40 protein-coding genes, 2 tRNA genes, 3 rRNA genes and 4 riboswitches are annotated in these 51,532 nt (G+C 37.9%); of the genes, 41 read left to right on the forward strand and 4 right to left on the reverse strand.

Annotated features, from left to right (window positions below; genetic code table 11):
• The 10 genes from GH741_RS19705 to tsaD all read left to right on the forward strand — a co-directional run.
• A 16S ribosomal RNA gene (locus GH741_RS19705) occupies positions 1 to 58 on the forward strand; the annotation flags it as partial.
• A 480-nt stretch (positions 59 to 538) separates the two neighbouring features.
• Positions 539 to 3,727, forward strand: a 23S ribosomal RNA gene (locus tag GH741_RS19710).
• Positions 3,728 to 3,894: 167 nt separating this feature from the next.
• Positions 3,895 to 4,010 (forward strand): 5S ribosomal RNA (gene rrf / locus GH741_RS19715).
• A gap of 66 nt (positions 4,011 to 4,076) precedes the next feature.
• A tRNA-Met gene (locus GH741_RS19720) sits at positions 4,077 to 4,153 on the forward strand.
• Positions 4,154 to 4,178: 25 nt separating this feature from the next.
• Positions 4,179 to 4,255: transfer RNA gene (locus tag GH741_RS19725), tRNA-Asp, on the forward strand.
• Between the two features lie 250 nt (positions 4,256 to 4,505).
• Positions 4,506 to 5,480, forward strand: a complete 975-nt coding sequence (thiL, locus tag GH741_RS19730) for a thiamine-phosphate kinase (protein WP_153738476.1) — start codon at positions 4,506 to 4,508, stop codon at positions 5,478 to 5,480.
• Between the two features lie 9 nt (positions 5,481 to 5,489).
• On the forward strand, positions 5,490 to 5,945 hold the full coding sequence (gene tsaE, locus GH741_RS19735) for a tRNA (adenosine(37)-N6)-threonylcarbamoyltransferase complex ATPase subunit type 1 TsaE (RefSeq protein WP_153738477.1): 456 nt from the start codon (positions 5,490 to 5,492) through the stop codon (positions 5,943 to 5,945).
• On the forward strand, positions 5,942 to 6,643 hold the full coding sequence (gene tsaB, locus GH741_RS19740) for a tRNA (adenosine(37)-N6)-threonylcarbamoyltransferase complex dimerization subunit type 1 TsaB (RefSeq protein WP_153738478.1): 702 nt from the start codon (positions 5,942 to 5,944) through the stop codon (positions 6,641 to 6,643). The genes tsaE and tsaB overlap by 4 nt, the downstream gene beginning before the upstream one ends.
• Positions 6,643 to 7,089 carry a ribosomal protein S18-alanine N-acetyltransferase gene (rimI, locus tag GH741_RS19745; RefSeq protein WP_153738479.1) on the forward strand — a complete coding sequence of 149 codons (447 nt, stop codon included), beginning with the start codon at positions 6,643 to 6,645 and terminating at the stop codon, positions 7,087 to 7,089. Before tsaB ends, rimI begins: the two co-directional genes overlap by 1 nt.
• A complete protein-coding gene (tsaD, locus tag GH741_RS19750) occupies positions 7,086 to 8,117 on the forward strand; it encodes a tRNA (adenosine(37)-N6)-threonylcarbamoyltransferase complex transferase subunit TsaD (protein ID WP_153738480.1) in 1,032 nt (343 codons plus the stop codon). Before rimI ends, tsaD begins: the two co-directional genes overlap by 4 nt.
• 420 nt (positions 8,118 to 8,537) lie before the next feature.
• On the opposite strand, the gene GH741_RS19755 is transcribed toward tsaD, so the two are convergent.
• Entirely contained in the window at positions 8,538 to 10,469 is a 1,932-nt protein-coding gene (locus tag GH741_RS19755) for an ABC-F family ATP-binding cassette domain-containing protein (RefSeq protein WP_153738511.1), read from the reverse strand.
• 375 nt (positions 10,470 to 10,844) lie between these two features.
• Here GH741_RS19755 and GH741_RS19760 point away from each other — a divergent pair, with 375 nt between their 5' ends.
• Positions 10,845 to 11,486 carry a redox-sensing transcriptional repressor Rex gene (locus GH741_RS19760; protein ID WP_153738481.1) on the forward strand — a complete coding sequence of 214 codons (642 nt, stop codon included), beginning with the start codon at positions 10,845 to 10,847 and terminating at the stop codon, positions 11,484 to 11,486.
• Positions 11,487 to 11,547: 61 nt separating this feature from the next.
• On the opposite strand, the gene GH741_RS19765 is transcribed toward GH741_RS19760, so the two are convergent.
• Positions 11,548 to 11,751, reverse strand: coding sequence for a YdiK family protein (locus GH741_RS19765; RefSeq protein ID WP_153738482.1), 204 nt, complete (start codon positions 11,749 to 11,751; stop codon positions 11,548 to 11,550).
• A 7-nt stretch (positions 11,752 to 11,758) separates the two neighbouring features.
• Positions 11,759 to 12,463, reverse strand: a complete 705-nt coding sequence (locus tag GH741_RS19770) for a CPBP family intramembrane glutamic endopeptidase (protein WP_153738483.1) — start codon at positions 12,461 to 12,463, stop codon at positions 11,759 to 11,761.
• A 269-nt stretch (positions 12,464 to 12,732) separates the two neighbouring features.
• Between GH741_RS19770 and groES the strand changes: the two genes are divergently transcribed.
• From groES to GH741_RS19845, 15 genes are all read left to right on the forward strand, one after another.
• Positions 12,733 to 13,017 carry a co-chaperone GroES gene (groES, locus tag GH741_RS19775; protein ID WP_153738484.1) on the forward strand — a complete coding sequence of 95 codons (285 nt, stop codon included), beginning with the start codon at positions 12,733 to 12,735 and terminating at the stop codon, positions 13,015 to 13,017.
• A 55-nt stretch (positions 13,018 to 13,072) separates the two neighbouring features.
• Positions 13,073 to 14,710 carry a chaperonin GroEL gene (gene groL / locus GH741_RS19780; protein ID WP_153738485.1) on the forward strand — a complete coding sequence of 546 codons (1,638 nt, stop codon included), beginning with the start codon at positions 13,073 to 13,075 and terminating at the stop codon, positions 14,708 to 14,710.
• Between the two features lie 415 nt (positions 14,711 to 15,125).
• Positions 15,126 to 18,920: a response regulator gene (locus GH741_RS19785; protein ID WP_153738486.1), complete on the forward strand. Its 3,795-nt coding sequence runs from the start codon at positions 15,126 to 15,128 to the stop codon at positions 18,918 to 18,920.
• A complete protein-coding gene (locus GH741_RS19790) occupies positions 18,917 to 19,759 on the forward strand; it encodes a CheR family methyltransferase (protein WP_153738487.1) in 843 nt (280 codons plus the stop codon). Before GH741_RS19785 ends, GH741_RS19790 begins: the two co-directional genes overlap by 4 nt.
• A gap of 22 nt (positions 19,760 to 19,781) precedes the next feature.
• The gene (locus tag GH741_RS19795) at positions 19,782 to 20,750 is read left to right on the forward strand and encodes a GGDEF domain-containing response regulator (protein WP_153738488.1); all 969 of its coding nucleotides are present in this window, start codon (positions 19,782 to 19,784) and stop codon (positions 20,748 to 20,750) included.
• A 97-nt stretch (positions 20,751 to 20,847) separates the two neighbouring features.
• A complete protein-coding gene (locus GH741_RS19800; protein ID WP_170287672.1) occupies positions 20,848 to 21,051 on the forward strand; it encodes a DUF2254 family protein in 204 nt (67 codons plus the stop codon).
• A 693-nt stretch (positions 21,052 to 21,744) separates the two neighbouring features.
• Positions 21,745 to 23,430: a choline dehydrogenase gene (gene betA / locus GH741_RS19805; RefSeq protein ID WP_153738489.1), complete on the forward strand. Its 1,686-nt coding sequence runs from the start codon at positions 21,745 to 21,747 to the stop codon at positions 23,428 to 23,430.
• Positions 23,431 to 23,746: 316 nt separating this feature from the next.
• Positions 23,747 to 24,133, forward strand: a complete 387-nt coding sequence (locus GH741_RS19810) for a hypothetical protein (RefSeq protein WP_153738490.1) — start codon at positions 23,747 to 23,749, stop codon at positions 24,131 to 24,133.
• A 261-nt stretch (positions 24,134 to 24,394) separates the two neighbouring features.
• Positions 24,395 to 24,487: riboswitch (cyclic di-GMP riboswitch) on the forward strand.
• 151 nt (positions 24,488 to 24,638) lie between these two features.
• Positions 24,639 to 26,399 (forward strand): methyl-accepting chemotaxis protein, encoded by a 1,761-nt coding sequence (locus tag GH741_RS19815; RefSeq protein ID WP_170287673.1) that lies wholly within the window; start codon positions 24,639 to 24,641, stop codon positions 26,397 to 26,399.
• 320 nt (positions 26,400 to 26,719) lie between these two features.
• Positions 26,720 to 28,087 carry a TrkH family potassium uptake protein gene (locus GH741_RS19820; RefSeq protein ID WP_153738492.1) on the forward strand — a complete coding sequence of 456 codons (1,368 nt, stop codon included), beginning with the start codon at positions 26,720 to 26,722 and terminating at the stop codon, positions 28,085 to 28,087.
• A gap of 252 nt (positions 28,088 to 28,339) precedes the next feature.
• Entirely contained in the window at positions 28,340 to 29,302 is a 963-nt protein-coding gene (locus GH741_RS19825; RefSeq protein ID WP_153738493.1) for an AAA family ATPase, read from the forward strand.
• Positions 29,302 to 30,567 carry a DUF58 domain-containing protein gene (locus tag GH741_RS19830; RefSeq protein WP_153738494.1) on the forward strand — a complete coding sequence of 422 codons (1,266 nt, stop codon included), beginning with the start codon at positions 29,302 to 29,304 and terminating at the stop codon, positions 30,565 to 30,567. The genes GH741_RS19825 and GH741_RS19830 overlap by 1 nt, the downstream gene beginning before the upstream one ends.
• Positions 30,567 to 32,774 carry a DUF4129 domain-containing transglutaminase family protein gene (locus tag GH741_RS19835; RefSeq protein ID WP_153738495.1) on the forward strand — a complete coding sequence of 736 codons (2,208 nt, stop codon included), beginning with the start codon at positions 30,567 to 30,569 and terminating at the stop codon, positions 32,772 to 32,774. Before GH741_RS19830 ends, GH741_RS19835 begins: the two co-directional genes overlap by 1 nt.
• A gap of 29 nt (positions 32,775 to 32,803) precedes the next feature.
• Positions 32,804 to 32,905, forward strand: a riboswitch (purine riboswitch).
• Between the two features lie 72 nt (positions 32,906 to 32,977).
• Complete coding sequence (gene guaA / locus GH741_RS19840; protein WP_153738496.1) at positions 32,978 to 34,525, forward strand: glutamine-hydrolyzing GMP synthase; 1,548 nt, start codon at positions 32,978 to 32,980, stop codon at positions 34,523 to 34,525.
• A gap of 96 nt (positions 34,526 to 34,621) precedes the next feature.
• Positions 34,622 to 34,724: riboswitch (purine riboswitch) on the forward strand.
• Between the two features lie 101 nt (positions 34,725 to 34,825).
• Positions 34,826 to 36,127, forward strand: coding sequence for an NCS2 family permease (locus tag GH741_RS19845; RefSeq protein WP_153738497.1), 1,302 nt, complete (start codon positions 34,826 to 34,828; stop codon positions 36,125 to 36,127).
• 57 nt (positions 36,128 to 36,184) lie between these two features.
• Here the strand turns inward: GH741_RS19845 and GH741_RS19850 are convergent, their stop codons facing one another.
• Positions 36,185 to 36,616, reverse strand: a complete 432-nt coding sequence (locus tag GH741_RS19850; protein WP_153738498.1) for an Hsp20/alpha crystallin family protein — start codon at positions 36,614 to 36,616, stop codon at positions 36,185 to 36,187.
• A gap of 816 nt (positions 36,617 to 37,432) precedes the next feature.
• On the opposite strand from GH741_RS19850, the gene GH741_RS19855 reads away from it, so the two are divergent.
• The 15 genes from GH741_RS19855 to purD all read left to right on the forward strand — a co-directional run bounded on the left by GH741_RS19855 (position 37,433) and on the right by purD (position 51,274).
• Positions 37,433 to 37,990, forward strand: a complete 558-nt coding sequence (locus tag GH741_RS19855; RefSeq protein ID WP_338079583.1) for a DUF2179 domain-containing protein — start codon at positions 37,433 to 37,435, stop codon at positions 37,988 to 37,990.
• Positions 37,974 to 38,189 carry an NETI motif-containing protein gene (locus tag GH741_RS19860; RefSeq protein WP_153738499.1) on the forward strand — a complete coding sequence of 72 codons (216 nt, stop codon included), beginning with the start codon at positions 37,974 to 37,976 and terminating at the stop codon, positions 38,187 to 38,189. The genes GH741_RS19855 and GH741_RS19860 overlap by 17 nt, the downstream gene beginning before the upstream one ends.
• Positions 38,190 to 38,275: 86 nt before the next feature.
• Positions 38,276 to 38,375: riboswitch (purine riboswitch) on the forward strand.
• On the forward strand, positions 38,345 to 38,524 hold the full coding sequence (locus tag GH741_RS19865; RefSeq protein ID WP_153738500.1) for a hypothetical protein: 180 nt from the start codon (positions 38,345 to 38,347) through the stop codon (positions 38,522 to 38,524). It overlaps the preceding riboswitch by 31 nt.
• A 15-nt stretch (positions 38,525 to 38,539) precedes the next feature.
• Positions 38,540 to 39,031: a 5-(carboxyamino)imidazole ribonucleotide mutase gene (purE, locus tag GH741_RS19870; protein ID WP_153738501.1), complete on the forward strand. Its 492-nt coding sequence runs from the start codon at positions 38,540 to 38,542 to the stop codon at positions 39,029 to 39,031.
• Positions 39,018 to 40,154 (forward strand): 5-(carboxyamino)imidazole ribonucleotide synthase, encoded by a 1,137-nt coding sequence (gene purK, locus GH741_RS19875; RefSeq protein WP_153738502.1) that lies wholly within the window; start codon positions 39,018 to 39,020, stop codon positions 40,152 to 40,154. The genes purE and purK overlap by 14 nt, the downstream gene beginning before the upstream one ends.
• Positions 40,155 to 40,165: 11 nt before the next feature.
• On the forward strand, positions 40,166 to 41,458 hold the full coding sequence (gene purB, locus GH741_RS19880) for an adenylosuccinate lyase (RefSeq protein WP_153738503.1): 1,293 nt from the start codon (positions 40,166 to 40,168) through the stop codon (positions 41,456 to 41,458).
• A gap of 95 nt (positions 41,459 to 41,553) precedes the next feature.
• The gene (gene purC, locus GH741_RS19885) at positions 41,554 to 42,267 is read left to right on the forward strand and encodes a phosphoribosylaminoimidazolesuccinocarboxamide synthase (protein ID WP_153738514.1); all 714 of its coding nucleotides are present in this window, start codon (positions 41,554 to 41,556) and stop codon (positions 42,265 to 42,267) included.
• Positions 42,264 to 42,515 carry a phosphoribosylformylglycinamidine synthase subunit PurS gene (purS, locus tag GH741_RS19890; RefSeq protein WP_153738504.1) on the forward strand — a complete coding sequence of 84 codons (252 nt, stop codon included), beginning with the start codon at positions 42,264 to 42,266 and terminating at the stop codon, positions 42,513 to 42,515. The genes purC and purS overlap by 4 nt, the downstream gene beginning before the upstream one ends.
• Complete coding sequence (purQ, locus tag GH741_RS19895; protein WP_338079584.1) at positions 42,512 to 43,195, forward strand: phosphoribosylformylglycinamidine synthase subunit PurQ; 684 nt, start codon at positions 42,512 to 42,514, stop codon at positions 43,193 to 43,195. The genes purS and purQ overlap by 4 nt, the downstream gene beginning before the upstream one ends.
• On the forward strand, positions 43,179 to 45,404 hold the full coding sequence (gene purL, locus GH741_RS19900) for a phosphoribosylformylglycinamidine synthase subunit PurL (protein ID WP_153738505.1): 2,226 nt from the start codon (positions 43,179 to 43,181) through the stop codon (positions 45,402 to 45,404). Before purQ ends, purL begins: the two co-directional genes overlap by 17 nt.
• On the forward strand, positions 45,380 to 46,792 hold the full coding sequence (gene purF, locus GH741_RS19905; protein ID WP_153738506.1) for an amidophosphoribosyltransferase: 1,413 nt from the start codon (positions 45,380 to 45,382) through the stop codon (positions 46,790 to 46,792). The genes purL and purF overlap by 25 nt, the downstream gene beginning before the upstream one ends.
• A 27-nt stretch (positions 46,793 to 46,819) precedes the next feature.
• Positions 46,820 to 47,848: a phosphoribosylformylglycinamidine cyclo-ligase gene (purM, locus tag GH741_RS19910; RefSeq protein ID WP_153738507.1), complete on the forward strand. Its 1,029-nt coding sequence runs from the start codon at positions 46,820 to 46,822 to the stop codon at positions 47,846 to 47,848.
• On the forward strand, positions 47,841 to 48,458 hold the full coding sequence (purN, locus tag GH741_RS19915) for a phosphoribosylglycinamide formyltransferase (RefSeq protein WP_153738508.1): 618 nt from the start codon (positions 47,841 to 47,843) through the stop codon (positions 48,456 to 48,458). Before purM ends, purN begins: the two co-directional genes overlap by 8 nt.
• On the forward strand, positions 48,436 to 49,968 hold the full coding sequence (gene purH / locus GH741_RS19920; RefSeq protein WP_153738509.1) for a bifunctional phosphoribosylaminoimidazolecarboxamide formyltransferase/IMP cyclohydrolase: 1,533 nt from the start codon (positions 48,436 to 48,438) through the stop codon (positions 49,966 to 49,968). The genes purN and purH overlap by 23 nt, the downstream gene beginning before the upstream one ends.
• 46 nt (positions 49,969 to 50,014) lie before the next feature.
• Positions 50,015 to 51,274 carry a phosphoribosylamine--glycine ligase gene (gene purD, locus GH741_RS19925; RefSeq protein WP_153738510.1) on the forward strand — a complete coding sequence of 420 codons (1,260 nt, stop codon included), beginning with the start codon at positions 50,015 to 50,017 and terminating at the stop codon, positions 51,272 to 51,274.
• Positions 51,275 to 51,532: the final 258 nt, after the last annotated feature.

Raw genomic sequence — 51,532 nt, forward strand, 5'->3', positions numbered from 1 at the left:
TGGGGTGAAGTCGTAACAAGGTAGCCGTATCGGAAGGTGCGGCTGGATCACCTCCTTTCTAAGGAATATTCTTCTGACTGCGTACCGTTTACGGTATGTGGTTGGAAGAACGGAACAGCTCTTACGAGCTGACACATACTTGGTTGTTTGGTTCAGTTTTGAGGGATTAAATCCTTCAATCTATGGGACTGATTTTATATGTCTCAATAGTAGATATGTACCTTGAAAACTAGATAAGCAATGACAAGACATCAAACAAAACAACGAAACGACTTTTTTACTGTAAGATAGTTAAGTGAAGAAGGGCGCACGGTGGATGCCTTGGCACTAGGAGCCGAAGAAGGACGGGACAAACACCGATATGTCTTGGGGAGCCGTACGTAGGCATTGATCCAGGAATTTCCGAATGGGGAAACCNAATCCTTCAATCTATGGGACTGATTTTATATGTCTCGATAGTAGATATGTACCTTGAAAACTAGATAAGCAATGACAAGACATCAAACAAAACAACGAAACGACTTTTTTACTGTAAGATAGTTAAGTGAAGAAGGGCGCACGGTGGATGCCTTGGCACTAGGAGCCGAAGAAGGACGGGACAAACACCGATATGTCTTGGGGAGCCGTACGTAGGCATTGATCCAGGAATTTCCGAATGGGGAAACCCACTGCTCGTAATGGAGTAGTACACGTATCTGAATTCATAGGATACGTGAGGCAGACCCGGGGAACTGAAACATCTTAGTACCCGGAGGAAGAGAAAGCAAATGCGATTTCCTAAGTAGCGGCGAGCGAAACGGAATCAGCCCAAACCAGAAAGCTTGCTTTCTGGGGTTGTAGGACACTCTATACGGAGTTACAAAGAAACGCTTTAAATGAATCGACCTGGAACGGTCAGCCAAAGAAGGTAAGAGCCCTGTAATTGAAAGAGTGTTTCCTCCAGAGTGGATCCTGAGTACGGCGGAACACGAGAAATTCCGTCGGAATCCGGGAGGACCATCTCCCAAGGCTAAATACTTCCTAGTGACCGATAGTGAACCAGTACCGTGAGGGAAAGGTGAAAAGCACCCCGGAAGGGGAGTGAAATAGATCCTGAAACCGTGTGCCTACAAGTAGTCGGAGTCCTATGATTTTTCTTTGGAAAAATAACGGATGACGGCGTACCTTTTGTAGAATGGACCGGCGAGTTACGATCTCCTGCAAGGTTAAGCAGCATATGCGGAGCCGCAGCGAAAGCAAGTCTGAATAGGGCGAATGTAGTAGGGGGTCGTAGACCCGAAACCGTGTGATCTACCCATGTCCAGGGTGAAGGTCAGGTAACACTGACTGGAGGCCCGAACCCACGCACGTTGAAAAGTGCGGGGATGAGGTGTGGGTAGGGGTGAAATGCCAATCGAACACGGAGATAGCTGGTTCTCTCCGAAATAGCTTTAGGGCTAGCCTCAAGAGTTGAGTACTGGAGGTAGAGCACTGATTGGACTAGGGGCCCTTACCGGGTTACCGAATTCAGTCAAACTCCGAATGCCAGCCACTCCATCTTGGGAGTCAGACTATGGGTGATAAGGTTCATAGTCGAAAGGGAAACAGCCCAGACCGCCAGCTAAGGTCCCAAAGTATACGTTAAGTGGAAAAGGATGTGGAGTTGCTTAGACAACCAGGATGTTGGCTTAGAAGCAGCCACCATTTAAAGAGTGCGTAATAGCTCACTGGTCGAGTGACTCTGCGCCGAAAATATACCGGGGCTAAACGTATCACCGAAGCTGCGGATTGTTCTTACGAACAATGGTAGGAGAGCGTTCTAAGTGCAGCGAAGTCAGACCGTGAGGACTGGTGGAGCGCTTAGAAGTGAGAATGCCGGTATGAGTAGCGAAATAAGAGTGAGAATCTCTTACACCGAATGCCTAAGGTTTCCTGAGGAAGGCTCGTCCGCTCAGGGTTAGTCGGGACCTAAGCCGAGGCCGAAAGGCGTAGGCGATGGACAACAGGTTGATATTCCTGTACCACCTCATGATCGTTTGAACGATGGGGGGACGCAGTAGGATAAGGAAAGCGCACTGATGGATATGTGCGCCCAAGCAGTGAGACTGTTGGATAGGCAAATCCGTCCAACTAAGGTCAAGCTGTGATGGGGAGGGAACATAAGTACCGAAGTTCCTGATTTCACACTGCCAAGAAAAGCCTCTAGTGAGATTATAGGTGCCCGTACCGCAAACCGACACAGGTAGGCGAGGAGAGAATCCTAAGGTGATCGGGAGAACTCTCGTTAAGGAACTCGGCAAAATGACCCCGTAACTTCGGGAGAAGGGGTGCTTCTTTTAGAAGAAGCCGCAGTGAAAAGGCCCAAGCGACTGTTTAGCAAAAACACAGGTCTCTGCGAAGCCGTAAGGCGAAGTATAGGGGCTGACACCTGCCCGGTGCTGGAAGGTTAAGGGGAAATGTTAGCACTTAGTGCGAAGCTTTGAACCGAAGCCCCAGTAAACGGCGGCCGTAACTATAACGGTCCTAAGGTAGCGAAATTCCTTGTCGGGTAAGTTCCGACCCGCACGAAAGGTGCAACGACTTGGGCACTGTCTCAACGAGAGACCCGGTGAAATTATACTATGCGTGAAGATGCGCATTACCCGCGACAGGACGGAAAGACCCCGTGGAGCTTTACTGTAGCCTGATATTGAATGTTGGTACAACTTGTACAGGATAGGTGGGAGCCTGAGAAGCCGGAGCGCTAGCTTCGGTGGAGGCGTCGGTGGGATACCACCCTGGCTGTACGGACCTTCTAACCCAGAACCGTGATCCGGTTCGGAGACAGTGTCAGGTGGGCAGTTTGACTGGGGCGGTCGCCTCCCAAAGAGTAACGGAGGCGCCCAAAGGTTCCCTCAGAATGGTTGGAAATCATTCGTAGAGTGTAAAGGCAGAAGGGAGCTTGACTGCGAGACCTACAAGTCGAGCAGGGACGAAAGTCGGGCTTAGTGATCCGGCGGTGCCGTATGGAAGGGCCGTCGCTCAACGGATAAAAGCTACCCCGGGGATAACAGGCTTATCTCCCCCAAGAGTCCACATCGACGGGGAGGTTTGGCACCTCGATGTCGGCTCATCGCATCCTGGGGCTGTAGTCGGTCCCAAGGGTTGGGCTGTTCGCCCATTAAAGCGGTACGCGAGCTGGGTTCAGAACGTCGTGAGACAGTTCGGTCCCTATCCGTCGTGGGCGTTGGAAGTTTGAGAGGAGCTGTCCTTAGTACGAGAGGACCGGGATGGACATNTAAAAGCTACCCCGGGGATAACAGGCTTATCTCCCCCAAGAGTCCACATCGACGGGGAGGTTTGGCACCTCGATGTCGGCTCATCGCATCCTGGGGCTGTAGTCGGTCCCAAGGGTTGGGCTGTTCGCCCATTAAAGCGGTACGCGAGCTGGGTTCAGAACGTCGTGAGACAGTTCGGTCCCTATCCGTCGTGGGCGTTGGAAGTTTGAGAGGAGCTGTCCTTAGTACGAGAGGACCGGGATGGACATACCGCTGGTGCACCAGTTGTTCCGCCAGGAGCATAGCTGGGTAGCTACGTGTGGAAGGGATAAGTGCTGAAAGCATCTAAGCATGAAGCCCCCCTCTAGATGAGACTTCCCATCATTTTAAATGAGTAAGATCCCTCAGAGACGATGAGGTTGATAGGTTCGAGGTGGAAGCGTGGTGACACGTGTAGCTGACGAATACTAATCGATCGAGGACTTAACTAAAATGATATGAGTTTTATGAATCAAAGAAAAAAGTCGTTCGTTGAATAACTTGATGTCTCATTGCTTATCTAGTTTTGAAGGTATATATTAGGATATTTTCTAAAACACTTGCTTTTTTCATGCAATGTGAATATAATATACCTTGTCCCTAAATTTTATTTTATTGGTCTGGTGGCAATAGCGGAAAGGTCACACCTGTTCCCATGCCGAACACAGTAGTTAAGCTTTCCAGCGCCCATGGTAGTTGGGGCATTGCCCCTGCGAGAGTAGGACGCCGCCAGGCATACTTTATAAGTATATTCTAAGTAAAATAGAATCTTAATAGGAAATTAAACTTTTCCTACATTATCGCGGGGTGGAGCAGTTCGGTAGCTCGTCGGGCTCATAACCCGAAGGTCGCAGGTTCAAATCCTGCCCCCGCAACCAATTACTTTTAAAAACAACAAATAATGGTCCGGTAGTTCAGTTGGTTAGAATGCCTGCCTGTCACGCAGGAGGTCGCGGGTTCGAGTCCCGTCCGGACCGCCATTACATATTAATTACAAAGGTCTTAGGAAAACTCTTCCTAAGACCTTTTTTTACTTTATAATCAGCTTAGTGCTTCATTAAGGTTTAATCAAATTTGTAACCACAAGTGTAAATAAAGTTGATCTTCTGTAAATCTTTGTTTTTAGTTCATAGGACTTTGCCGAATTCCCAATAAAATAGCATGGTTGTTTTTAATTTGTATGAGACTTTGCTATTATGTAAATAGATCTAATGGAAGTGGTGACTTGCAATGGATGAGTTTGAATTTATTAAATCAATACAGCAAAAAAGTTATGTACAACCAAGTTTAATTAAAGGTATCGGGGATGATGCTGCAGTCTTCCGTCAATCCTATCAGGATACAGTGATGGCAGTCGACACATTCGTAGAGAATATACACTTTTCTAGAAAGACGATGCATCCATTTCATGTAGGTTATCGAGTATTGGCTGCTAATATTAGTGATATGGCTGCAATGGGCTGTGATCCCGCATATTATTTAATATCTATTGTTATTCCTGAAAGTTGGGCCGAAGACGAACTAAGTGAGATTTACAGGGGTATGAAAGAGATTGCAACTGAATACAAAATGGATTTAATAGGTGGAGATACTGTTTCAGGTAACGAACTAGTAATCTCGGTGACAATTGTAGGATTTGTAGCTAAAGGTAGCTCTAGATATCGTTCTAGTGCCCAAGATAATGACAAGGTATTTGTTACAGGAACCCTAGGCGATTCCGCTGCTGGATATTATCTTTTAACCAATGAGTCTGATGGCGAAATTGGAGGTTATGATTACTTTGTAAATCGACATCGTATGCCCAAACCGAGAATAGCATTTGCTAAATGGTTAGAATCGCTTTCTAGAATATCCCTCAATGATATTAGTGATGGGATTGGTAATGAAGCAGCAGAGATTGCCGAGGCGTCAAAGGTCTCGATTCATTTAGATTATAGTAAAATTCCTTATCACCATGATTTAGAGTACTTTACCCAAGAACAACAAAAAAAATGGAAGTTGTTCGGTGGCGAAGATTTTGAATTAATTGGTACAGTTTCCGAAAAAGAATGGCCGTTAGTTGTAGAAGCAGGAAAACAGACAAATACTAAAGTAACTGAAATAGGTTATGTGAAGGATAATGTACATTCCAACAATTCAGTATTTCTGTATGAGGACAGTAAGGTAACTAAATTAGACAAATTAGGTTATACGCATTTGAAATAGGTGATGAAAATGGAAAAATTTGAATTTACTAGCTGCACAACTGAGGAAACAAAACGATTGGCTAAAAAACTGTCACTCCTTCTCAAACCAGGGGATGTAATCACACTAGCAGGTGATCTTGGCGCTGGAAAAACAACTTTTACCAAAGGTATTGGTGCAGGTCTAGGAGTAACTCGAACAATAAATAGTCCTACTTTTACGATTGTGAAGGAATATATGGGCGAACTACCGCTTTATCATATGGATGTATATCGGTTAGAAAATAGTGATGAGGACATTGGATTTGAGGAATATTTTAACGGAAACGGTATAACGGTAATTGAATGGGCTATATTTATTAAAGATTTTCTACCGGAACATCGATTAGACATTGATATTCGTCGTAAAGATGAAAATACTCGAATTATTACCTTTTTCCCCAAGGGAGAGGCTTTTGAAAAGATTTGTGAGGAGTTAGTAGGATGAATATACTTTCGATAGATACATCGAATCAAACAATGGGGATTGCTATAGTAAAGGATGGTCAGTTAGCTGGTGAGTATATTACCAACGTAAAAAAGAATCACTCTGTAAGGCTCATGCCTGCTATTGACCAATTAATGAGAGATACGGAAACTTCTCCAGAAGACTTGAAAAAAATTGTAGTTGCGAAAGGACCGGGTTCCTTTACAGGTATTAGAATAGGTCTATCCACTGCTAAAACAATGGCATGGGCATTAAAGATACCTGTAGTTGCTGTATCTAGTTTAGAGGCAGTAGCCTATCAAGGCAGCTTCTTTGACCAATTAATTTGTCCCTTTTTTGATGCACGAAGAGGATTAGTCTATACGGGTGTATACAGATGGAACGCTAGCGGTGAACTTGAACATATTGAAGAAGAAAAAAACATCATGCTTACTGAACTGCTAGACAAACTCGCACAACAAAAAAGCAGTGTTCTTTTTTTGAGTCAGGACATTGAGCTTCACAGGGATGTAATAACCCAGACTATGGGAGACAAGGCTATAATTCCTGAGTCAAGTCACCACGTCCCGCGCCCATCGTTATTAGCACAAGTTGGTGCAGATAAGGATGCCGATGAATTACATACGCTAACACCTAATTACTTAAGACTAGCTGAAGCTGAAGCTAATTGGTTGAAACAACAGCAAGGAAAAGATTAATGGCTACTATTATAATCAGGCAAATGACAGTTCAGGACATAGATCAAGTAATAGAAATTGAAATGTCCTCATTTGGTGTACCGTGGACTAAAGATGTATTTTACAAGGAATTAACAGAAAATCCATATGCAATTTATTTTGTAATAGAAAAGCAAGGTACTATTCTTGGCTATTGTGGGTTGTGGGTAGTAATTGATGAAGCTTCTATTACTAATATTGCAATACTTCCAAAATACAGAGGAAAGAAATACGGGAGAGCACTGTTTCAATATGTATTGAATCAATCGATTGCACTAGGTGCCCAAACACTTTCACTGGAAGTACGGATAAGTAATATAGTAGCTCAAAATATGTACCGAAGATTTGGACTTATTCCGGGTGGAATTAGAAAAAACTATTATACAGATGACAATGAGGATGCGTTAGTAATGTGGGTGAAATTATGAAAAAAGATCAATTTATATTAGGAATTGAAACAAGTTGTGATGAGACGGCCATGGCAATAGTTAAAAATGGAGTAGAAGTGGTTGCTAATGTTGTTGCATCACAAATAGAAAGTCATAAGCGTTTTGGTGGAGTGGTGCCAGAGATTGCTTCTAGACACCATGTGGAGCAAATTACGATTGTATTGGAAGAAACATTTGAGAAAGCCAATATGAGCGTTGAGGATATGGATGCAATTGCTGTCACAGAAGGTCCTGGACTAGTGGGAGCTCTATTAATTGGCGTTAATTCGGCAAAGGCATTAGCATTTGCAAAAAATAAACCATTGGTTGGTGTCCACCATATAGCAGGTCACATCTATGCCAATCGTTTGAACAAAGAATTTTCGTTTCCGTTATTGGCACTTGTGGTCTCTGGTGGTCATACGGAGTTAATCGTAATGCGTGAGCATGGATCCTTTGAAATCATAGGAGAGACACGAGATGATGCTGCTGGAGAAGCCTATGACAAGGTAGCTAGAACATTACAGCTACCTTATCCCGGTGGTCCACACATTGATCGCTTGGCTAAAGTGGGTGAAGCGAATATTGATTTCCCACGAGCCTGGCTTGAGGATGATTCGTATGATTTTAGTTTCAGTGGTTTAAAATCAGCTGTTATTAATACGTTACACAATGCTGAACAGCGTGGAGTAACGCTTAAAAAAGAAGATGTCGCTGCAAGCTTTCAAGCTAGTGTAGTAGAAGTGTTAACTGCTAAAACCTATAAGGCTGCTAAGGAATATGGGGTTAAGCAGGTGATTGTCGCTGGTGGTGTTGCAGCAAACCAGGGGCTCAGGAATGAATTACAATTAAAATTTAATGATGAAATAGAATTATTAATACCCCCATTGGATTTATGTACTGATAATGCAGCGATGATTGCTGCTGCGGGGAGTATAGCATATGATCAAGGCCACAGAGCAGGCTGGGATTTAAATGCTAATCCGTCTTTAGATTTAGAAAAATATTCCTTAAGGGGAACTCTGTAAATTAACTTATCAAGGCTTCCTTTTATTAAGAGGAAGCCTGTTATTCGTTCTGTAAAATGATGAGAAATTTGTAAAATCATTTTCTTACATCATTCTACAATTATCAACAATATTTTCAACCACCTGTGGATAAGTATTTAGCAAGTGTAGTGTAATTAATGTTTACAGTGAGGATAACTTTTGTGGATAACTACATAAAAAGCTGTGGATTATGTGTATAACCTTGTTGAAAACCTAAAAACCAATGACCACATTGTGGATAATCCTGTTAGTAAGTGGATAATTCACTTACATTATGTTATTACATAAAAAAAGAGGTATCCAAACACGAAAATGCTCGATTTATCCACAATTAAGTCGAATTCAATTAAAAAGCACAAGACCTTATGTGACTTTTGAAAATCACAGGTCTTGTGCTAGTTATTTTTCACTATGAAGTTCTTCCCATTCCTCCATAAGCTTTTCTAAAGTTGCATTGTAATCTTCATTTTTCTGTGTCAGCTCAAGTGATTTTTCATGATCTTGAAACACTTCTGGTTGGCACAATAAATCTTCAATTTCCTGTACACTTTCTTCAATGTGTTCTATTTCTTGCTCAATCTCAGTAATGCGTCGTTCTCTTTTTCTTGACTCTTTTTTTACTGCCTTTTCCTGTTGGAATAAAACCTTTGTTTCATTTGTTTCATCTATCGTTTGGTTTGAAGCCTCTTCCAGTTCTTTCAACTCATATTCTTCCTGTTTTTTTTCTAAATAATAGTCGTAGTCTCCAAGATAAACAGTTGTTTCTTTAGGTTGCATTTCAACAACCTCTGTAGCAATTTTGTTTATAAAATATCTGTCGTGTGAGACGAATAATATTGTTCCAGGGAAGTCTATTAATGCTGCCTCAAGCACTTCTTTACTATCTAAGTCTAAGTGGTTGGTCGGCTCATCAAGAATAAGTAGGTTTGATTTTTCCATCATGAGCTTGGCTAATGATAGCCTAGCCTTTTCTCCACCACTTAATGATGAAACAATCTTAAGGACATCATCTCCTGAAAAGAGAAAGTTACCTAAGACGGTGCGAATATCTTTTTCATTCATCATTGGATAATCGTCCCAAAGTTCAAGTAGAACAGTTTTATTTGAATTAAGTTTTGTCTGTTCCTGATCGTAATAGCCTATTTGTACATTTGTACCAATTTGTAATGTACCTTGATTAGCCTTATAGTCACCGATAATCGTTTTTAATAAAGTTGTTTTACCAACACCATTAGGTCCTACTAATGCAATACTCTCACCCCGAGAGACATCAAAACTTAGGTTTGAGAAAATGAAGTCCTGTTGATTGTCATATGAAAAAGCCAAATCTTTTAGTTTCAAAACGTCATTTCCACTGCGTTTATCTATCTGGAAAGAGAACCTAGCAGATGCTTCATCCCCACTTGGTTTGTCCATTTTCTCCATTTTTTCTAGCTGTTTTCTTCGACTTTGTGCCCGTTTTGTTGTAGAAGCTCGGACAATATTTTTTTGGACGAAATCTTCTAATCTTTTAATCTCTGCTTGCTGCTTATCGAATTGTTTTGACTCCCGTTCATAATCGAGTGCTTTTTTTTCTAAATACTTACTATAGTTTCCGTGATATTTTGTAGATTGATGTCTAGATATTTCATAAATGTTGTTGACTGTTTTATCTAGAAAATATCTATCATGGGACACAATAACTACAGCACCACTATAACCATTTAAATAGCCCTCTAGCCACGTTAGTGTTTCGATGTCTAGATGGTTTGTTGGTTCATCAAGGATCAATATGTCCGGTTTAGCAAGTAGTAGTTTCCCTAAAGCTAAACGAGTTTTTTGTCCGCCACTTAACTCATTAATGGTTGTAGTTAAATCATAATCCTGAAACTGCAAACCATTCAGAACACCTTTAATTTCGGCTTCGTATTGATAACCGCCTTCAGTTTTGAATTCTTGTTGTTTTTTGTCATATTCGAATAAAAGTTGTTGATAGGCTTTAGTATCATTAATGAGTTCAGGATCCCCCATTTGTTGTTCCATGTTTCTAAGTGAATTTTCCTTTTTAATCAAGTGTTCAAAGACTAACAGCATTTCATCCCATATCGACTGTTTAGAGTCTAAACCAGTATTCTGTGCAAGGTATCCTACAGAAACGTCTTTTGGTTTATGAATAGTTCCTTCATCGTAAGAAAGGTTGTTAGACATTATTTTTAAGAGTGTTGATTTACCGGTACCGTTTCTACCAACTACTGCAATACGATCATTGGTTTTAATTTCTAGTTTAATGTTAGATAATATAGTTTCAGCGCCGTAACGCTTTGTAATATTGTTCACCTGCATTAAGATCATTTTACTCACCTCTGTATATTAAGTGTATCGCAGTTTTCTTCTAACTAGCAAGCTTGATTAATGCAGTAGTACCTTTAAATAATGGAAACCTAAAAATCGCTCGATTAAAGTACTGAATAAAATACTAGCATTTATAAATTAATAACTATACTATTGAGTTAGTGAAATTTTTCACGACATCCCCAGCTATTTTTGTTAAACTATATTTAAATGTTTATTTAGTTTGTAATATAAAGAATTCTATTGTAATTATTTGTCTAAAGTAAGTATAAAATAAATGTACACGCTATCAGAATAGAACGAAAAAACTAGTTACTATTATTAGCAAATTTTGGGGAAGCTAAAGCTAAATTTAGTCAAATGAGGGGAATAATCATGAGCGATAATAAAATACCACAGGCTACAGCAAAGAGATTACCATTATACTATCGTTTTTTAAATAACTTATATGCCAAAGGAAAACTTAGAGTTTCATCTAAGGAGTTAAGTGAAGCTGTAAAGGTAGATTCAGCAACAATTAGAAGAGACTTTTCTTACTTCGGCGCATTAGGAAAAAAAGGCTACGGATATAATGTTGAATACCTATTAGGCTTTTTTCGCAAAACATTGGACCAGGATGAGATCACTCGTATTGTCTTAATAGGTGTGGGTAATTTGGGAACGGCATTTTTACAATATAATTTCACAAAAAATAACAACACAAAAATTGAAATGGCATTCGATGCAGATCCAAATAAAGTTGGTCAAGTAATCGGTGGGGTCCCTATTTATCATATAGATGATCTGGAAGAAAAAATAAGTAACATAACAGTGGCTATCTTGACGGTTCCGGTTTCTGAAGCTCAAATTATAACAGACCGATTGATTCAAGCTGGCACTTCAGGTATATTAAATTTTACTCCAGCTAGAATTACTGTGCCTGATGAAGTTCGTGTTCATCATATTGATCTGGCCGTAGAACTTCAATCATTGGTGTATTTCCTTAAGCACTATCCACTCGATGGTGGTACGGAATAATACTTTTAAACTTAGATTTAATAAAAAACAGCTAACCATTTTAGTCAGGTTAGCTGTTTTTTTATTCTTTCTTTTTGGACTTTTTAAGTTTAAAATGCATCTTAAATAGCCTAAAAGATACGACAAAGTCTAGTGTTGCAAAAAAAGCGAGCAAGATTGTCATGAAATTCCATACAGTATCTTCAACTGATTGTGTTGCTATATAAGTGAATACAACTCCCATACCAAAGTATAAAGAAGCCATAAACAGTGGTGATGTTCTCATGTTTTACTTAGCCTCCAATAATGATCATTTGCAATTGCTCTAATTGTTCTAACATTTTATCTAATTCTTCCTGGTCAAGTGTTAATTGTCCAACAACAGCATAAGTGTTAATAGACATGTGCGCAATTATGGGCACTATAATTCGCTTTGTTTTAACGTATAGAAATGAAAATACTATCCCCATAGCCGTATAGACCAAAATATGTGGGTTGTCATTATGAACAAGCCCAAAGACTAGTGCTGAAGCCAAAGCCGCTATAATAAAATTAGTGCGCTTATAAATGCTACCAAAGATAACCTTTCTAAAAATAATTTCTTCTAAAATCGGAGCAATGATAGTAACCACAATAATAAAAATAGGAGCGGACCTTGCGATAGCCATGATGTCCATCGTATTTTGAGACCCTGGTTTAATATTGAGTACAAAAGTCTCGATGATAATCGCAGCAAATTGTGCGAAAAAGGCTAAAAATATTCCTAGTATCGACCACAGAATAATAGTACCTATTTCCATATTACCACGTACATCTTTCATTTCATCTCTAAGTAAATACATTATAACTACCAAGGCAACAATAAAACTAAATAAACTCCAAGATACAACTGCAAATAACGCATCTATATTGAACAAATTAATAATAGGTAAAACAACGATACCAGATAATTGCATAATAAGGTAAGTCAAAAGGACATACCAATATTTTTTAGGCAAAAAGCAACGACTCCTTCAAGGTAAATTTACTAAGATTACTATATTGTACGTATTTTAACACAAGTTTAGAATAGAATTAAAATAGTTAGTCCCATACTGTAGAAACATACATAATTATAGGAGAAATATAAATGTCGAAAAAAAAATAATTTACTTTACTTGCAAATTTAAATGCAATTCATTATGATAAGAATTGTGTTAGCACTCTTAGTCGGTGAGTGCTAAAATGGAAAAACAAAACATTGAATAACTTTAAGGAGGGTTTTACTATGTTAAAGCCACTAGGTGATCGCGTTATTATTGAGCTTGTTAAACAAGAAGAAAAGACTTCAAGCGGAATCGTACTTCCAGACTCTGCAAAGGAAAAACCACAAGAAGGAAAAGTCATTGCAGTTGGATCAGGTCGTGTAACAGATAACGGAGAAAAGGTTGCTCCTGAAGTAGCTGAAGGAAACTTAATAATTTTCTCTAAATTTGCAGGTACAGAAGTTAAATATGAAGGTACGGAATACTTAATTCTTCGCGAAAGTGATATTCTAGCTATTATTGGCTAAGTAGCGAAGAAGATACACAATATATCATAATTATACGGTTAGGGAGGCTTTAAATATGGCTAAAGAAATTAAATTTAGTGAAGATGCACGTCGCGCAATGCTCCGAGGTGTTGATACTCTAGCAAACGCTGTTAAAGTAACATTAGGTCCAAAAGGTCGTAATGTAGTTTTAGATAAAAAGTACGGTTCACCACTAATTACAAATGATGGTGTTACTATCGCTAAAGAAATTGAATTAGAAGATAAATTCGAGAACATGGGTGCACAACTTGTATCCGAAGTTGCATCTCAAACTAATGATGTTGCTGGTGATGGTACAACAACTGCAACTGTATTAGCACAAGCTATGATCCAAGAAGGTCTTAAAAACGTTGCTTCTGGTGCAAACCCAGTTGGTGTTCGTCGTGGTATTGAAAAAGCAGTTAAACTAGCTGTTGAAGAACTAAGAAGTATCTCAAAACCAATCGAAAGTAAAGAATCTATTGCACAAGTAGCAGCTATCTCATCTGGAGACGATGAAGTAGGTCAATTAATTGCTGAAGCAATGGAACGTGTTGGTAACGATGGTGTTATCACTATCGAAGAATCAAAAGGATTTAACACGGAATTAGAAGTAGTAGAAGGTATGCAGTTTGATCGTGGTTATGCTTCTCCTTACATGGTTACTGACCAAGATAAAATGGAAGCAGTACTAGAAGATCCGTACATTCTAATTACTGACAAAAAAATCGCTAGTATTCAGGAAGTACTTCCTGTCTTAGAGCAAGTGGTTCAACAAGGTAAGCCACTTCTAATGATTGCTGAAGACGTTGAAGGCGAAGCGTTAGCAACTCTTGTAGTGAATAAGCTTCGTGGTACATTCAATGCAGTTGCTGTAAAAGCTCCTGGTTTTGGTGACCGTCGTAAAGCAATGCTAGAAGATATTGCTACATTAACTGGCGCTGAAGTAATTACAGAAGATCTTGGATTAGACCTTAAAAACACAGGAATTGAGCAACTAGGACGCGCTACAAAAGTTGTGGTTACAAAAGAACATACAACTATTGTAGAGGGCTCTGGCGATCCTCAACAAATTTCATCTCGTGTTGCACAAATTCGCGCACAATCAGATGAAACTACTTCAGAGTTTGATAAAGAAAAACTACAAGAGCGCTTAGCGAAACTTTCTGGTGGAGTTGCGGTTATCAAAGTTGGAGCTGCTACTGAAACAGAATTAAAAGAGCGTAAACTTCGTATTGAAGATGCTTTGAATTCTACACGTGCAGCAGTTCAAGAAGGTATTGTTGCTGGTGGTGGTACTGCACTAGTTAACGTGTACACGAAAGTAAAAGAATTAGGACTAAGTCTTGAAGGCGACGAAGCAACAGGTGCAAATATCGTTCTTCGTTCATTAGAAGAACCAGTTCGCCAAATTGCTCACAACGCTGGTCTAGAAGGATCAATCATTGTAGAACGTCTAAAAGGTGAAAAAGTAGGTATAGGCTTTAACGCAGCTACTGGGGAATGGGTAAACATGGTTGAAGCTGGTATCGTTGACCCTACAAAAGTAACTCGTTCTGCATTACAAAATGCAGCATCTGTTGCAGCAATGTTCTTAACTACCGAAGCAGTTGTAGCTGACCTTCCTGAAGAAAACTCAGGTGGCGGAATGCCAGACATGGGTGGCATGGGCGGCATGGGCGGCATGATGTAACATCGCCCCCAAACCCTTGATATGAATGGGTTTTTAAGTAAGATGAAAGTGAAATGCTAACATCATATATAAGAGGCTTCTCAAGTTGATTAAACTTTTGAGAAGCCTCTTTTTTTATTATTTCTTAGATATTATGTGGAAAAATAAAAGACCATCTTGCCAAAGCGTTAGCTGGAAGGTCTTTCTCTTTTTAAAATAACTCCCTGTCAAAGCGGTGACTTTAAGTACATTGAATCATATTAAATCTTCTTGTTTATTCACTCGACAAAAAATACATTTCAGACACCACTATAAGAAATCACTGTTGGAAGTTTTGCTTTGAAACAAGTTATTCACTTATAGGCATTACAAATAATTCATATAAACGATATAATATATTCCTAGGTTTTAATTACTTGGGTCTTGGGGGCTAACGATGAATAAAGCGAGAGATATACTTGTAAGATCAACCATTATGATGGAAGGAATATCATATTTAGTGTTAATTCCTTTGGCGGTATATGTTGTCTTTTACCATGGAGATTTACTTGGGGAACGATTGCAATACTCGGCTATAGGTTTAGTTGTTGCATTAATTGTCACATTTAGTCATGGTCTATCTATTCGGTATTTTGGATTGTACAAGCCAGTAAAGTCTCTTTATACAGATGATAGTCTAGATGATTCACAAATATCAGAAATAAAATTAAAACTACTTAAATATCCATTAAAGGAAGCGTATAGTGCTTCTATTAGATGGGCCTATGGTGTATGTATTGTTATCTTAATTACAAATTTATACGTACCTCTTGAAATGACTACTTATATTGCAGCAATGGCAGCATTATTTCAATCTGTATTAGTTAATTTTATTAATAATTATTTTATAGCCGAAAGGCTCTTATCGGATATTTTAGAAGAACCAAAGCTTGTTGAAACGATCATTGAGCCTAATCAATATAAAGAATTTAGTTTAATCAATAAAACGGTTATAACAGTTGTAGGTATTTTCTTGGCTGTTTATTCAGTTACCAGTTATTTAATATTTGCGGTAATTTATGAAACGATTCCAACTAACCAAGTACAATTACACTTTATTATTATTTCAGTTGGACTAGTTGCCCTTTTATTGCTAACCATTAATATGTTCAACTATTCGAATAAAAAAAATCTTATAAAAATTAAAGAATCGATTACGAAGATTTCAGAGGGAGAATTGACTACACATCTTAGTATGACCTCCGTAGATGAATTAGGTAGAGTGTGTACGGATTTAAATAAATTAAAACAATCACTAAGAAAGATTGCTGGAGTCATTTTTTATGAAACAAAAAATATCTATGAACACTCTGAATCATTAAGTTTTCAAAATCAAAATGAATTTAGCGAAAATTTAATCCAACAATTAAAGGATGATAACTTTAATAACCTTTTTGAAGTAACGGACGCACTTCACCAAATGACTAAAGTGTTAAACGAAATGTTGAATATTAACACAAGACAAAATTATATTCAAAGAGGAAGGGTTCAATTAAGTAGTGCCATTCAAAATGCAGAGAGTTTATCACGTTCGACTGATGAAATGATAAAAAATCTAGCTAATCATGTTGATGCTATTGTTGGGGTCATATACGTGTTAGAAGATGATAATATGTTAAGACAGATAGGAGGTTACGGACATCCATTTTCACATAGGGATTTTAAGGTGGGAGAAGGTTTAATTGGTCAGGTAGCAGTAGACCGACAGATGAAAATAATAGAAGAAATTCGGGAAGACAATATAATTGTAGATACAGGCATCGTTCAGTTAAAGCCAAATCAAATGACAATTATTCCGTGTGTATATAATGATGAGACAAAAGCAGTAATCGTTCTTGGAACGATGGGAACTTTTGATGAAAATCATGTTGAGTTTTTAGAAAGCATAGGCGAATCCGTTGCGCTTGCTATTACTTCACATCAAACGAATGAAATGAAGGAAGCATTACTAGATCAAAGTCAAAAACTAACCGAGGAATTAAGAGAGCAACAGGAAGAGTTAATGGAAACTAACACAGAAATGGAACAAATGAACGAGGAACTAGAGCAACAAACTCAAGAATTAAAGAAATCAGAAGCTCGACTGGAATCCCAACAGCAAGAACTCAGGTATGTAAATGAGGAGCTTAAGGAACGATCTTCGGATGTGGAAAAACAGCGAGACGAGTTAAATCAGAAAAATGAAAAGCTTCGAAAAACGCAGAAGCAGTTAGAAGAAAAAGCTGAAAACCTAGAAAAGGCAAACCAATTTAAATCGGAATTTTTAGCAAATATGTCACATGAACTTAGAACGCCTTTAAATAGTATTATTATTCTTTCTAAGATTATGTATGATAATAAGCAAAGCGTCTTAACTGAAAAAGAAGTGGAGTACTCTGAAACAATTTATGCAGCTGCACATGATTTATTAGAGCTAATTAATGAGATATTGGATCTAGCTAAAGTAGAAGCAGGTATGATGGAAGTAAATTTAGAGTATGTTCATCTTCGTCATTTTGCAGATGATATAAAGCAGGCCTTTAAGGAGTTAGCAATAACGAAAGGTTTAGACTTTTCTGTAGAAATGGATAAGAAATTACCTGAACATATTCAGACTGATCCACTAAGACTTAAGCAAATTATAAAAAATCTTGTATCTAATGCTTTTAAGTTTACGAATGAAGGTTTTGTATCTATCAAAATTTATAGGTCCACTAGTAGAGATTGTATAGCATTTTCCGTTTCGGATTCCGGGATTGGTATTCCAGAAGATAAACAGCAATTAATATTCAAGGAATTTAGTCAGGCGGATGGAAATACGAATCGGAAATATGGTGGAACTGGCCTTGGTTTATCCATATCCGAGAAATTTTCTAAGTTCTTAGGTGGAGAAATTAAGTTGATAAGTAAAGAAAAAGAAGGTAGTACATTCACCTTGCTGATTCCTGGTAAAAATGAATTAGAAGAGAAAGAAATTCCAAAGCCTATTGTAGTAGAAGAAAAGAAAGGTTACTCTCAAAAGGTTGAAAAGGATAAACTGATTTTAATAATTGATGATGACCCAAATGTTGTGAAAGTAATAAAGGATTTTGCGGGGGATAGAGGATTCAAATGTCTGAGCTCTTTCGAGGGAGAGAAAGGCTTAGAGATGGCGAAAAACTTTAGACCAGACGCAATTATTCTTGATATTAAACTACCTGGAATTGACGGTTTTGAAGTGATGAAGCGCCTTAATGAAGATGAAAAGACAAGTCATATCCCTGTTCATTTTGTGTCCTCTTTAGATGAGATGCAAAAAGCGAGGGATATGGGTGCACTTGGTTTTACAACGAAACCAATCACTGGCCAAAAATTTGAGAAGCTTTTCGCAGGTATAGATGGAAGCTTAAAAGGTAATGTTGCTGCAGGTGAAGAGCCTCAATTGCTCGTTATTCATAATGATGGAAAAGGTAAAGACTTCATTAAACAAATTAAAAAAGTTGGATTTCCCTATCTAAAGGTAGCTAACTTTGTAGAGGCAAACAACATACTAGATCACCAAAATATAAGTAGTATAGTGATAGATTTTTCGTTAAAGGATGAGGAAACGCTGGATTTCTTGCGCACGGTAAGAAGCAATCCAGATACTGCTTCTATTCCAATTATTTTGTACAGCGATGAAATGATCTCTGAAGATGATGAAGTGATCGTAAATAAATATGTGAACAGTATTATTATAGAAAGTGATCGTTCAGAAAGAAGATTAATAAATGAACTTGCACTGTTTTTGCATCACATTGAAGGCCAATCATTCAAAGAAAATCAAGCACAAGAAAATTATTCATCAAAAGGGCAATTACTATTAAATAAAAAGGTGCTAATTGTGGATGATGATATGCGCAACATTTTCGCTTTATCCAGTGTGTTAGAGGATCAGGATATGAAAGTTATCGTTGCGAAGAATGGAAAAGAAGGATTAAAAAAATTAAATGAAAACGACGATATTGACCTTATATTATTGGATATCATGATGCCTGAAATGGATGGATATGAAACGATGCGTGAAGTTAGAAAAATACCAAAACATAAGGATCTCCCGATTATTGCTCTTACAGCGAAGGCGATGAAAGGAGATAAGCAAAAGTGTTTGGAAGCTGGCGCGAATGATTATATGTCTAAGCCAGTAGATATTGTACAACTTTTATCCTTGGCTAAAGTGTGGTTACAAAGATGAAAAAAAATGAATTGAATCATGAGGAAAATACGAATATTGAAATTCAATTATTGCTAGAGGCTATTTTTCGAAAGTATGGGTATGATTTTAGAAATTATTCAACTAATCATTTGACTAGAAGAATTAGCTATATTCTAGAAAAGACAAATAGTCAAAATATATCAGAGCTTCAACATAAGGTTTTGTATGATGGTAAAACATTTTATGAAGTGTTAAAAAACCTATCTATTAACGTCACAGAAATGTTTCGAAACCCTTCTTTTTATAAATTGATTAGAGAAGAGATTGTCCCCGTCTTAAAAACGTATCCCTTTATAAAGGTATGGTCAGCAGGCTGCTCGACTGGTGAGGAGGTCTATTCATTAGCCATTCTATTAAAAGAGGAAGGGCTTTTGGATCGCTCTCTAATCTATGGTACTGATCTAAACGAGGATGTGTTGATGAAAGCAAGAGAAGGGATTTATTCAGCAAAAAAATTAGAGGATTATGCTAACAATTATAAAGATGCAGGTGGTAAAGGAAGGTTAGCGGATTATTTCACCGTGAAATATAATTCTATTCTTCTAAAAGAAGAGTTAAAGAAAAATATTGTATTTGCCGGACACAACCTAGTGACGGATCATGTTTTTGGAGAAATGAATCTGATTATTTGTCGGAATGTTTTCATCTATTTTGAACAAGAGCTACAGGATCGAACGATAAAACTGTTCCTAGAAAGCCTTTGTACTGGAGGCTTTTTAGGAATAGGTGCAAAAGAGGATATTCGATTTTCAAAACACTATCATTTACTTGATACAGTAAATGATAGAAATAAAATCTATCAGAAAAAATTCATTTAACTCATCTGGGGGAATCTGTTTCATGACAGAAGCGAATAATTGTAAGGTGTTAATTGTAGATGATCGAGCAGAGAATCTTTTAGCTTTAGAAGCCATTTTGGAAGACTTGGACGTTAAATTATTAAAAGCAAATTCAGGTAATGACGCATTAAGTTTAATGCTCGAAGAAGAAATTGCTTTAGTACTTTTGGACGTACAAATGCCAGAAATGGATGGATTTGAAGTAGCAGAAATAATGAAATCCAGTGATCGCACAAAATATATACCTATTATTTTTGTGACAGCGATTAGTAAAGAAGATAAATATGTAAGTAAGGCTTATGATTCAGGTGCAGTCGATTATTTATTAAAGCCAATTGTACCAGAGTTTTTAATTAGTAAAGTGAAAGTTTTTATGGAATTACACAGACAAAAACAGAAAATCAAGCAACAGGCAATGGAACTAGAAGAGGCGAATGCCAAGCTAAGAGCCTTATCTTATATAGATGGATTAACACAAATTCCGAATAGGCGAAATTTTGATGAGAACCTTGAAAAAGAGTGGAAAAATGCAATTCGAACCGCTTCACAAGTATCCTTGATTTTAATAGATGTTGATTTTTTTAAAGATTATAATGATATTTATGGTCACTCTAAGGGTGATGAGTGCTTGAAAAGTGTCGGAACAAAATTAGCTAATACCGTTCAAAGACCAAGAGATCTTGTAGCTAGATACGGTGGAGAAGAATTCGTGGTTGTTTTACCAAACACGTCTCGACAGGATGCGGAAATGATTGCAAATCAGATGAAGGACAATATTGAAGGTTTACAAATTGCACATGGGAAATCCTCTGTTAGTAATTATGTTACGATTAGTGGTGGCATCGCAACATTGAAGCCTACGGTTATTATGAAAAAGGAGGAACTTTCACAGAGAGCAGATCAGGCATTATATAAAGCAAAGGATCTGGGCGGAAACCAAATTGTTGCATATAATGTAGACTTGCAATAGCACTAAATTCGCATTATTAGTCTGTATTTTTTTTGAATTTTGCTTGAATGAAGCCAAGTATAAAAGCGAACATCTGTCCATGCCAACCCCTACTTTCATGATAAGTCGTTACTATTCAAGTGAACAGAATGATCTTGAAGAAGGACTACTTAAGAAATGTGCAGAGCATATTACATTAGGTAGTAAACGTAGCGCTTCTCAAGATCTATCATTTTCCCTACAACAACTAGTAGAGATAGCACTAAGAGCAGCAACTTCACCAGCTATTAATGATCCATACACAAGAAAGCACTGTAATTGAAAAATTAAAAATTGGAAAAGTTTTGGAATTGTACGTAATGTGTGCTTTGGAGCTAACATTATATGACATTAACGGAGGCTTCTCATTAGTTGATTAAACTGATGAGAGGCTTCTTTTTTTATTTCTCGTGTTAAAACGTAAGACAATCCCTCTGAGTAAGTGTTTTGTCCTTACATTCCATATATCCTCTAAAATAATCCGCAAATATTGATGTCTTGTAATGGTAATCATTCTCGGCTTACGCATGGTAAAGGCTATCTTTTCCTTCTTTGGATGAATATAAAAAAAAATATGTAAAAGAATATAGGCGCTAGTTTACAAAAAAAAAAAAATGTGTTAAATTTAGAAAGTTAAATACGTTAAGAAAATTTTTAACAAAATTAATTTAACCGGGAATAAGTTCTAGCTCGATCCGGAAAAATGAAGAGACATCACCCAAATATTGCGAAGGTCGAGATAGATATAAACAGTCTAGGTTTGACATGAGTTAATCAATTCAAGATTAGGAATAGATTACAAAACATATTTATCTAAGCCTAAAACCTTGAACCATTGAAAGGGTAAATTAAATTGCATTAAAAAAATATTAAACTAGTGACTGGTTATAATAACTGAAGGAGAGTTTTTGATGAATGCTTTTCAGATTTCTTTAATCATTGAATTCAATTATCAACATCTAAGGAGGTTTGCTATATGAAAGAAAAATTTGATTATGTAGTCGTTGGTGGTGGTAGTGCGGGTTCAGTACTCGGCGACCGTCTAAGTGAAGATGGGAAACACAGTGTCCTTGTTTTAGAGGCAGGACGTAAGGATTTTGCATGGGACCTATTGATCCAAATGCCAGCAGCCTTACCGTTTCCTGCAGGGAAAAGCTTATACGACTGGAAATACGAATCCGACCCTGAACCATATATGAAAGGTCGACGTATCAAGCATGCCCGTGGAAAGGTACTTGGAGGTTCTAGCTCAATAAATGGCATGATCTTCCAACGCGGCAATCCATTGGATTATGAACGTTGGGGAGCCGACCCAGGTATGGAAACGTGGGACTTTGCACACTGTCTTCCGTATTTCAAGCGGATGGAAAATGCTTTAGCTGCGGATAAAGATGATGAGTTCCGTGGCCACGATGGTCCTCTGAAATTGGAACGTGGGCCAGCAACTAATCCATTATTCCAAGCATTCTTTAACTCAGCTGTTGAGGCTGGCTATTCACGAACACCTGATGTAAACGGTTTTCGTCAAGAGGGTTTCGGACCATTTGATAAGCATGTGTTTAAAGGTAGACGTTTGTCAGCTTCACGTGCATATCTACATCCGAATATGGAGCGAAAGAACCTCACTGTGGAAACTCGTGCTTTTGTTACAAGTATTGACTTTAATGGTACCCGAGCAAGCGGTGTGACATATCAACGAAACGGGAAGACTCATCAGGTTGCTGCAGGTGAAGTTGTACTTGCTGGTGGTTCAATTAATACACCGCAGCTTCTTCAACTGTCTGGTGTGGGCGATGCTGAACACTTGCGTTCTGTTGGCATCGAACCGGTAGTTGACCTTCCAGGTGTAGGGGAAAACCTTCAGGATCATCTCGAAGCCTACATTCAGTACTCTTGTCCGCTACCGGTTTCTGAGCAGCCTAACTTAAATAAAGCAAAGATGCCTTGGATTGGTTTGCAGTGGTTACTAGGACGTAAAGGTCCAGCTGCAACTAACCACTTTGAAGGTGGAGGTTTTGTTCGATCGAACGAGGAAGTCGATTACCCAAACCTGATGTTCCACTTCCTTCCAGTAGCAGTAAGGTACGATGGACAAAAAGCGGACACTAAACACGGATTCCAGGTACACGTCGGGCCTATGTATTCTGATGCACGAGGGTCATTAAAGATTCGTTCTAAAGATCCTAAAGAGTATCCAAGTATGGTCTACAACTATCTTTCTACCGAACAGGATCGACGTGAGTGGATTGAAGCCGTAAAAATTTCACGAGAAATCATGAATCAGCCAGCTATGGCACCATATAATTCGGGAGAAATGGCACCTGGTAAGGCCGTTCGTACAGACGAAGAGATTTTGGACTGGGTGGCGGAAGATGCAGAGACTGCACTTCATCCTAGTTGTACAGCAAAAATGGGGCCCGCATCAGATCCAATGGCTGTTGTAGATCCCCTAACTATGAAGGTCCATGGGCTCGATAATGTCCGAGTGGTCGATGCATCTGCTATGCCTTATGTCACTAATGGTAATATTCATGCACCCGTCCTAATGTTGGCGGAGAAGGCAGCTGATTTAATCCTTGGACTTAAACCGTTAGAGCCTATTGATATCGACTTTTATCGTCATGGAGTACATCCAGCCGATGCAGGCACAGTAAAATCATAAAAAATCATAAGCTAAATAATCTTATTATAAGAAGGTCCCTTTCAAAATGTATTTGCTGTCAAAGCCTACATTTATGAAAGAGACCTTCTCTTTTTTTAACTGTCAAAATAGACTCAGATTGAATTAATTTTTTTTTTTTTGTGTGCTTCCTCAATTGCTTCTAAGTCTTAGTTGCCTTTATCGTCTAAGTGTCGGAGTCTGTTAGTAATCGTTTGTAAGTATGCTTCAGACTCAGCAAAGGTATTTTTGCTTTTAGGACATAAGAGTACATTCCCAAAATATACATTAAGTAAATAATAAGAGGAGTGGATCAGATTTGAGTGAAATAAAGTGCTTAGTCTGTAGTGGTGTGCATTTCAGAAAAGGCTATTACGATATAGATTTACATATAGATATAAATTCAACAGCTCACAATGCTGTAGATGTAAGAAATAGAAGCTTTATAAATGATATAGACGTTGATGTTGATGTGAATACTAGCATTTTTCATGATGATATTATGTCTCGTGGTGATCTGGATTTTAGGATGAGTTCAGACGACAAACGAAATGAATATCCGGATTATGCTGAAGTTTATAAATATGTTTGTGAAGAGTGTGGTTATATCATGAGTTTTATTAAGGAAAAGAAAGTTGAAAGTAAAAAGGAAGAGAAAGACCGAAAGAAAAAAGAGCATATGTATGATTGGACAGATTTTCGATGATTTATCGTCAATATCAAAAAAGAAACAGCCAGCCCAATGTCTAGATTAGGTACCACAAAAGTGTATTGTCATCCTCAATCATCAAAAACAGAATCATGATAGCCATCAAAATAACCATAGTAAGATAAGTGAATATCTTCAAAACAATTTGTCGAATTATTCGCTCTTTTGTCGAAAATATGTTGTGAGTAGGTAAATATTACGGTATTATATAAATAATTAACTGCTCCAAAAGTCTCACTAACTGTTAGTACATAATAAAATAGAGAAAGGCAAACTGTTTGAAAGAACAGGACGCAAAGCAAAGGGTCTAAAATAAGGTCAATTCCTTACCATGATCGCCTGGCTACCAATCAAGATTGTATTGAATTATTAATCTAGTTGGCTATCCCTGTATGTTTGAGGATAGTTTTTTTATTGCTTTTTTAATTCAATCACAATTTAATATAAATGATTTTATACTTGAAATTGTTGATATTTAACTAGAATGATAAGGAGAATGAAAATGAAATCTGGATTAAAAAGAAATAATAATATGTCTTTAAAAATTAAACTAATCACTATTTGTTTACTATTAGTAGCTATTCCCACGTTATTAGTGGGTCTAGTATCTTATAATATTGCGAAAAAAGATTTAGCATCCTTAGGTAATGAGCTTCTTAAAAACAATGTGAATCAATCTATTAATATGTTAAGAACTTTAGATGAAGAGGTTGAACATGGTGATATAACATTAGAAGAGGCTAAAGAATATGCAAAAGAAGCGATAACTGGTTTGCCTAACGAAGATGGTACAAGAAATATAAATGATAATGTTCATCTTGGAGAAAATGGTTATGCTTTTGTTATGGATAGGGAGGGCCTTTTATTATCACACCCATTAAAAGAAGGGGTTAATCTATGGAGTGTTGAAGACCCGGACGGAGTACTAGTAGGTAAATCAATAGTGGATAGTGCTTTAGAGGGAAATGGTTTTTCCGGTTATATTTGGGAACTGCCAGATAATCCAGAAAAACTAGCACCTAAAACCACGTATGCACAAGAGTTTGAACCTTGGGGATGGGTAATTGCCGCTGGTACTTATGACAAGGATTTTAATGCACCTGCTCAGAATGTTCTAAATAGTACATTAATAGTATTGGCTATTACATTGATTGTCAGCGTTGTCATAATAGTTCTATTTGCTAATAGTATAAGTAAACCTATTAAAAAACTGGTCCAATATAGCGAGCAAATTGCGGAAGGTGACTTTTCAGTTGCTGATGTTGAGACAAAAGACAAAGGTGAAGTAGGCTTATTGATTACAAGTTTTAATAATATGAAAAATAATTTGAAATACTTTATTACATCTGTAAATGATAAAACTGTAAATGTAGCATCGACTTCAGAGGAACTTAGTGCTAGTGCAGAAGAGACAAGTAAAGGTACAGAGCAAATTGCAGATTCAGCTACACAATTAGCTGAAGGATCTGACAATCAATCCAATTCAGTTGATGAAGTTGATAATCTTCTTAATAATATGTCTCAGACAATGGCTAATATGATTGAGTCTATAAAAGATATATCTCAACAAACTTCTGAAACTACACACACTGCAACTGAAGGAAACAATGTAGCAATTGAAATGACAAGTCAAATGACTTTAATAGGTAAACAGTCTAAAGAGGTAGAAGAAGTAATACAAACATTAGATCAAAAATCAAATGAGATTGGTAAAATCATTACTATTATAACTGATATATCTAATCAAACAAATCTATTGGCTTTAAACGCAGCTATTGAAGCAGCCAGAGCTGGTGAACAAGGTAAAGGCTTTGCAGTAGTGGCTGATGAAGTTAGGAAATTGGCTGAACAATCTGGTGTAGCTTCTACACAAATCAGCAATCTAATTAAAGAAATTCAATCAGAATCACAGAAAGCAATCGAGTCTGTTAATTCAAGTAATAAAGTTGTTGAAGATGGAGTTACTTTGACCGAAAAAACAGGAAGTGCTTTTGATAATATCACAACAGCAATTACCAATGTTTCTAATAACACGAAAACATTATATTCAAATTCTGATAAAGTAAGTGACAGTATTAGTAATATAATTAAATCAATGAAAAAACTGCAAGGACTAACTCAAGATTCTCATGGATTCACACAAAATATTGCAGCTGCTACCCAACAACAAAACGCATCTATGGAAGAGATAGCTGCATCTGCAAGAAATTTAGCTGATACGGCTACTGAATTACAAGATGAACTGAGTAAATTTAGAGTATAGAAAGATAGACCACCTTTAATGGTGGTCTATCTCTTTTAGTACTAATAATTAAACCTAAGAGTTCATTTAGACAGAAAAGTTATTCTAAAGTTAGTATAATTTTAAATTAGCCTACTTAGAGAAAAACACAATTGGAGGTATAAAGCCTACTTAAAATAAGTCAAAAATAGCCTCTCTTTTAGGGTTATTTTTAATAGAAATAGGAACACTAGCTTAGGGTATGCTGATAACTATTAGGTAATTTAAAATAATATAGTCGAAGATTTCACATTTATGATAAACTTACAAATAGTTTATGTTAATTAACAAGGAGCTCAATTATGAAATTGTCTTTAAAAAATTTTAAACTAACAAAACAGTTATCAACCTTTCATATAATTGTTATTTATTATTTATTAGCTGTAGCCTTTGCTACGCTCTTATTAGGCATACCTTTTTTTCATTATCCAGGGGTAAGTCCTACTTTTATTGATACGTTGTTCACTGCCGTTAGTGCAATAAGTGTAACTGGGTTAACAGTGGTTTCCACTGCTGACACCTTTAATACATATGGTAAATTAGCAATTGCTTTGGTGCTACAGCTCGGCGGTATAGGAATTATGACTATGGGTACATTTATTTGGGTGATTTTAGGTAAGAAAATTGGATTACGTGGCAGGCAACTAATACGTGTAGATCAAAATAGTAAGACTTTGTCTGGCTTAGTTAAGCTAATGCTTAAGATTTTCCAAATTGTACTTATTATCGAATTGGTTGGTGCACTGATATTAAGCACTTATTTCCTACAGTATTTTGATACCTGGCAGGAAGCTCTGCTACAAGGATTTTTTGGAGCAGTCAGCGCTACTACGAACGGTGGTTTTGACATTACTGGTTCTTCCTTGATTCCATTCGCGGATGATTATTTTGTGCAATTCGTGAACATTATTTTAATTGTCTTGGGTGCTATCGGTTTTCCGGTTTTGATCGAGGTACAAGATCTTTTGAGTGGTAACTATAAAGAATCCAATAATAAATACCATTTTTCTTTATTTACAAAGCTAACTACCTTTACATTTCTTCTTCTTGTGTTAGTGGGATGGCTATTTATATATCTACTTGAAAGAAACGCATTTTTTGCTGATAAGGTATGGCATGAAACGTTTTTTTATAGTTTGTTTATGTCAGTCACATCAAGAAGTGGCGGTTTAGCAACAATGGATGTCAATGAATTTTCCATGCCGACCTTGTTATTTATGTCTGCACTAATGTTCATAGGTGCATCCCCAAGTAGTGTTGGTGGTGGTATTCGAACAACAACTTTCGCCATCATGTTGCTTGCAATATATAACTACGGAAAAGGTAACTCTAGCATTAAAGTATTCGGAAGAGAGATTGATCCAGAAGATGTGACGAGGTCATTTATAGTTATATCAACGGCAACCATGTTGGTTATTAGTTCTATTATTATGTTAGCTTCAACTGAAAATTTTCCAATTATAGCCATAATATTTGAGGTTTCTTCTGCCTTTGGAACAACAGGATTGTCTATGGGAATTACTCCAGATCTCAGCACATTTGGAAAAACGTTAATCATGTTCCTAATGTTTGTTGGTAGGATAGGAATATTCTCGTTCATATTCCTAATGAGAGGTAAGGAAACAAAAGATATATACCGCTTCCCAACCGAAAAAGTTATTATAGGATAAGAACAAGGCCTTAGAATTTATCTAAGGCCTTTTTTTTACCATGCATCTATAAATATTCTATTATCACTATAAACCAAACATATGGGTAAAATAGGTCAAATCAACTATTCCCATTAAAATATTGTGAAAAATCCGTAAATTTCCATCATTACCACTTCAATCTGCTTGCGTAATACCGCCCCCAATGTAGTATAGTTATAATAGGAGAGTTTGTATAAACATACATGCTTATATAACGGAAGGGGTTTTGTTATGGTGCAGCAGACATTTTTGTACAATTCAAAAATTAACAAGGTATTAAAAAATATTAGTAAAGTTATGATTGGTAAAGAGAAAGAGGCAACGCTAAGCTTAGTTGCTTTATTGGCCGAGGGACATGTACTACTTGAAGATGTTCCTGGAGTAGGAAAGACGATGTTAGTAAGAACGTTAGCAAAATCTTTGGATTGTGAGTTTAAGAGAATTCAATTCACACCAGATTTATTGCCATCTGATGTTACTGGTGTTTCGATATATAATCCTAAAGAGTTGGAGTTCGAATTCAGAGGAGGCCCTATTCTAGGGAATATCGTTCTCGCTGATGAAATAAATAGAACATCCCCAAAAACACAATCTGCTTTGTTAGAAGCTATGGAAGAGATGAGTGTGACAGTTGATGGCGCAACAATTCAACTTAATCCACCGTTCTTTGTAATGGCAACACAGAATCCGATTGAATACGAGGGAACCTATCCATTACCAGAGGCACAACTAGATCGTTTTATACTGAAATTAAAAATGGGTTACCCAACATATGCAGAAGAGTTAGAAATGCTTGATAGAACCTCGAAAGAGCATCCAATTAAATCAGTCGAAGCGGTTATGACTAAAGAAGAATTGATTGGTGTTCAGAATCAGGTAAAAGAAGTATTTATTGAAAAAGGTGTTCAACAATATATTGTTCAACTTGTGACGGCAACGAGGAATCATGAATCTGTTTATTTAGGAGTTAGTCCGAGGGGATCGATTGCATTGATGAAGGCAGCCAAAGCATTCGCATTTATTCATGATCGTGACTATGTTATTCCTGATGATGTGAAGTATTTAGCACCTTATGTTCTGGCGCATCGTATTATTTTAAATTCTGAAGCTAAGTTTCAGGGGACAACTGAAGAAAAAATTATAGGGGAATTGTTAGAAACTATTTCTATCCCTGTTCGAAAGGAATATCTTTAATGAAAGAAAACCTTAGCTTTATTATAAAGCTAATGCAAATTTTATTGATATTTGTTGTTTTCTTTACCTATGCTATGTTCCAGGGTGGTTTTGTCAGTTGGTTTTTATTTTATAGTTTTCTTCCCCTGTTAGTTTATCTGTTCCTTCTCTTAATACACCCAATTTCTAAATGGTCGGTAAAGAGAACCTTATCCCAAAATGTAGCAAGGGCTGGGGATGCCATTACTGTTAACGTCGAGATTAAAAGAAGATGGCCGTTCCCTATCCACTATTGTATTATTGAAGAGTTTTTCCCATTATCATTACAACAGAAAAGTATTAATCTACAAAACTATCGATATTTTGACCAACCAGAAATTATCAATGAAAAAAGACTATTGGAAAAGGCTGTATTTCCTTGGTTTAAAAAAACAATTCACTTCCAGTATACACTGGAGAATTTGCCCCGTGGTGAACACCAACTAAACGCAATTCGGATTAAAACGGGGGACTTTTTTGGATTTATTAAGAGGGACTACGTCGCTTCAGTTACTAATCGATTATTAGTGTATCCTCATCGGCGGGAACTCATGGTTAGAGAGAGAGTGAGTAGCTTTGATGAAGGAACTTCTCCTTCTCAAAACATAACTATGAAAAATGCCAATGTAGTTACTGGTGTTCGCGAGTATATGCCTGGTGATCGTTTTTCATGGATAGATTGGAAGACAACGGCTAGAAAAAACACAGTAATGACGAAAGAATTTGAACAAGAAAAAAGCTCGGGAACTACTCTAATTCTAGATGCGGTTGACTATGATGGGTTGAATAAACTTGTATATGAGGCTAGTGTCGAGGTTACCTTTTCATTAATTGAGTTTTTTAAAAAGAAAACCTCACAATTGGGTTTTTTAACGCTAGGTAAAGAGCCAGTATTTTTCCCGTTTCATGAGGATTCTCGTAAGAAAGATTTAATTGATAGATTTCTTGCAAAAGTAGAGCCTAGTGAGGGAGTTGCCTTTCATCAGCAACTGGCAGAGGAAATAAAGAAGGTTCCACAAGGATTAACGACAATGATTGTTATTACTTATATTAATCCTGAAATAAAACAATCGATTGACATCGTAAAGAGAAAGAGTAAGAGAGTTGTTGTCTATTTAATTCAACCGTTGTCTAAGATTACGAATGAGGATAATCAAATTATTAACCAACTCACTATTGAAGGTGTTATTGTTAATTTATTAACGGAAAAAGTACTTATTTCACAAAGATTTGAGGTGAACATGTAATGGCGCGTCCATCTCTGAATCAGCCGCAAATCTATCAATATATTGTATATATCTGTGGGTTCTTGTTATTTTGGGAGTGGTTGCGTCCTTTGGATACCATTTCTGATACTGGTGATTTGGTATTATTTGTGATTTACGCTGCTTTTTGCTTTTTTATTTCGATGCTAAATGTGAAGTGGTGGCTATCAATACCTCTTAAAACCGCAGGGATTGTCATTCTGATAGACGGATTATTTATGACAGAACCAATACTCAGTCCAGCCTGGTTTAGTTTATTGTACATGCATGCACAATTTAATTTTGACGTGATGACTAGTCAGCAATGGGAGGAAATGACTCCATTATTTAGAAGTCTATTATTCTTACTGTTGTTATGGACGATGAGTTACCTGTTATATTATTGGTTTGTTATCGCAAAGCGAATTTTTCTATTTGTATTATTGACTTTTATTTATATAACCGTACTTGATACATTTACGATGTATGAAGCTAATGCAGCTATTGTCCGTACATTTGTCGTATCGTTAATTGCTATGGGTGTTGCTAGTCTATCAAATGAACTAGAACGTAAATCAGTTCAATATGATGGTAGTAATAATTTTCTGTCTAGAATTGTTCCCTTGTTACTAATTGTTTCCTGCTTAACGATAATAGGTGTAATTTCTCCAAAGCAAGAGCCTAAATGGCCAGATCCAGTTCCTTTTATAACGAGCACTGCTCAAAATGCTGGTATTGGTGAAGGTGGAAGTTCTGTGGTGCAAAAAGTTGGCTATGGAGAAAACGATTCCAGACTTGGAGGATCATTTGTTCAAGATTTTACACCTGTTTTCCAAGCTGCAGTTAGCCAGGAGCATTATTGGAGGATCGAAACAAAGGATAGGTACACGGGCAAAGGCTGGGAAAGTTCAACAGAGCTAAATTACCAAGAACAACCATCTGGAAGAATGTCATTAGAACTTTTTCATGACACAGTTGCTACTGAAAATCTGTCTGCAATGGTAAGATTCGAAGAGAATGCTTCCTTACCCAAATTAGTGTACCCATATGGAGTAGAGACTGTTTCTAGTAATTCTGACGAGGAATATTTATTGGATCAAAACACCGGGTCAATAACCACTGGTGGCAATTTATCACAAGGGATATTAAGTAATTATACGTTAAACTATAACTATCCCTCTTTTTCTATCAATCAACTACTTGAATCAACTGATAATGATCCAGAAGAGATAAGAGAGAAGTATCTGCAGTTACCAGAAGATTTACCAGACCGAATAGGTAACCTATCTGAACAAGTAGTAATAGACACGGAAACAAGGTATGAAAAAGTAATAGCGATAGAGCAATATTTTAATCGGAATGGCTTCGCTTATCAAACAGAAGAAGTTGCGGTCCCGCGACAAGGCGATGATTACGTTGATCAATTTTTGTTTGAAACAAAAGTAGGGTATTGTGATAACTTCTCAACGTCAATGGTAGTGATGCTCCGAACTCTAGGTATACCTACTCGTTGGGTAAAAGGTTTTACATCAGGAGATAGGCTGGATGAACAACCTTCTGGACTCCCTAATGATCTAGAGGTTTATGAAATAAGTAATTCAAATGCTCACTCGTGGGTAGAAGTTTACTTTCCAGAGATAGGCTGGGTGCCATTTGAACCCACATCAGGATTTTCTAGTGCGGTGGATTTCTATTTAGATGAGGAAACAACCGAAACAGAAGAAGATAATGAGACTGTTCAAGAGCAAGAGACAGAGGAAGAATTAGAAGGTAATTACCAAGATTTTGAAGAAGAAGCAGCTGAAGCTTTTGGTGATGAAACCGGTGGAAATTCCTCTGATTCGGTATTGTCAATTGTCCTTGTTAGTAGTGCAGTCGTTGCAGCAGTGAGCATTTTACTCTATTTGACGAGATATCGTTGGAGAACAACGATAATGATTAAAAGATATAAGAACAAGGGTGGGGTAGTGGCTACCCAAAATGCTTATCACTACTTACTAAAGGTCCTTGATCATAAGGGTATAAAACGATCACAGGGGCAAACATTAAGAGAATATGCTCGCCATGTCGATAAAGAGTTCCAAACTACCGATATGACACGGTTAACCTATCACTTTGAGAGAATGATTTACAGAAATGAAGAGGATTCGTACGAAAGGGAAAAGATTACGGAATTGTGGGAAAATTTAATTAAGAAAACATTAACTTGACCCGAAATAACGTCATTGATAGAATGATATAAATCTATAAATAATACCTTCATATATGCTCGGTAATATGGACCGAGCGTTTCTACTAAGATACCGTAAATGTCTTTGCTATGAAGGTAGAAATCGTTTATATGTCTTTACTACTGATTTCTGCCTTCTTAGCTGAGGGCGGATTTTTTGTTTTGCTGGATTAGATAAAGGAGATGATTGCCGTGGATGTTAACAATGAAATGGTTCTAGTACTAGACTTTGGAAGTCAATATAATCAGTTGATCACTAGACGGATAAGAGAGTTTGGTGTCTATAGTGAACTTCATTCTCATAGACTTACTGCTGAAGAGATAAAGGAAATGAACCCAAAAGGGATTATTTTATCAGGTGGTCCACATAGTGTCTATGATGAGAATAGCTTTCGATGTGATGAGCGTATTTTTGATTTGGGTATTCCTATTCTTGGGATCTGTTATGGTATGCAGTTAATGACTTTACATTTTGGTGGAACTGTAAGAAAAGCAAAAGATAGAGAATATGGCAAAGCAGAAATTAATTTAGTAAATGAATCAGGTCTATTCACCGGAACACCACAATCTCAGTCCGTTTGGATGAGTCATGGTGATAAAGTAATTGAACCACCAGCAGGATTCGCTATTGATGCGACTAGTAAATCAACACCAATAGCTGCTATGAGTAACATAGAGTGTAACTTATACGGAGTACAGTTTCATCCGGAAGTTAGAAATACCGAATATGGCAACCAGCTTCTTAAACAATTTGTTTTTGATATTTGTGATTCCACCGGTGATTGGACAATGGATAACTTTATTGATCAAGAAATAGAAAAAATCCGTTCCAAAGTAGGCAATAAAAAAGTGTTGTGTGCATTGAGTGGTGGAGTTGATTCTTCGGTAGTAGCAGCTTTAATTCATAAAGCAATCGGCGATCAGTTAACATGTATTTTTGTTGATCATGGTTTACTTCGAAAAGATGAAGGCGACATGGTAATGGAGACCTTCCAAGAAGGATTCAATATGAATATTATTAGAGTAAATGCTCAAGAGCGTTTTCTATCAAAATTAAAAGGTGTATCCGATCCGGAACAAAAACGAAAGATTATTGGCAATGAGTTTATCTATGTGTTTGATGATGAAGCGGACAAACTTAAGGATATTGACTTCTTGGCACAAGGAACACTGTACACGGATATTGTGGAAAGCGGTACGGAAACAGCCCAAACAATTAACTCCCATCATAATGTTGGTGGATTACCAGAAAATATGCAGTTTGAATTGCTTGAGCCATTAAGTGCTTTGTTTAAGGATGAAGTCCGAGTTCTCGGGACTGAACTCGGCTTAACTGAAGCGGTCGTTTGGAGACAACCATTTCCTGGCCCAGGTCTAGGTATTCGAGTATTAGGTGAAATCACACAGGAAAAAATAGAAATAGTCAGAGAATCAGATGCCATTTTGAGAGAAGAAATAAAGAATGCTGGTTTAGAACGTGATATTTGGCAGTATTTCACCGTTCTTCCTGATATTCGAAGTGTAGGAGTTATGGGTGATGCTAGAACGTACGATTACACGATTGGAATACGTGCTGTCACCTCCATTGATGGAATGACCTCAGATTGGGCTAGGATTCCGTGGGAAGTGCTTGAAAGGATTTCAACTCGTCTTGTTAATGAAGTGGACCAAATAAACAGAGTTGTCTACGATATTACTAGTAAACCACCTGCAACAATTGAATGGGAATAAGTGGCAATAACCGAACGTTAGATTATCTAACGATAAAAACATTCGCTTTTTCTGTTGACTTGGATTCCATTCACGAGTAATATAAAGATTGTAATCATAATTAAATAAAAAAACCGTCGTATAATTTTGGGGATATGGCCCATGAGTTTCTACCAGACCGCCGTTAATTGGTCTGACTACGCTGGTGTTTTGTGAATTTCCTTTTATGGTTATTTGCGATTCCCAGTATAGTTAATGGTAGCACTCTTGGTATATTGCCAGGGGTGTTTTTTTGCGACGAATCTGGGGAGGAATCTTACAATGAAAAAGTTTTTTCAATTTGAAGAATTAGGTACTAATTTCCGTACGGAGTTTGTTGCCGGATTAACTACGTTTTTAGCAATGGCTTATATTTTATTCGTTAACCCAGCAACGTTAGCTGCTGAGGGTACTGGAATGGATCAAGGTGCAGTTTTTACAGCAACAGCACTTGCTGCTGCAGTCGGTTCCCTGATCATGGGATTAGTTGCTAAGTATCCAATAGCATTAGCACCAGGCATGGGATTAAATGCATTTTTTGCCTATACTGTTGTTTTAGGAATGGGTATTCCTTGGGAAACAGCACTTGCAGGTGTACTAGTATCAGGACTTATATTTATTGTTTTAACTCTTTCTGGTGTCCGCGAAAAAATCATTAATGCAATACCGTCGAATTTGAAATTGGCTGTTGGTGCAGGTATTGGTTTATTTATCGCTTTTATTGGTTTCCAGAATTCAGGAATTATTGTTGCAAATCCAGCGACAATGGTTTCACTAGGTGACTTGTCTGTTGGAACTACATTACTTGCGGTTTTTGGTGTTATTGTTACAGTTGTATTCCTTACATTAGACCTTAAAGGTGGAGTGTTTTACGGAATGATTGTTACAGCAATTGCTGGGATGATCTTTGGTTTAATTGATCCTCCATCTGCAGTGGTTGGAGCAGTTCCAAGCTTAGCTCCAACATTTGGTGCGGCATTTGCAAGCCTTGGTGATATTTTTACACTTCCAATGCTTGGTGTAATCTTAACATTTTTATTCGTTGACTTCTTTGACACAGCAGGTACTTTAGTTGCTGTTGCAACTAAAGCAGGATTAATGAAGGATGATAAATTACCTAGAGCTGGCAAAGCATTGTTCTCTGACTCTGCAGCTACAGTGGTTGGTGCTACATTAGGAACATCTACAACAACTTCTTACGTTGAGTCTGCTACAGGTGTAAGTGCCGGTGGTCGTTCAGGATTTACTGCAGTAGTAACAGCTGGATTCTTTCTTCTAGCACTATTATTTTCTCCACTTCTAGGAGTAGTTACAGCAGCAGTTACCGCGCCAGCGTTAATTATTGTTGGTGTATTAATGGCAACCTCATTAAAAGATATTGAGTGGGATAAATTTGAAATTGCAGTACCATCATTTCTTACAGTAGTAGCAATGCCGTTAACTTATAGTATCGCTACAGGTATTGCAGTTGGTTTTATCTTCTATCCAATTACAATGATTGCAAAAGGTAAGATAAAAGAAATTAATCCGATTATGTGGGGTCTGTTTGTGGTATTTGTTTTATACCTGACTTACTTACACTAAAATAAAATTTAAAGAGCTTTGGTCAATTTGGCCAAAGCTCTTTTCTCTTTAGTTATATTATTGATCTAAATGCTGAATAGAAAGTCTACTTTTGTTCGTTTGTTCCTTTATTAAGCGGTGTAACTGTAGGACGAGCAATCCATGTTGGTAGGTTGCATTAATTTTATCACTGCGAACAGGAAAGGGTAACTCAACTTTTCTCTCAAACACCCCTTGGATAATCTCGTTTTTAATCACCTTGCCACCTGAATGCTCAATATCAATGATTCCTTTTAGTTCAAGAGTTGCGTAGTCTACGTAAACATCTATTTTTTCCAAGTCTTTGACTCCTGGTAAATTAACGTAACAAAGTATTTCCTTTTCATATTGGTATAAATTTATTTGTGGAACAGGTGGTTTTAATACATCTTCAAACTCGTTCCAAAAACTATCGCCAAAGAAACTGTCCATGTTTTTTTTCCAATCGCCCATATTGCTAAAGGGATCCATCAAATTCCTCCTATTTTAAAGTCTTTATTATCTCTGTAATTAGTTCGTTGTATTTGTAGTTATAGTGAAGTAAGATTGCGATATAGTGTATGCAGGACCTGTTTTATAGGTGAATTGCTTAAAAAGTGATATCATGAAATAAGAAAAAACTTTTCAAGTTGGCTGTTCCCTAAAAGATTGTTGTTTTTGAAAGAGTATCTATACTTCCTTTCGGTCTTTATGGGATGAATGTTAGCTCGCCGCTGCGGAAAAATACTCGCTTTCCGTGGGGAACGCTTCAGCCTCCTCGCTCGTAAAGAACACTCACTGCGGGGTCTTCAGACTGTTCCTTTCCCACAGGAGTCTCGCATTTTTCCGCAGCTTAGAGCAACTTTCTGTTCAAGTAACAAGAACTCCAAGAAACGTTTATTTCATGAAATATCACTACTCATTAATTAGAATTTTCATCGCACGAAGGTTTCTACTTCTTTAGGAGTTTTTTGTGTATTCGTCAGCTAGTATTACTTATGTTTGATAACTAGAATAAACCAAACAACAGCTATTTACTTATATGATGAATGGAGCAAAGGGTAGCAGCGAAGGAAATACACGGAGACTCCTGCGGGAGGGAAAGGCATAGGTGAGACCCCACAGTGCGTAGCGCGAGGAGGCTCAACAGCCACCCGCGGAAAGCGTAGTGTATTTCCGCAGCGGTGTGAAAGCTGTATGTTACGTCGCATTTTTAATGTGAAGACTAAAAAGAAACAAAACTTATGAAAAGAGCCTTTAAGTTAAATGGGTGAAAGTATTAATAAGAAGATTTAGGAGGCATTTATTGTGCTGGATAATGCATTAGTTATGATCGTAATCATATTATCGGTAAACGTTTTTTACGTGTCATTTTCGACGATGAGGGTAATTTTAACTCTTAAAGGTAGAAGATACATTGCCGCTTTTATTGGAATGTTTGAAATAACGATTTACACATTAGGACTTGGGTTGGTGTTGGGTAACCTAGACCGAATAGAAAATCTGGTAGCCTATGCGCTTGGTTATGGAATAGGTGTCATAGTTGGTTCAATGATTGAAGAGAAACTTGCGCTTGGGTACATTACTGTCAATGTTATCTCGGCTGATCCTGAATTAACCTTTACGAAACAATTGCGGGATAAAGGTTACGGAGTGACAAGCTCGTATGCATATGGAATGGATGGGGATCGTTTGTCCATGCAAATACTAACACCGAGAAAATACGAATTACAGTTATATGAAGTAATTAAGAATATCGATCCAAAAGCATTTATAATCTCTTATGAGCCAAAGCAAATTCATGGTGGATTCTGGGTCAAACAAGTTAGGAAGGGAAGACTTTTTAAAAATGTCAAAAAACAGTAATAAGAAAAATAATTCAAAAAAACGCTTTGAATTGCAGCAGGGGGAAACCATCGATCAATGCCTTGCTCGGATTGAACAGGAAGGGTACACCCCGATAAGGAGAACAGAGGTACCTGTCTTTCAAGAAATAAATAAAGATGGTGTAATTACCTACGATCCCGTAAGCAAAAAAGTAGTTTTTGAAACTGTACCCCTATAAAGACGAACGTTTTAAAAAATGTTCGTTAAAAACGTTCGATATTTATTGACATAAAACTTCACTACTTGTTATCATATAAATACAACTTATTAATAATAAACTTACCTCATATAATTTCGGGGATATGGCCCGATAGTCTCTACCCGTCGCCGTAAATGATGGACTATGATGGAAGAAGAATCATTGTGGAGAAATTAGCAATGATTATTATGAATGCATATGAACCTTGGGTCACTTATGCCTATTCATCTTCTCTCATTATGAGGAGACGAATAGGCATTTCTTTGTTTGTTAGTAAAAACAGCACTTATATTAATTTAAATGATGGGTCATAGAAAAGAGGTCTTTTTATGAATCGTGTTGGGGTAATTATGGGAAGCTTATCTGATTGGGAAACAATGAAGAACACTTGTGATGTATTGAAGGAGCTAGATATTCCATTTGAAAAGGAAATCATTTCTGCCCACAGGACTCCTGAAGATATGTTTCAATATGCTGAAGAGGCAAAAGGTAGAGGATTGAAAGTAATCATTGCTGGAGCAGGTGGTGCTGCCCACTTACCAGGAATGGTCGCAGCAAAAACTACTTTACCCGTTATTGGGGTTCCAGTCCAATCGAAGAGTCTTAATGGGCTAGATTCTTTGCTATCAATCGTCCAAATGCCAGGAGGAGTTCCCGTAGCGACAGTGGCAATTGGTAGTGCTGGAGCAAAGAATGCAGGCATACTGGCCGCACAGATATTGGGTGCTTTTGATGATGAAATTTCAACTAGATTACTAGATTATCAGAACTCAATGAGAAAAAAAGTTGAGGAAATGAGGGATCAACTTGCAACAGAATAGGATACTACCGGGACATACAATAGGTATCGTTGGTGGAGGTCAATTAGGAAGAATGATGGCTATTGCAGCCAAGCATATGGGCTATCGAATTGTAGTTTTAGATCCAACACCGGATTGTCCAACTGCACAAGTAAGTGATCGCCATATTGTCGCAGACTATGACGACATAAAAGCAATTAAGCAATTAGCGGAACTATCAGACGTGGTTACTTATGAATTTGAGAATGTTGACCTTGTATCTGCCCGTTACCTTGAAAAGCACGGAGTTCTTCCTCAAGGAGCAGAATTGTTAGCTATTACTCAAGATAGAGAGAATGAAAAAAAGATAATTGTAAAAAATAATTTACCTGCTGCTTCCTATGAAGTGATTGAAAATCACGCCGAATTGTACGATGCATTAGATCGTATCGGTTTCCCTGCAGTTCTTAAAACCTGTCGTGGTGGTTATGATGGGAAAGGACAACTGAAAATTGAATCAACAGGAGATATCCATGCCGCTCTAGGGTTTTTAGAACAGAATGGAAGATGCATGTTTGAACAATGGTTAGCTTTCGATAAAGAGATATCCGTGGTGTTAACAAGAACAATGGATAGGAAAATCACTTTTTTCCCGATTGCTGAAAATCAGCATGAAAATCATATTTTACATAAAACAATTGCTCCGGCAAGTATTTCTGAAGCGACAAGGACTAAAGCGTTAGATGCAGCTCGTTCAATTGCTGAGGAAATTGGAGTGGTTGGTACCTTTGCAATCGAAATGTTTGTTCAAGGGGAAGATATCTATATTAACGAGATGGCACCCAGACCCCATAATTCAGGACACTTCACAATTGAAAGCTGTAACGTTTCTCAGTTTGAGCAACATATCCGAGCGATTTGTGGACTTCCTTTGATCCCAATTGAATTTCAAGGAGCATCAGTTATGATAAACCTTATTGGGGAAGATATGACTGACTATCTAAACCGTATGGATGAATTAGGCGGTGCTCATATTCATGTCTATGGGAAAAAAGAAATTAAACCTAACCGGAAAATGGGACATATCACATTTGTAGGATCAAAGCTTACACAATTAATTAATTTGGTAGACAATAAACAAAAATTAATAGCTAAGAGAAATTAGGAGGAAATTAAATGATTGATCGTTACACACGAGAAGAAATGGGAACAATTTGGACGGATGAAAACAAATATAATGCATGGCTAGAAGTTGAAATCTTAGCATGTGAGGCATGGAGTGAATTAGGGGTTATTCCTAAGGAAGATGTAAAAAAAATTCGTGAAAGTGCTTCATTCGATGTAAATCGCATTCTAGAAATAGAAGAAGAGACAAGACACGATGTGGTGGCATTTACTCGTGCAGTCTCAGAAACGCTTGGCGAGGAACGAAAATGGGTTCATTACGGACTTACCTCCACTGATGTAGTTGACACGGCATTATCTTATATATTAAAACAAGCAAACACCATTCTCAGAAAAGATATTGAGCGATTTGTTGATATTTTAGCAGACAAAGCAAAGGAACATAAACATACCGTGCAGATGGGTAGAACTCACGGTGTCCATGCTGAACCGACTACATTTGGTTTGAAAATGGCGCTTTGGTATGAAGAAATGAAGCGTAATCTAGAAAGATTTGAAGCTGCAGCAAAAACTATTGAGACAGGTAAGTTATCAGGCGCTGTCGGCACGTATGCGAATATTGATCCGTTTGTTGAAGAATATGTTTGTGAAAAATTAGGATTAGCAGCTGCGCCAGTTTCAACACAAACGCTACAACGTGACCGTCATGCACATTACGTCTCAACACTGGCGTTGATTGCAAGCTCAATAGAAAAATTTGCAACAGAAATCCGTGGGCTACAAAAAACAGAAACTAGAGAGGTAGAAGAGTTTTTTGCAAAAGGTCAAAAAGGTTCTTCTGCAATGCCGCATAAACGCAATCCAATTGGCTCAGAAAATATGACTGGAATGGCAAGATTAATCCGGGGCTACATGGTAACTGCATATGAAAATGTATCACTATGGCACGAGCGCGATATATCTCATTCATCTGCAGAGCGAGTAATCTTACCAGACGCAACAATTGCTCTAAACTATATGTTAAATCGTTTCTCAAACATTGTTAAGAATTTAACTGTGTTCCCAGAAAACATGAAAGCAAATATTGATAAAACCTATGGCGTTATCTTTTCGCAACGTGTACTACTATCATTAATTGACCAAGGAATGAGCAGAGAAGAAGCGTATGACATTGTTCAACCTAACGCGATGAAGGCATGGGAAAATGGTATTCCATTCAGAGAATTAATTGAAGCAGAAGATAAAATTACGTCAACATTATCACCAGAACAAATAGCTGATTGCTTTGATCACACGTATCACTTGAAAAACGTTGACCGTATTTTTGACAAGATTGGTTTATAAGAGTTTGTTTATGATTAGCTAGCATCAAACAGGGATTTTTTAAATACGAGGTAACTAGGCTTTTCTAATACCAAACTAAGGATGGGGTGACTAGTTTGAAGGGGAATTTATTATATGAAGGTAAAGCAAAAAGAGTCTATTTTGTAGAGGGAAATGACAACAACTTGATTCTTTCTTATAAAAGTGATGCAACAGCTTTTAATGGGTTGAAAAAAGCAACCTTTGAAGGAAAAGGAAAATATAATAACTTGATTTCAGCCAAAGTATTTGAATTTTTACATGAAAAAGGGATCAAGACACACTTTAAACAAGCACTAAATGATACAGAACAACTCGTTATCAGAACAACAATTATCCCAATTGAAGTCGTTGTCAGAAATATCGCAGCGGGAAGCATAACCAAGAGGCTGGGAATTAAAGAAAAGACACCGTTCACCCCACCTCTAGTGGAGTTATTTTATAAAAACGATGAACTAGGTGACCCGTTAATTAATAATGAGCATGCATTGTTTCTGACAGATGCTAAGGAAAAAGATTTAATGGAAATTAAACAAGCAGCATTAACCATTAATTCATATCTGCAGGAGTTCTTTAAGGGAATAGATTTAACACTAGCGGATTTTAAATTAGAGTTTGGTAGAACACTAGATGGAGAAATTGTTCTTTCTGATGAAATATCTCCGGATACCTGTCGATTATGGGATCGTAAAACTGGTGAGAAGATGGATAAAGATGTTTTTCGAGAAGATTTAGGTGATCTTTTAAAGGTTTACGATACTATTCTTAATCGTCTGGAGGCAGTAAAATGAAAAAAGTTAAAATATATATCACATTAAAGCAGGGTGTATTAGATCCTCAAGGTAGAGCCGTGCAAGAATCATTAAACACATTAGGTTATTCTGAGGTTCAACAAGCCAGAGTTGGAAAATACATGGAACTATTGGTTGACGACAATGAAGAGGTAGAAGTGAAAATCGAAGAAATGTGTTCTAAATTACTTGCGAATCCGGTAATTGAAGATTACAAATATACGATCGAAGAGGGTGTCGTTCAGTGAAGTTTGCTGTAGTTGTTTTTCCTGGGTCAAATTGTGACAGAGACATGTACTTTGCGGCAAAGGATGCACTAGGAGAAGAAGCAGAATTGGTTTGGTATCAAACTGCAAATCTATCAGACTATGATGCTATTTTACTTCCTGGTGGTTTTTCTTACGGTGACTACCTACGGACGGGAGCAATCGCCTCAACCTCTCATATTGTTAAGGAAATAAAGCAACAAGCAGAACTTGGGAAACCTGTTCTTGGTGTGTGCAACGGATTTCAAATTTTATTAGAAGCTGGACTGTTACCAGGTGCAATGCTAAGAAATAAAAACCTTAAGTTTATCTGCCATTTTGAGGGCCTGAAGGTAGAAAACAAAAACACTATGTTCACATCAGCCTATAAGGATGGAGAAATAATTTCCCTGCCAATTGCCCATGGGGAAGGGAATTATTATTGTGATGAGGCTACTTTACAGAAGTTAAAAGAAAATAATCAAATTGTGTTTACCTATACAAATAATCCAAATGGTTCTATTAGTGATATCGCAGGGATCGTTAATCAACAAGGCAACGTACTAGGCATGATGCCACATCCTGAACGTGCTGTGGAACAGATACTTGGTGGTACTGATGGTCTAAAGTTGTTTAAATCAATTGTGAATAACTGGAGGGAAGCACATGTTACAAGCGCCTGAGATTACTCCTGAAGTAATAGAAAAGGATCGTCTATATCGTGATATGGGTTTAACAGACGAAGAGTTTGATCTTGTTAAGTCAATAATGAATCGTCGTCCAAACTTCACGGAAACTGGTATTTTCTCTGTTATGTGGTCAGAGCATTGTAGTTATAAAACTTCTAAACCACTTTTGAGAAAGTTCCCAACCAAAGGCTCACATGTTATTCAAGGTCCTGGTGAAGGTGCTGGAATTATTGATATTGGCGATGGTCAAGCAGTTGTCTTCAAGGTTGAAAGCCATAATCACCCGTCTGCAGTAGAACCATACCAAGGGGCTGCAACTGGTGTTGGTGGAATTATTCGCGACGTCTTTTCGATGGGTGCTAGGCCAATAGCGCTATTAAATTCACTTCGGTTTGGTAACTTAACCACAGGTCGTGTGAAATATTTGTTTGAAGAGGTTGTTAATGGCATTGCTGGCTATGGTAACTGCGTCGGCATCCCGACAGTTGGAGGAGAGGTTCAATTTGATAATTGTTATGAAGGGAACCCTCTAGTTAACGCAATGTGTGTTGGGATAATTGATCAAAAGGATATTCAAAAAGGTATTGCTGCAGGAATTGGTAATACAGTAATTTACGCAGGAGCACGTACAGGAAGAGATGGTATTCATGGTGCCACATTTGCTTCAGAGGATCTATCGGAAGAGTCAGAAAGTAAACGTCCATCTGTTCAGGTAGGCGATCCATTTATGGAAAAATTATTAATTGAAGCTTGCCTAGAAGTTATCCATCATGAAGCATTAGTCGGTATGCAGGATATGGGAGCAGCCGGACTTACATCCTCAGCTAGTGAAATGGCAAGTAAGGCTGGAACAGGTATGGAGATGGACTTAGACTTAGTCCCTCAACGTGAACTAGATATGACTCCATATGAGCTAATGCTATCTGAATCTCAGGAGCGGATGCTGTTAGTAGTAAAGCAAGGGCAAGAACAAGGAATTATTGACGTGTTTACAAAGTACGGATTAGAGGCTGTCGCGGTAGGACGTGTAACTGATGACAACCGTTTCCGTTTAATTCATAAAGGTAAGGTTGCTGCTGATATTCCTGTCGATTCATTGGCAGAGGATGCACCAGTTTATCATAAACCTTCAAAAGTACCAGATTATTATAAAAAATTCCAACAAATGGACGATTACTATCCAACCGTTAACAGTTATAGTGAGGCATTAAAAGCATTGCTACAACAGCCAACAATAGCTAGTAAAGAGTGGGTTTATGACCAATATGATTCAATGGTTCAAACAAATACAGTTGTTACACCTGGATCTGATGCGGCTATAATACGTGTTCGTGGTACCGATAAGGCGCTGGCAATGACGACGGATTGTAATTCGCGTTATATCTATTTAGACCCAGAAATAGGTGGGAAGATTGCTGTTGCTGAAGCGGCAAGAAATATTGTTTGTTCCGGCGGAAGACCAATGGCTTTAACCGATGGATTGAATTTCGGTAATCCGGATAAACCAGAAATTTTCTGGCAAATGGAGAAAAGCGTTGATGGAATGAGCGAAGCGAGCTTGAAACTTAATACGCCTGTGATAAGTGGAAATGTCTCACTTTATAACGAGACAAATGGTCAATCCATTTTCCCAACTCCAGTAGTAGGGATGGTAGGTTTGTTAGAGTCACTGGAACATATCACGCCATCGTTTTTCCAAACAGCTGGTGATGCTATTTATCTAATCGGTGAAACTAAGCCGGAATTTGGTGGAAGTGAATTACAGAATATTTTAGAAAATAGTTACTTCGGAAAAGCACCTAGTATTGATTTAGATGTGGAAGCGAAGCGCCAAAGTCAATTGTTAGAGGCGATTCAATCAGGTTTGATTTCTTCTGCTCACGATTTAGCGGAGGGTGGATTCGCCGTAGCGCTTGCTGAGAGTCTATTTGATAATAACTTAGGATGTGAAGTAAAGCTTGCAGGCGACTTAACTGTCCAATTGTTTAGTGAAAGCCAATCCCGTTTCCTAGTATCAGTAAAACAGGAAAAAAGAGATCAATTTGAAAGTTTAGTAGAAGATGCGAACCATTTAGGATATGTAACAGACAGTGGAACACTTCGGGTAAATAGTAGTGAGGAAACGATTATTGAAGAGTCAGTTGAGAGCTTGAAAGCATTATGGAAAGGGGCTATACCATGCTTGCTGAAATCAAGGGACTAAATGAAGAGTGCGGTGTGTTTGCGATATGGGGTCATGAAAAGGCTGCTGAGATGACTTATTATGGATTGCATGCTCTACAACACCGTGGGCAAGAAGGTGCCGGAATTGTCACGAGTGATGGTGAGGAGCTACATTTGCATAAAGGGAATGGATTGATTAACGAAGTCTTCCAACAAGATGAATTTACTCGTTTGAAGGGCACTGCTGCCCTTGGTCATGTTCGCTACGCAACCCAAGGTGGGGGCGGTTATGACAATGTCCAACCTCTTGTGTTTCGTTCACAAAAGAAAAGTATGGCGCTTGCTCATAATGGCAATTTAGTTAACGCATATGCTTTAAAAAACCAATTAGAAGCCCAGGGCAGTATTTTACAAACAACTTCTGATACAGAAGTAATTGCCCACCTAATTAAACGCAGTGGCCATTTAGCGATGGATGAAGCAATTGCGTCAGCCCTTAGCATGATTAAAGGTGCATATGCCTTTTCTATCTTAACTGAGGATCAATTATTTGTTGCACTTGACCCCCGCGGGTTACGTCCATTGTCGATTGGGATGCTAGGTGGAGCTTATGTGGTAGCTTCAGAAACGTGTGCGTTTGATCTTATTGGCGCAACATATATTAGAGAGGTCAAACCTGGAGAACTGCTAACCATTGATGATAATGGTATAACGACAAAACGATTTGCCTCGCCGATGCAAAGAACGCTTTGTTCAATGGAATATGTCTATTTCTCCAGACCGGACAGTGATTTGGATGGATTAAATGTTCATGCTAGTCGGAAAACAATGGGAAAACAGCTAGCAAGTGAAGCGCCAGTTGAGGCAGACGTTGTGACAGGTGTTCCAGATTCAAGTATTTCTGCTGCAATAGGCTATGCAGAGGCTGCTGAAATTCCATATGAATTAGGACTAATAAAAAATCGTTATGTAGGTCGTACGTTTATTCAGCCCTCGCAGGAATTAAGGGAGCAAGGGGTGAAAATGAAGCTATCCCCGGTACGTGGAATTGTAGAGGGAAAGCGGGTCGTCATGGTCGATGATTCTATCGTACGCGGAACGACATGTAAACGAATTGTCCGTCTCCTGAAGGAAGCTGGTGCAACAGAAGTTCATGTTCGCATTGCGTCACCGCCAATCGTAAATCCTTGTTATTATGGGATTGATACCTCAAATAAAGGAGAATTAATCGCTTCTAATTATGACGTAGAAGAAATTCGAGAGTTAATAGGAGCAGATAGTTTAGCTTTTCTAACTACCGAGGGATTAGAGAAATCCATAGTTGCAGATAGAGAATCGATTGATCATGGAATTTGTAACGCATGTTTTACTGGGAATTATCCAACAGAAATCTATCCGGATACTTTACTACCAGCCTACAAAGGTTAATTTACCAAGTCTAAAAGGAGCGGTCTAATGAGTGAAATTTACAAGCAAGCTGGTGTAGATGTTGAAGCCGGTTATCGAGCTGTTGATTTGATGAAGAAGCATATTCAAACAACAAACCGCCCGGAAGTATTGGGTGGAGTTGGGGCGTTTGCGGGGTTATTTGATTTATCCTCCTTCTCATATAAGCAACCAGTATTGGTGTCAGGGACAGACGGAGTTGGAACCAAGCTAAAGCTTGCTTTTGATATGGATAGGCACGATACAGTAGGGATTGATTTGGTTGCTATGTGTGTGAATGATATTGTTGCACAGGGAGCTGACCCTTTATTCTTTCTTGATTACATTGCCTGCGGGAAAAATGAGCCTGAAAAGATTGAACAAATAGTAAAAGGTATTACAGATGGTTGTGTGGAAAGTGGCAGTGCTTTAATAGGTGGAGAGACTGCAGAAATGCCCGGTATGTACCAGGATGGAGAATATGATTTAGCTGGCTTCGTTGTAGGTATCGCAGAAAAAAGTGAAATAATTACTGGCGAGGAAATTGAAACAGGGGACAAGATAATTGGGATTTCTTCTAGTGGACTTCATTCGAATGGATTTTCATTAGTTCGTAAAATAATAGATGAGCAAAATCTCGATCTATTATCTACCTATGCGCCTTTAGACAAATCGCTTGGTGAGGTATTATTAACACCAACAAAGATTTATGTGAAAGCAATCAAACAACTAAAGCTAGACATCACGATTAAGGGGATTAGCCACATAACAGGTGGAGGATTCTACGAAAATATCCCTCGAGCCTTGCCGGAAAATCTTGGTGCCCGAATTGTTGCGGGATCATGGGAAATACCAGGAATATACTCCTTTCTACAAGAACAGGCTGAACTTAATTTTAATGATATGTTAGGTGTATTTAATATGGGAATAGGTATGGCTATTGTTGTATCACCTCATGAAGCTGAGATGGCATTACAGCTCCTAAACGATATTGGTGAACAAGCTTCTATTATTGGAGAAGTGGTGGATGATCAAGGAGTGGCAGTAATAAATGAGTAAAACAAAAGTTGCTGTCTTTGCCTCGGGAACAGGTAGTAATTTTGAAGCGTTGATGGACAAGGTAGAGTTGGAAAGTCTAGACTATTGTGTAGCACTGTTAGTATGTGACAAGCCTGGTGCACTAGTGTTGAACAAGGCTGCAAAATATCAGGTGCCGGTATTTGTCTTTGATCCAAAACAATATAACTTTAAATCAGAATTTGAACAAAAAATAGTAAAGGAATTACAAAACCGTCACATTGATTGGATTGTTCTAGCAGGCTATATGCGACTAATTGGTCCCACTTTGTTAACCCCTTTTCAATCAAAAATTATTAATATTCACCCATCATTGCTACCATCTTTCCCTGGAAAAGATGCAGTTGGTCAAGCTCTAGCTACTGGTGTAAAGGTGACAGGAGTAACTATCCATTTTGTAGATGAAGGAATGGATACTGGGAAAATAATCGAGCAGGAATCATTGCGAATACACGAAAAGGAAAGCAGGGAATCATTGCAGCAAAGGTTACAGTCCATCGAGCATCGACTGTTCCCAAAGATCATACAATCACTGATTTCGTCGGACAATAAGGAAGGAGCATTTTTAAATGAAAAAGAGAGCACTACTTAGTGTTTCAGATAAAAGTAATTTAGTTGAGTTTGCAAAGGGATTGGATAGGCTTGGATACGAATTGGTTTCTACAGGTGGAACATTAAAAGCCTTAAAGGAAGCTGGTCTTCCAGCAATACCTGTTTCTGCAGTTACCAACTTCGAAGAAATTCTAGATGGAAGAGTCAAAACACTTCATCCGTTTATTCATGCCGGTCTACTTGCTAGACGTGACGATGAATCACATCAGAAGCAGTTGTTGGATCGCGACATTCATCCAATTGATGTTGTGGTAGTGAACCTTTACCCGTTTAAACAAACGATTGAACAAGAAGGTGTTACTGAAGAGGAAGCGGTTGAAAATATTGATATTGGCGGGCCGACAATGCTTCGTGCAGCTGCCAAGAACTTCCGGGATGTTACTGTAGTAGTCGATCCTAGTGACTATGATTCTGTACTAAATCAGTTAAATTCAGTACAGCCATCCGTTGATTTCCGTAAACAATTAGCTGCAAAAGTATTTAGGCATACAGCAAATTATGATGCAATGATTGCCAATTACTTTACAACAATCACAGGAGAAACAGATCCTGAAACGTTAACTATTACATATGAAAAAGTTCAATCATTAAGATACGGGGAAAATCCTCATCAACAAGCAGCTTTTTATCAAGAGGCGAACGTTAAAGGTGCATCGATTGCAAATGCAAAACAGCTTCATGGTAAGGAATTGTCTTATAACAACATACAGGATGCAAATGCTGCGTTAGAAATTGTGCTGGAGTATAGTAAACCAGCAGCGGTTGCGGTCAAGCATATGAATCCATGTGGTGTAGGAATCGGTGAGACTATTTCTGTAGCCTATGCAAAAGCATATGAAGCGGATCCCGTATCGATTTTTGGTGGAATTATCGCATTGAACCGTGAAGTAGATGCTGATACGGCTAACCAATTAAAAGATATCTTCCTAGAAATAATTATTGCTCCTTCTTTCTCGAACGAAGCGTTAGAATTGTTAACAGTGAAACCAAATATTAGATTACTTGAAACGCCAATGGAATGGGCAGGGTCGAACACAAAGAAAGTAGTAAGTGTAGTTGGCGGTTTACTTGTCCAAGACCGGGATAATGGAACTGTAACTGAAGAAGACATCACTGTTCCAACTGACAGAAAACCAAATCAAATAGAATTAGCTGAATTATTGTTTGCTTGGAAGGTAGTCAAACACGTGAAATCCAATGCTATTGTTGTAGCGAAGGGTGATCAAACACTTGGAGTTGGTGCTGGACAAATGAACCGAGTAGGTGCAGCGAAAATAGCGTTCGAACAAGCAGGAAATAAGGCTAAAGGTGCGGTGATGTCATCCGATGCATTTTTCCCAATGCCTGATACAGTAGAAGCAGCAGCTGAAGCAGGAATTACAGCGATTATCCAACCTGGTGGTTCAAAACGTGATCAAGATTCGATCGATGCTTGTAATAAACATGGCATTACAATGGTACTTACTGGTATGCGTCACTTTAAGCATTAAAAATTAGCTGTATAGGGTAGGTTCTAGCAGTTTGAGGGGGGATAACATGAACGTTTTAGTCATTGGCGGTGGTGGCCGTGAACATAGTATTGTTAAAAAACTAGCTCAAAGTAAACAGGTTAGTAAGATCTATGCCGCCCCTGGTAACGGTGGAATAGAAGCAGAGGCTACCTGTGTCAATATTAAAGATAATCAAGTGACTGAATTGGTAGACTTTGCGAAAAGCAATCAAATAGACTGGACAATAGTTGGACCAGAAATACCATTACTTGCTGGAGTGGTTAATGCATTTAAAAAAGAAGGGCTTAATGTATTTGGTCCTACCAAGGAAGCCGCATTAATTGAAGGAAGTAAAGACTTTGCCAAGGTTTTTATGAACAAATATAGTATTCCTACGGCAGATTACCAAACATTTACCGATGTCGACGAAGCTAAGCAATACATTGAACAAAAAGGTGCTCCGATTGTAATAAAAGCAGATGGACTAGCAGCAGGAAAAGGTGTAGTGGTCGCAACAAGTGTAAATGAAGCTATCCAAGCAGTTGAAATGATGCTTGTAGATAATAAATTTGGCGATGCTGGGAGCCGGGTAGTAGTTGAAGAATACTTAGAGGGAAAAGAATTCTCTCTGATGGCTTTCGTTCATGGTGAAAAAGTGTATCCTCTTCTGCCTGCTAGAGATCATAAACGTGCCTATGATAATGACCAAGGACCAAACACAGGGGGGATGGGGGCATTCTCTCCTGTACCAGATTTAGACCAAGTTGATATTGACTTCGCTGTTAAACATATTCTTATTCCAACTGCAAAAGGTATGATTGAAGAGGAAAGATCGTTTACAGGAATTTTATATGCAGGTCTAATAGAAACAGCCCACGGACCTAAAGTAATAGAATTCAATGCTAGGTTAGGAGACCCTGAGACACAGGTGGTACTTCCACTATTAAAAAATGATCTTATCCAAGTTATCATAGATATTCTAGCTGATAAAGATCCCATCCTAGAATGGGAAGATGCCTATTGTATTGGAACGGTGGTGGCTTCACAGGGATATCCCGGTTCATACAGCAAAGAAATCCAGTTGCCAGAATTAAAACAAACGAGTGATTGCTTTGTCATTCATGCTGGAACTGGTCGTAATCATGATGGAAATTACTTTTCGACAGGTGGTCGTGTACTACTGGTTGGGTCTGTACAAAAGGAACAGCAGAAGGCACAAAAATATATTTACGAGTATCTAAAAGTATTTGATCATGATGAAAAATTCTTTTATCGAAGCGATATTGGGTTCAATAGTAAAAACTAGAGGAAAACGTGCAGTTGATATAATCAATTGCACGTTTTTTTTGCTATTTACGTAATTGATGAAAATTGCGACGTAGTGTAGCTTAGTTGATTTGCGCTCCAGGCAGTCGCTTTCCGCGGGCAACGCTTCAACTTCCTCGGAAGAAACCCACTTCCTGCGGGATTTTCAGCCGTCGCTTTTCCCGCTGGAGTCGACTGCCCTACGCTCCAATCATCATCTTATTTGAAACAATAAAGAAATGGAGATAGATAAGCTCAA

The sequence above is a fragment of the Aquibacillus halophilus genome (assembly GCF_009649745.1).
Classification (GTDB): Bacteria; Bacillota; Bacilli; order Bacillales; family Amphibacillaceae; genus Aquibacillus; species Aquibacillus halophilus.

Bases quoted from the DNA above. Each gene is read 5' to 3' on its own strand.
- purF (WP_153738506.1), top strand. From the start codon at position 45,380: ATGCTTGCTGAAATCAAGGGACTAAATGAAGAGTGCGGTGTGTTTGCG.
- GH741_RS19800 (WP_170287672.1), top strand. From the start codon at position 20,848: ATGATAAGTCGTTACTATTCAAGTGAACAGAATGATCTTGAAGAAGGA.
- GH741_RS19790 (WP_153738487.1), top strand. From the start codon at position 18,917: ATGAAAAAAAATGAATTGAATCATGAGGAAAATACGAATATTGAAATT.
- GH741_RS19860 (WP_153738499.1), top strand. From the start codon at position 37,974: ATGTCAAAAAACAGTAATAAGAAAAATAATTCAAAAAAACGCTTTGAA.
- rimI (WP_153738479.1), top strand. From the start codon at position 6,643: ATGGCTACTATTATAATCAGGCAAATGACAGTTCAGGACATAGATCAA.
- groES (WP_153738484.1), top strand. From the start codon at position 12,733: ATGTTAAAGCCACTAGGTGATCGCGTTATTATTGAGCTTGTTAAACAA.
- GH741_RS19865 (WP_153738500.1), top strand. From the start codon at position 38,345: ATGATGGACTATGATGGAAGAAGAATCATTGTGGAGAAATTAGCAATG.
- purD (WP_153738510.1), top strand. From the start codon at position 50,015: ATGAACGTTTTAGTCATTGGCGGTGGTGGCCGTGAACATAGTATTGTT.
- GH741_RS19785 (WP_153738486.1), top strand. From the start codon at position 15,126: ATGAATAAAGCGAGAGATATACTTGTAAGATCAACCATTATGATGGAA.
- purH (WP_153738509.1), top strand. From the start codon at position 48,436: ATGAAAAAGAGAGCACTACTTAGTGTTTCAGATAAAAGTAATTTAGTT.
- groL (WP_153738485.1), top strand. From the start codon at position 13,073: ATGGCTAAAGAAATTAAATTTAGTGAAGATGCACGTCGCGCAATGCTC.
- betA (WP_153738489.1), top strand. From the start codon at position 21,745: ATGAAAGAAAAATTTGATTATGTAGTCGTTGGTGGTGGTAGTGCGGGT.
- GH741_RS19845 (WP_153738497.1), top strand. From the start codon at position 34,826: ATGAAAAAGTTTTTTCAATTTGAAGAATTAGGTACTAATTTCCGTACG.
- purN (WP_153738508.1), top strand. From the start codon at position 47,841: ATGAGTAAAACAAAAGTTGCTGTCTTTGCCTCGGGAACAGGTAGTAAT.
- GH741_RS19755 (WP_153738511.1), bottom strand. From the start codon at position 10,469: ATGATCTTAATGCAGGTGAACAATATTACAAAGCGTTACGGCGCTGAA.
- purB (WP_153738503.1), top strand. From the start codon at position 40,166: ATGATTGATCGTTACACACGAGAAGAAATGGGAACAATTTGGACGGAT.
- GH741_RS19825 (WP_153738493.1), top strand. From the start codon at position 28,340: ATGGTGCAGCAGACATTTTTGTACAATTCAAAAATTAACAAGGTATTA.
- GH741_RS19835 (WP_153738495.1), top strand. From the start codon at position 30,567: ATGGCGCGTCCATCTCTGAATCAGCCGCAAATCTATCAATATATTGTA.
- purS (WP_153738504.1), top strand. From the start codon at position 42,264: ATGAAAAAAGTTAAAATATATATCACATTAAAGCAGGGTGTATTAGAT.
- GH741_RS19830 (WP_153738494.1), top strand. From the start codon at position 29,302: ATGAAAGAAAACCTTAGCTTTATTATAAAGCTAATGCAAATTTTATTG.
- purL (WP_153738505.1), top strand. From the start codon at position 43,179: ATGTTACAAGCGCCTGAGATTACTCCTGAAGTAATAGAAAAGGATCGT.
- GH741_RS19815 (WP_170287673.1), top strand. From the start codon at position 24,639: ATGAAATCTGGATTAAAAAGAAATAATAATATGTCTTTAAAAATTAAA.
- GH741_RS19850 (WP_153738498.1), bottom strand. From the start codon at position 36,616: ATGGATCCCTTTAGCAATATGGGCGATTGGAAAAAAAACATGGACAGT.
- GH741_RS19795 (WP_153738488.1), top strand. From the start codon at position 19,782: ATGACAGAAGCGAATAATTGTAAGGTGTTAATTGTAGATGATCGAGCA.
- tsaD (WP_153738480.1), top strand. From the start codon at position 7,086: ATGAAAAAAGATCAATTTATATTAGGAATTGAAACAAGTTGTGATGAG.
- purE (WP_153738501.1), top strand. From the start codon at position 38,540: ATGAATCGTGTTGGGGTAATTATGGGAAGCTTATCTGATTGGGAAACA.
- tsaE (WP_153738477.1), top strand. From the start codon at position 5,490: ATGGAAAAATTTGAATTTACTAGCTGCACAACTGAGGAAACAAAACGA.
- tsaB (WP_153738478.1), top strand. From the start codon at position 5,942: ATGAATATACTTTCGATAGATACATCGAATCAAACAATGGGGATTGCT.
- GH741_RS19765 (WP_153738482.1), bottom strand. From the start codon at position 11,751: ATGAGAACATCACCACTGTTTATGGCTTCTTTATACTTTGGTATGGGA.
- guaA (WP_153738496.1), top strand. From the start codon at position 32,978: ATGATTGCCGTGGATGTTAACAATGAAATGGTTCTAGTACTAGACTTT.
- thiL (WP_153738476.1), top strand. From the start codon at position 4,506: ATGGATGAGTTTGAATTTATTAAATCAATACAGCAAAAAAGTTATGTA.
- GH741_RS19760 (WP_153738481.1), top strand. From the start codon at position 10,845: ATGAGCGATAATAAAATACCACAGGCTACAGCAAAGAGATTACCATTA.
- GH741_RS19820 (WP_153738492.1), top strand. From the start codon at position 26,720: ATGAAATTGTCTTTAAAAAATTTTAAACTAACAAAACAGTTATCAACC.
- purM (WP_153738507.1), top strand. From the start codon at position 46,820: ATGAGTGAAATTTACAAGCAAGCTGGTGTAGATGTTGAAGCCGGTTAT.